General features: G+C 40.7%; 61 protein-coding genes (1 of these 61 running past the window's edge). 6 read left to right on the top strand and 55 right to left on the bottom strand.

The window, feature by feature from the left end:
• The 12 genes from argJ to AC1ECF_RS12715 all read right to left on the bottom strand — a co-directional run.
• A protein-coding gene (gene argJ / locus AC1ECF_RS12770; protein ID WP_480389813.1) for a bifunctional glutamate N-acetyltransferase/amino-acid acetyltransferase ArgJ crosses the window boundary here: on the bottom strand, window positions 1-1,094 show its 5' portion. It extends 133 nt beyond the left edge of the window; the window shows 1,094 of its 1,227 coding nt (coding positions 1-1,094); it begins with the start codon at window positions 1,092-1,094; its stop codon lies beyond the left edge, outside the window.
• Window positions 1,095-1,109: 15 nt separating this feature from the next.
• Window positions 1,110-2,144: an N-acetyl-gamma-glutamyl-phosphate reductase gene (argC, locus tag AC1ECF_RS12765; RefSeq protein WP_480389812.1), complete on the bottom strand. Its 1,035-nt coding sequence runs from the start codon at window positions 2,142-2,144 to the stop codon at window positions 1,110-1,112.
• A 241-nt stretch (window positions 2,145-2,385) separates the two neighbouring features.
• Window positions 2,386-3,261 (bottom strand): anti-sigma-I factor RsgI family protein, encoded by an 876-nt coding sequence (locus AC1ECF_RS12760; protein ID WP_480389811.1) that lies wholly within the window; start codon window positions 3,259-3,261, stop codon window positions 2,386-2,388.
• Entirely contained in the window at window positions 3,261-3,974 is a 714-nt protein-coding gene (sigI, locus tag AC1ECF_RS12755; protein ID WP_480389810.1) for an RNA polymerase sigma-I factor, read from the bottom strand. Before sigI ends, AC1ECF_RS12760 begins: the two co-directional genes overlap by 1 nt.
• A 72-nt stretch (window positions 3,975-4,046) precedes the next feature.
• Entirely contained in the window at window positions 4,047-4,787 is a 741-nt protein-coding gene (locus tag AC1ECF_RS12750) for a hypothetical protein (RefSeq protein WP_480389809.1), read from the bottom strand.
• Window positions 4,788-5,058: 271 nt separating this feature from the next.
• Window positions 5,059-5,967, bottom strand: coding sequence for a DMT family transporter (locus tag AC1ECF_RS12745; protein ID WP_480389808.1), 909 nt, complete (start codon window positions 5,965-5,967; stop codon window positions 5,059-5,061).
• 1,152 nt (window positions 5,968-7,119) lie between these two features.
• Window positions 7,120-8,472 (bottom strand): S-layer homology domain-containing protein, encoded by a 1,353-nt coding sequence (locus tag AC1ECF_RS12740; protein ID WP_480389807.1) that lies wholly within the window; start codon window positions 8,470-8,472, stop codon window positions 7,120-7,122.
• A 70-nt stretch (window positions 8,473-8,542) separates the two neighbouring features.
• Window positions 8,543-9,799, bottom strand: a complete 1,257-nt coding sequence (locus AC1ECF_RS12735) for an efflux RND transporter periplasmic adaptor subunit (RefSeq protein ID WP_480389806.1) — start codon at window positions 9,797-9,799, stop codon at window positions 8,543-8,545.
• Window positions 9,800-10,471 carry a hypothetical protein gene (locus tag AC1ECF_RS12730; RefSeq protein WP_480389805.1) on the bottom strand — a complete coding sequence of 224 codons (672 nt, stop codon included), beginning with the start codon at window positions 10,469-10,471 and terminating at the stop codon, window positions 9,800-9,802.
• Between the two features lie 12 nt (window positions 10,472-10,483).
• Window positions 10,484-11,860: a S41 family peptidase gene (locus AC1ECF_RS12725; RefSeq protein ID WP_480389804.1), complete on the bottom strand. Its 1,377-nt coding sequence runs from the start codon at window positions 11,858-11,860 to the stop codon at window positions 10,484-10,486.
• A gap of 606 nt (window positions 11,861-12,466) precedes the next feature.
• Window positions 12,467-12,928: a transcriptional regulator gene (locus AC1ECF_RS12720; protein WP_480389803.1), complete on the bottom strand. Its 462-nt coding sequence runs from the start codon at window positions 12,926-12,928 to the stop codon at window positions 12,467-12,469.
• 314 nt (window positions 12,929-13,242) lie between these two features.
• Window positions 13,243-13,641, bottom strand: a complete 399-nt coding sequence (locus AC1ECF_RS12715) for a hypothetical protein (RefSeq protein ID WP_480389802.1) — start codon at window positions 13,639-13,641, stop codon at window positions 13,243-13,245.
• A 119-nt stretch (window positions 13,642-13,760) separates the two neighbouring features.
• Between AC1ECF_RS12715 and AC1ECF_RS12710 the strand changes: the two genes are divergently transcribed.
• From AC1ECF_RS12710 to AC1ECF_RS12700, 3 genes are all read left to right on the top strand, one after another.
• Complete coding sequence (locus AC1ECF_RS12710; protein ID WP_480389801.1) at window positions 13,761-14,156, top strand: helix-turn-helix domain-containing protein; 396 nt, start codon at window positions 13,761-13,763, stop codon at window positions 14,154-14,156.
• A 123-nt stretch (window positions 14,157-14,279) separates the two neighbouring features.
• Complete coding sequence (locus AC1ECF_RS12705; RefSeq protein ID WP_480389800.1) at window positions 14,280-15,860, top strand: hypothetical protein; 1,581 nt, start codon at window positions 14,280-14,282, stop codon at window positions 15,858-15,860.
• Complete coding sequence (locus tag AC1ECF_RS12700) at window positions 15,857-18,565, top strand: DEAD/DEAH box helicase (RefSeq protein ID WP_480389799.1); 2,709 nt, start codon at window positions 15,857-15,859, stop codon at window positions 18,563-18,565. Before AC1ECF_RS12705 ends, AC1ECF_RS12700 begins: the two co-directional genes overlap by 4 nt.
• A gap of 61 nt (window positions 18,566-18,626) precedes the next feature.
• Here AC1ECF_RS12700 and AC1ECF_RS12695 read toward each other — a convergent pair whose 3' ends face one another.
• A complete protein-coding gene (locus tag AC1ECF_RS12695) occupies window positions 18,627-19,004 on the bottom strand; it encodes a single-stranded DNA-binding protein (protein WP_480389798.1) in 378 nt (125 codons plus the stop codon).
• A 243-nt stretch (window positions 19,005-19,247) separates the two neighbouring features.
• Between AC1ECF_RS12695 and AC1ECF_RS12690 the strand changes: the two genes are divergently transcribed.
• A complete protein-coding gene (locus AC1ECF_RS12690; RefSeq protein WP_480389797.1) occupies window positions 19,248-19,682 on the top strand; it encodes a YwpF family protein in 435 nt (144 codons plus the stop codon).
• Window positions 19,683-19,761: 79 nt separating this feature from the next.
• On the opposite strand, the gene AC1ECF_RS12685 is transcribed toward AC1ECF_RS12690, so the two are convergent.
• The 10 genes from AC1ECF_RS12685 to spoIID form a co-directional block, all read right to left on the bottom strand.
• Window positions 19,762-20,148 carry a hypothetical protein gene (locus AC1ECF_RS12685; RefSeq protein WP_480389796.1) on the bottom strand — a complete coding sequence of 129 codons (387 nt, stop codon included), beginning with the start codon at window positions 20,146-20,148 and terminating at the stop codon, window positions 19,762-19,764.
• 92 nt (window positions 20,149-20,240) lie between these two features.
• Window positions 20,241-20,630: a hypothetical protein gene (locus AC1ECF_RS12680; RefSeq protein ID WP_480389795.1), complete on the bottom strand. Its 390-nt coding sequence runs from the start codon at window positions 20,628-20,630 to the stop codon at window positions 20,241-20,243.
• A gap of 26 nt (window positions 20,631-20,656) precedes the next feature.
• Window positions 20,657-21,097 carry a 3-hydroxyacyl-ACP dehydratase FabZ gene (fabZ, locus tag AC1ECF_RS12675; protein ID WP_480389794.1) on the bottom strand — a complete coding sequence of 147 codons (441 nt, stop codon included), beginning with the start codon at window positions 21,095-21,097 and terminating at the stop codon, window positions 20,657-20,659.
• A gap of 17 nt (window positions 21,098-21,114) precedes the next feature.
• Window positions 21,115-21,390, bottom strand: a complete 276-nt coding sequence (locus tag AC1ECF_RS12670; protein ID WP_480389793.1) for a DNA-directed RNA polymerase subunit beta — start codon at window positions 21,388-21,390, stop codon at window positions 21,115-21,117.
• Window positions 21,391-21,416: 26 nt separating this feature from the next.
• Complete coding sequence (locus AC1ECF_RS12665) at window positions 21,417-22,253, bottom strand: flagellar hook-basal body protein (protein WP_480389792.1); 837 nt, start codon at window positions 22,251-22,253, stop codon at window positions 21,417-21,419.
• Window positions 22,254-22,301: 48 nt separating this feature from the next.
• Complete coding sequence (locus tag AC1ECF_RS12660; RefSeq protein WP_480389791.1) at window positions 22,302-23,141, bottom strand: flagellar hook-basal body protein; 840 nt, start codon at window positions 23,139-23,141, stop codon at window positions 22,302-22,304.
• A gap of 14 nt (window positions 23,142-23,155) precedes the next feature.
• Window positions 23,156-24,148, bottom strand: coding sequence for a rod shape-determining protein MreB (mreB, locus tag AC1ECF_RS12655; RefSeq protein ID WP_480389790.1), 993 nt, complete (start codon window positions 24,146-24,148; stop codon window positions 23,156-23,158).
• Window positions 24,149-24,519: 371 nt separating this feature from the next.
• Window positions 24,520-24,780: a sporulation transcriptional regulator SpoIIID gene (locus tag AC1ECF_RS12650; protein WP_480389789.1), complete on the bottom strand. Its 261-nt coding sequence runs from the start codon at window positions 24,778-24,780 to the stop codon at window positions 24,520-24,522.
• A 68-nt stretch (window positions 24,781-24,848) separates the two neighbouring features.
• A complete protein-coding gene (locus tag AC1ECF_RS12645) occupies window positions 24,849-25,508 on the bottom strand; it encodes a peptidoglycan DD-metalloendopeptidase family protein (protein WP_480389788.1) in 660 nt (219 codons plus the stop codon).
• A gap of 32 nt (window positions 25,509-25,540) precedes the next feature.
• Window positions 25,541-26,476 (bottom strand): stage II sporulation protein D, encoded by a 936-nt coding sequence (spoIID, locus tag AC1ECF_RS12640; protein ID WP_480389787.1) that lies wholly within the window; start codon window positions 26,474-26,476, stop codon window positions 25,541-25,543.
• 913 nt (window positions 26,477-27,389) lie between these two features.
• Between spoIID and AC1ECF_RS12635 the strand changes: the two genes are divergently transcribed.
• A complete protein-coding gene (locus tag AC1ECF_RS12635) occupies window positions 27,390-28,340 on the top strand; it encodes a nuclease-related domain-containing protein (protein WP_480389786.1) in 951 nt (316 codons plus the stop codon).
• A gap of 149 nt (window positions 28,341-28,489) precedes the next feature.
• On the opposite strand, the gene murA is transcribed toward AC1ECF_RS12635, so the two are convergent.
• From murA to AC1ECF_RS12475, 32 genes are all read right to left on the bottom strand, one after another.
• The gene (murA, locus tag AC1ECF_RS12630; RefSeq protein WP_480389785.1) at window positions 28,490-29,785 is read right to left on the bottom strand and encodes a UDP-N-acetylglucosamine 1-carboxyvinyltransferase; all 1,296 of its coding nucleotides are present in this window, start codon (window positions 29,783-29,785) and stop codon (window positions 28,490-28,492) included.
• Between the two features lie 333 nt (window positions 29,786-30,118).
• Window positions 30,119-30,352, bottom strand: a complete 234-nt coding sequence (locus tag AC1ECF_RS12625) for a DUF1146 family protein (protein WP_480389784.1) — start codon at window positions 30,350-30,352, stop codon at window positions 30,119-30,121.
• A gap of 81 nt (window positions 30,353-30,433) precedes the next feature.
• Window positions 30,434-30,838 carry a F0F1 ATP synthase subunit epsilon gene (locus AC1ECF_RS12620; RefSeq protein ID WP_480389783.1) on the bottom strand — a complete coding sequence of 135 codons (405 nt, stop codon included), beginning with the start codon at window positions 30,836-30,838 and terminating at the stop codon, window positions 30,434-30,436.
• A gap of 24 nt (window positions 30,839-30,862) precedes the next feature.
• Window positions 30,863-32,278, bottom strand: a complete 1,416-nt coding sequence (atpD, locus tag AC1ECF_RS12615; protein WP_480389782.1) for a F0F1 ATP synthase subunit beta — start codon at window positions 32,276-32,278, stop codon at window positions 30,863-30,865.
• Window positions 32,279-32,311: 33 nt separating this feature from the next.
• On the bottom strand, window positions 32,312-33,172 hold the full coding sequence (gene atpG, locus AC1ECF_RS12610) for an ATP synthase F1 subunit gamma (RefSeq protein WP_480389781.1): 861 nt from the start codon (window positions 33,170-33,172) through the stop codon (window positions 32,312-32,314).
• A gap of 45 nt (window positions 33,173-33,217) precedes the next feature.
• The gene (atpA, locus tag AC1ECF_RS12605) at window positions 33,218-34,726 is read right to left on the bottom strand and encodes a F0F1 ATP synthase subunit alpha (protein WP_480389780.1); all 1,509 of its coding nucleotides are present in this window, start codon (window positions 34,724-34,726) and stop codon (window positions 33,218-33,220) included.
• Between the two features lie 27 nt (window positions 34,727-34,753).
• Window positions 34,754-35,290 carry a F0F1 ATP synthase subunit delta gene (locus AC1ECF_RS12600; RefSeq protein WP_480389779.1) on the bottom strand — a complete coding sequence of 179 codons (537 nt, stop codon included), beginning with the start codon at window positions 35,288-35,290 and terminating at the stop codon, window positions 34,754-34,756.
• Window positions 35,287-35,814, bottom strand: a complete 528-nt coding sequence (atpF, locus tag AC1ECF_RS12595; RefSeq protein WP_480389778.1) for a F0F1 ATP synthase subunit B — start codon at window positions 35,812-35,814, stop codon at window positions 35,287-35,289. The genes AC1ECF_RS12600 and atpF overlap by 4 nt, the downstream gene beginning before the upstream one ends.
• 142 nt (window positions 35,815-35,956) lie before the next feature.
• Window positions 35,957-36,181 (bottom strand): F0F1 ATP synthase subunit C, encoded by a 225-nt coding sequence (atpE, locus tag AC1ECF_RS12590; RefSeq protein WP_480389777.1) that lies wholly within the window; start codon window positions 36,179-36,181, stop codon window positions 35,957-35,959.
• A gap of 63 nt (window positions 36,182-36,244) precedes the next feature.
• On the bottom strand, window positions 36,245-36,955 hold the full coding sequence (gene atpB, locus AC1ECF_RS12585; protein WP_480389776.1) for a F0F1 ATP synthase subunit A: 711 nt from the start codon (window positions 36,953-36,955) through the stop codon (window positions 36,245-36,247).
• Window positions 36,956-36,981: 26 nt separating this feature from the next.
• The gene (locus tag AC1ECF_RS12580) at window positions 36,982-37,356 is read right to left on the bottom strand and encodes an ATP synthase subunit I (protein ID WP_480389775.1); all 375 of its coding nucleotides are present in this window, start codon (window positions 37,354-37,356) and stop codon (window positions 36,982-36,984) included.
• A gap of 6 nt (window positions 37,357-37,362) precedes the next feature.
• Window positions 37,363-37,581, bottom strand: a complete 219-nt coding sequence (locus AC1ECF_RS12575) for an AtpZ/AtpI family protein (RefSeq protein ID WP_480389774.1) — start codon at window positions 37,579-37,581, stop codon at window positions 37,363-37,365.
• Window positions 37,582-37,788: 207 nt separating this feature from the next.
• Window positions 37,789-38,901, bottom strand: coding sequence for a non-hydrolyzing UDP-N-acetylglucosamine 2-epimerase (wecB, locus tag AC1ECF_RS12570; RefSeq protein WP_480389773.1), 1,113 nt, complete (start codon window positions 38,899-38,901; stop codon window positions 37,789-37,791).
• Window positions 38,902-38,916: 15 nt separating this feature from the next.
• Complete coding sequence (gene upp / locus AC1ECF_RS12565) at window positions 38,917-39,546, bottom strand: uracil phosphoribosyltransferase (protein ID WP_480389772.1); 630 nt, start codon at window positions 39,544-39,546, stop codon at window positions 38,917-38,919.
• A gap of 295 nt (window positions 39,547-39,841) precedes the next feature.
• On the bottom strand, window positions 39,842-41,071 hold the full coding sequence (gene glyA / locus AC1ECF_RS12560; RefSeq protein WP_480389865.1) for a serine hydroxymethyltransferase: 1,230 nt from the start codon (window positions 41,069-41,071) through the stop codon (window positions 39,842-39,844).
• Between the two features lie 26 nt (window positions 41,072-41,097).
• Window positions 41,098-41,640 carry a TIGR01440 family protein gene (locus AC1ECF_RS12555; protein ID WP_480389771.1) on the bottom strand — a complete coding sequence of 181 codons (543 nt, stop codon included), beginning with the start codon at window positions 41,638-41,640 and terminating at the stop codon, window positions 41,098-41,100.
• Between the two features lie 20 nt (window positions 41,641-41,660).
• A complete protein-coding gene (rpiB, locus tag AC1ECF_RS12550) occupies window positions 41,661-42,101 on the bottom strand; it encodes a ribose 5-phosphate isomerase B (protein ID WP_480389770.1) in 441 nt (146 codons plus the stop codon).
• A 733-nt stretch (window positions 42,102-42,834) separates the two neighbouring features.
• Entirely contained in the window at window positions 42,835-44,160 is a 1,326-nt protein-coding gene (locus AC1ECF_RS12545) for a methyl-accepting chemotaxis protein (protein WP_480389769.1), read from the bottom strand.
• 2 nt (window positions 44,161-44,162) lie between these two features.
• Window positions 44,163-44,603, bottom strand: coding sequence for a low molecular weight protein arginine phosphatase (locus tag AC1ECF_RS12540; protein ID WP_480389768.1), 441 nt, complete (start codon window positions 44,601-44,603; stop codon window positions 44,163-44,165).
• 57 nt (window positions 44,604-44,660) lie between these two features.
• The gene (locus AC1ECF_RS12535) at window positions 44,661-45,164 is read right to left on the bottom strand and encodes a manganese efflux pump (protein WP_480389767.1); all 504 of its coding nucleotides are present in this window, start codon (window positions 45,162-45,164) and stop codon (window positions 44,661-44,663) included.
• 90 nt (window positions 45,165-45,254) lie between these two features.
• Complete coding sequence (locus tag AC1ECF_RS12530) at window positions 45,255-46,280, bottom strand: L-threonylcarbamoyladenylate synthase (protein WP_480389864.1); 1,026 nt, start codon at window positions 46,278-46,280, stop codon at window positions 45,255-45,257.
• A gap of 71 nt (window positions 46,281-46,351) precedes the next feature.
• Entirely contained in the window at window positions 46,352-46,885 is a 534-nt protein-coding gene (locus AC1ECF_RS12525) for a stage II sporulation protein R (RefSeq protein WP_480389766.1), read from the bottom strand.
• A 45-nt stretch (window positions 46,886-46,930) separates the two neighbouring features.
• The gene (gene prmC / locus AC1ECF_RS12520) at window positions 46,931-47,785 is read right to left on the bottom strand and encodes a peptide chain release factor N(5)-glutamine methyltransferase (protein WP_480389765.1); all 855 of its coding nucleotides are present in this window, start codon (window positions 47,783-47,785) and stop codon (window positions 46,931-46,933) included.
• Complete coding sequence (prfA, locus tag AC1ECF_RS12515; RefSeq protein WP_480389764.1) at window positions 47,778-48,857, bottom strand: peptide chain release factor 1; 1,080 nt, start codon at window positions 48,855-48,857, stop codon at window positions 47,778-47,780. Before prfA ends, prmC begins: the two co-directional genes overlap by 8 nt.
• A 950-nt stretch (window positions 48,858-49,807) precedes the next feature.
• A complete protein-coding gene (locus tag AC1ECF_RS12510; protein WP_480389763.1) occupies window positions 49,808-50,380 on the bottom strand; it encodes a thymidine kinase in 573 nt (190 codons plus the stop codon).
• Between the two features lie 96 nt (window positions 50,381-50,476).
• A complete protein-coding gene (gene rpmE / locus AC1ECF_RS12505; RefSeq protein WP_480389762.1) occupies window positions 50,477-50,680 on the bottom strand; it encodes a 50S ribosomal protein L31 in 204 nt (67 codons plus the stop codon).
• 169 nt (window positions 50,681-50,849) lie between these two features.
• Entirely contained in the window at window positions 50,850-52,133 is a 1,284-nt protein-coding gene (rho, locus tag AC1ECF_RS12500; protein ID WP_480389761.1) for a transcription termination factor Rho, read from the bottom strand.
• Window positions 52,134-52,252: 119 nt separating this feature from the next.
• Window positions 52,253-53,215, bottom strand: coding sequence for a class II fructose-bisphosphatase (gene glpX / locus AC1ECF_RS12495; protein WP_480389760.1), 963 nt, complete (start codon window positions 53,213-53,215; stop codon window positions 52,253-52,255).
• Window positions 53,216-53,328: 113 nt separating this feature from the next.
• The gene (locus AC1ECF_RS12490) at window positions 53,329-54,606 is read right to left on the bottom strand and encodes a UDP-N-acetylglucosamine 1-carboxyvinyltransferase (RefSeq protein WP_480389759.1); all 1,278 of its coding nucleotides are present in this window, start codon (window positions 54,604-54,606) and stop codon (window positions 53,329-53,331) included.
• A 19-nt stretch (window positions 54,607-54,625) separates the two neighbouring features.
• A complete protein-coding gene (gene fsa, locus AC1ECF_RS12485) occupies window positions 54,626-55,273 on the bottom strand; it encodes a fructose-6-phosphate aldolase (RefSeq protein WP_480389758.1) in 648 nt (215 codons plus the stop codon).
• An 81-nt stretch (window positions 55,274-55,354) separates the two neighbouring features.
• Window positions 55,355-56,212, bottom strand: coding sequence for a class II fructose-bisphosphate aldolase (locus tag AC1ECF_RS12480; RefSeq protein WP_480389757.1), 858 nt, complete (start codon window positions 56,210-56,212; stop codon window positions 55,355-55,357).
• Between the two features lie 162 nt (window positions 56,213-56,374).
• Window positions 56,375-56,731: a response regulator gene (locus tag AC1ECF_RS12475; protein WP_480389756.1), complete on the bottom strand. Its 357-nt coding sequence runs from the start codon at window positions 56,729-56,731 to the stop codon at window positions 56,375-56,377.
• Window positions 56,732-56,961: 230 nt separating this feature from the next.
• Between AC1ECF_RS12475 and AC1ECF_RS12470 the strand changes: the two genes are divergently transcribed.
• A complete protein-coding gene (locus tag AC1ECF_RS12470; protein ID WP_480389755.1) occupies window positions 56,962-57,480 on the top strand; it encodes a DUF2529 family protein in 519 nt (172 codons plus the stop codon).
• Window positions 57,481-57,671 lie beyond the last annotated feature (191 nt).

The following is a 57,671-nucleotide window of genomic DNA, read 5'->3' as shown; positions in this document are numbered from 1 at the left end:
TCCTCCTCCGAGAAAGGCACTGGTCCCCCATCGCTCACAACTTGGATATCGCCAATCCAGATGTTGATGCCATATGGGTCGATGGTTGCCCCACTGTAGCCGATTGCTGCAATAATGCGTCCCCAGTTTGCATCGCTTCCGAAGACTGCCGTTTTCACAAGCGGTGACCCCACAACTGTTTTGGCAATTTTACGTGCTTCCTCATCACTCACTGCGCCATTTACTTCTACCTCAATCAGCTTCGTTGCCCCTTCGCCGTCCTTTGCAATCATTTTCGCAAGGTCGAGTGATACCATATGAAGCGTTTCGATAAAGTTGGACCAGTCTGGGTGAGATGGTGTTAACGCGCTGTTACCTGCCAACCCATTTGCCATGACAAGCACCATATCATTAGTAGAAGAATCGCCATCGACCGTAATTGCATTAAAGGTGACGTCCGTGATGGATTTTAAAGCCGCTTGCAGGTAATCAGATTCGATATTTGCATCGGTGGTAATGAATGCAAACATCGTCGCCATATTTGGCTCGATCATGCCAGAGCCCTTCGCAGTACCGGCAATGATGACTTCCTTCCCATCTATCATTGTTTTATAGCTGGTGTCCTTGGTCACCGTATCGGTTGTCATGATGGCTTGAGAGAAATTAATCGCCCCTTCTAGCTCATCAGTAGGCTCCAGCTTTTGGATTCCTGAAAGCAGTGGCTCCATTTTCAGCATTTGACCTATGACGCCAGTGGATCCCACGCCAACTAACTCTGGAGCAATTCCTAGCTTTTCTGCCGTTTTTTCTTGCATTGTATAGGCATCTAGAATTCCTTGTTTTCCTGTGCAGGAATTCGCAATACCAGAGCATACGACCAATGCTTGCATTTTCTTTGTGGAGTAGACGACTTCCTTCGTGACTACGAGCGGCGCACCAATGATGGCATTCGTAGAAAATACTCCTGCAACGCTTGCTGGCACCTCACTAGTCAGTAGCGCCAGGTCCTTCTTCTTATGCTTTAATCCACAGTGGATCCCTGTTGCCTTAAAGCCTTTTGGCGATGCGATATTCTTATAAGCGATACGTTTTTTGGTCATCGTAGCAGCAATCATTTGTAAACCTCCTTTTTAAATGAATAATGGGACAAGTGATAGGCCAGTCTTCTGGTCCAGGCCAAATTGGACGTTCATATTCTGGATTGCCTGACCGGCTGCCCCTTTTACTAGATTGTCAATGACAGAGACGACGGTTGCCCTGTTCGTGCGGGTATCTACTTTCACATGAATATCACAGTAGTTCGAGCCGTAGACCTGGTTCGTGCCAAATTTGTTTGTGTCTTTTACGATTCGTACAAATGGATGATTTGCATAGGCTTCCTCTAGCGTATCTACTAGCTGCTTTTCTGTTACTCCTTCTTGCACGGGGGCATAGCTGGTTGCTAGAATGCCTCTAGTCATCGGAACGAGATGGGTTGTAAACGTGATAGGCGCTGTTGCCCCTGCAAACATTTCCATCGCTTGCTCTATTTCTGGGATATGCTGATGCTCATGGAGCTTATAGATTGCTATATTTTCATTCGTCTCGCTGAAATGCGTCATGGCGGTCGGTTTATTGCCAGCCCCGGAAATGCCACTTTTTGCATCGATGAACAGCAAGGACGGATCGATTAGTTTTTCTTTTATTAGTGGTAAAACGGATAATAGCACTGCCGTTGGATAGCAGCCTGGGTTAGCAATAAGCGGCGCTTCTGCTATTTGACGCTCATTCCATTCGGTTAGCCCATAGACGCTTTGCTCCACTGCCTCTAAGGGGGCAGGCTCCTTTTTATACCACTGCTGATAGGACGATAGGTTTTTTAAGCGGAAATCTCCGGATAGGTCAATAAGCTTTGGACCTTTTCCAATAAAAGCGGGTAAAAGCTCAGAGGTTACACCGGAGGGAGTACTTGTAAAAATGCAATCATATTCTAGTATTCTATTAGGCTCTATCTCTAGTAATGGCTCATCGTAAATATTCATAAATGATGTATATTTATCCGAAAAGTGAATACCAGCCTCTGAAGACGAAAATAAATCAATAGCATCCACTTCTGGATGGTTATGTAAAATTCTAATTAGTTCAAGCCCTCCGTAACCGGTAGCTCCTATAATGCCCACTTTCATTTTTCCACCTCTTTCCTGATAATAAAAATAGTATAATACTGCATAATTATAAAGTCAAACGTATTTTTATTTGTTTTAGTAATTTTTTTATATGGAACATGGAGAGGGGAAAGGAAAAAGAGGTTGGGATAAAACTTCTGGGCATTGGTTTGGAGTATTGTCAGCGAAAAACGTAAAAGAGAAGAAGCACTTATAATTCTCATAAGCGCCTCTTCTCTTCTCTTCTCTTCTCACAGTATTGTTATTCCTTATTATGATGTTTTCCATCATGCTTGCCTTTCGGCGGGTGGTCTTTCTTATTTTTACCTTTGTCTTGCTCTTTGTTTTTATGGGGATTTTTTTCTTGCTTCTTTTCGTGTTGCTTGGCCGGTTTTTCTTTCTTCTTCTCTTTATTTTGGGAAGGAGAATGCTGCTGTTTCTTCTCAGCTGCCGGTTTCTTATCTTGCTTTGCTTTATCTACAGAAGGAGCGTCCTGCTTCTTATTTTGCTGAGTAGATTTCTGTTTTTTATACTGCTGGATAGATTTTTGCTTTTCATTCGCCTTAGAACGTTCTTCCTTCGTGCTCTTTTCAAGCTGCACTGGTTTTTCCGAATTTTTTTGCTGTACTTCATTTACCGCCTTTTCAATTGTCTGCTTAAGCTCTTCCTTTTCCTCTTTTTCATAGATGGTCGTAATGACCACTTCTTCCTTCGGACTAATTTCTTTCACTGCCTGAGTCAGGACAACAGCAATAGGGAGTCCAATCCAATCAGCTCCTATTTCTGTCGATGCCTCATCTAACGACCTTAGGGTAACAACGTTTCCTTCTTCATCTACACCGAGCTCAATGGAGTCTACACCCTCCAATTGAACATACGCATAGGCTTTCTCTGACTCAGGAATCATCGATGCGACAAAAACGATTAGAAGCACTGCTGCTACGAGAACTGGGGCAAGAAACGAAGGCTTCCATTTTTTCCGAGGATTCATTTGCGGCTGAAGCAGATAAAACTCTACCTCTTCCCCGATGGAAGGATTCTCTACCACCGGCGTACCGCGCAAAAATTCGCCCTCGGTTGTCAGAAAAACGAAATGAGTCTCCTGTTTCTCACAGACAATGCCTCTATACTTGCGCATCATATGATTTCTCCTTTCACATAGTCCTTTATATAAACAAAATCACTTTTTAGCAGGAGGATGACTGCTATCATATACTTTCGATGTCTCTCCAAGGTTTTTCTCGAAACCCCTACAAGTGACTCGACATCTTTTAATGGCAGCTTCTTTTTGGCAATAAAAGAAGCATAAAGCTCCTCTGATTCGGAAATAATTTGTGCAATTTGAAAGGCAGTTCTTCTACTGTCCGCGTGCTTTGGCGCAGAGGAAGTCAGCTCTTCAAAGGAGAGCTTGTACTCAGCCAGAAGCTCCTTATATTTAAGAAGCTCCTCTCTCCTGCTTGCAGCTTGCTCCTCCTCAGCGTGGCGATGAAGCGAACGCTCCTCTAGTATTTGGTTTTCAAATTCTACTAGCTGCTCTTTCCGTGTAGATTCCTTTCGCAAGAAATCTAGTAATCTTCTCTTTATGACCAAATGTGCAAAGGTTTCTAAAGAGGCGTTTTTTTCTTCGTTATATGCAATCAAAGCCTCATGAAAACCCTGCAACGAAATACTGAATTCCTCATCTTGCTCATTAATCTGTCTTTTGCAAATATAGGAAGCTGTTTTTTTAATAAAAGGGGTATACTCAAATAGAAGGTCATTTACTGCCTCCTTTTGATCCTTTGCCCTAACATTGAGCCTAGTGGTATTTGGTTTTGATTTAAATAGGCCCTGTATTATGGACAAAAGCATACATACCCTCCGTTCTCATTCAAGCCTTCATCTGATTGTAGCCGGCTTTATTGAAAATGAAAAGCGGTTCTATCATTTATTGTGATTCGGATGATCCTCATGCTTCTTCCCTTTTTTACGTTCATGGGAATGCTTTGCTCGATCAGCCTTTTTTTCTGCCTTTTCTTTTGCCTTTAAGGCTTTTCTTTCAAGCTTTTGTTGTTCCTTTAAAGCCTTCTTCTCTTCCTTTTTTTCGTGCTTATCGGCATGTTTATGTGCCTTTTTCTCTTTTTGCTCTTTCTTTTCTTTCTTTTCTGGTTTAGGCTCTACTGGCACGACCGGTTTGACGATCGGCTCCTTCTTTGCAGGGGCCTCTGCCTTTATTTCCTTTTTCGATGTTTTTTTGAACGAAGCTATTGTGTCCTTGATTGATAGCTTAATAGATGCTTTTGCCTCCTCAGTAGGGGCGTTCTCATAAGCTTTCACTAACGCAATGATACTGTTCAAGAAAACTACCGTCTCTGCCTTGCTGTCCTTATTATCTACATAGGCCTCATACTCACTGATTTGACGATCGATCGCTTTTTTTAGTGCAGCCTTTGCTTCCGCATCCCCTGCTTGCTCATATGCATGAAGCAGACCAATCAGCTTTTTGCTCGTATGGCTTGGCGAGAAGTCCTTTTCGACCTTACTTTCGTCTACCGATTTTTTCTCAGTCACCTTCGTAATGCTAACCGTATCAAATTCATCCGCAGCCCAAGCATAGCTAGCTCCTGATACGGTAAGCGTTACCGCCAATAATGCCGCTCCCGTCTTCTTCCATTTCCTTTGCAATCACATCACCTCTTCCAATCATGTACCCTTTTGGGCCCTTCACTTAGTTATTCGAATGGTATCTGTAATTTGTGGGGGTCGGAAATAAAAAAAGTAACCGATTGTTAAATCAGTTACTCCAGGCTTCCATTATCTAGTTATCCAGAAATCGAGAAATCGAGAAATCTTATGACAAATCTAATGAGTATGAGACTAAAAAAGACCAGTAAAAGGATGAGAAGTATTTTTTTCGGGTTACGCACGCCAGTCCTCCATTCCTAACGAGTAGGTTCTATTGTAACATTGCCCTCTTTCTCCGTTTTCTCCAGATATCCTCTGCTGCCCCGGAGCCGAGAATAACACCTATTACGATGAGCAGCAAGCCAAGGAAGTGTCTAATAGTTAAAATTTCTCCCAGGAATAAAGCAGATAGAACAATGGAGAATAGCGTGTTCAAATTCATAAATATCGCCGCTTTTGTTGCGCCTGCCTTTCCAACCGCATAGTTGTATATCATATGACCAACCGCAGTACAAATAATCGCAGATGTAATAAAGATAACCCAAAATGCTGACGACTGCTCCCCAAAGCTCTTAATAGCACCCGGCTCTTGAATAAGACTTATTACAATTAAAGCAAGTGACCCTATCACCAGCATATAGCCAGTCAACAGTCTTGGATCCAAGGTTCTAGCAGCTTTTGTAATTACCATAAAGCTTAGCACTTGCATAAAAATAGCCATGAACACGTAAAAATCCCCAATATTACCGCCACCCATTCCACCACCTACTAGGATGGAGACGAATACGCCTGCAAGACCAATGACTAACCCTATCCACTGAATCATAGACGGAAAGGACTTTAAAATAATAGCTCCCGTAATGGCGGTCAAAATCGGACCTGCCCCAAGAATCAACCCACCATGCGTCGCACTTGTAATAGAGAGACCCATATTCAAGAAGTAATGGTGCGCCACAACATTTAAAATAGATCCTAGCAAAATATAAGTCCATTCTTTTTTAGTAGGCTTTCGAAGAAGCTTCATTTTCCATAAAATCAGCACTACTGCTATCCCAGCTATAAAAATACGAAACGCCGTTAAAGTAACTGGTGGAACCGCCGTCACTAAATACTTCAAAGCAGGCACATTTGCTCCCCATACCAACATCACAAAAACAAGCATCGTATAAATCTTCCACATAGTTATTTCCCTCACTTTCTACTTAGCGATTGAACCTCCCGATTCCATCGCTCCTACATAAAAATCCCTACTTACTAAGTGAGAGTTTCTTTGCATTATACCAGTATAACGATTTCGGAAATAATTGTTAAGGAAATAGATTTGCTTTGGATGGTTACTAAATGGCGAGGGGGATAGGTGAGGTGGATTAGGAGAATGTCGGATGCGTGGCGGCTTACTGGTGATTGGGGTAGGGATTGGGGTTGGGTTTACTCTCGGTCGGCTGGGATTTACTCTCGTATAGAGTAAGGATACTCTCACTTGGGGACCATTTATTCTCGGATAGACCAGATTTATTCTCATTCGGCCGGTTTACTCTCGTTCGGCTTAGATTTATTCTCGGATAGCCAAATTTTACTCTCGGTTAAAATGGTGGAAAGGCATGGCCTGGGTCTGCCTGCTATCAGTCAAGAGGTTACTCTTGCTCGGCTTCACTTTACTCTCGGTTAAACCAGGTTTATTCTCATTCGACTGGTTTACTCTCGTTCGGCCGGGATTTACTCTCAGTTAGCCTGACTTTTACTCTCGGTTAAAATGGTGGGAGGCATGGCCAGGGTCCACATGGTAGTGATCAAGTTGCTACTCATTTTTATTACTCTCATTCGGAGAGGATTTATTCTCACTTAGACTGGGTTTACTCTCATTCGGAGAACCTTTACTCTCGGATAGACCAGGTTTATTCTCATTCGACTGGTTTACTCTCGTTCGGTCGGGATTTACTCTCAGTTAGCCTGACTTTACTCTCGGTTAAAATGGTGGGAGGCATGGCCAGGGTCCACTTGGAATCGGTCAAGGGGTCTCGATGGATTTCAATTTACTCTCGGATAGGGTGGGTCACTCTCAGTCGGTAGGGATTTATTTCTCGGATAGGGTGAGGTTACTCTCACTCAGCAACCATTTACTCTCGGATAGACCAGGTTTATTCTCATTCAGCTGGTTTACTCTCGTTCAACAGACATTTACTCTCAGTTAGCCATGTTTTACTCTCGGTTAAAATGGACATAAGGCATAGCCAAGGTCTGCTTGGGAGCGGCTAGGTCTTTAGTTGGTTCTCAGTAATCCTGTTAGACTATATAGAAAAGCATCCGAAGATATCGGATGCTTTTCCTTCATTTATTTCTTTAAGGTATATTTCTTTCCGTTCTCTCCTACTATTTCTATTGCTGTTGGCGTGATGGTCATATCTTTCGCTTGGACATTTGAAAGCTTTGTTGCTTTCTTGTCTATCAAGCTATACCTGTAAACGCCAGTTTTGTTGAAGTAATACATGGTCGAGTGGTCATAGTCTATTGATTGGTGATATTGGGTAAATGCAACTTCATGTTCATAGGCCATTGGCTTAAAAATGAAGCGAGCATTGAATTTATGTTCAAACCTTCTGTCATTTCCTTCTAAATCTACTGAGTAGAGCTGTAGAGAGTGATCTATATTAGCTAGGTTTTGGTGAATAGGCTCTTTGGGATTTGGCTCCATTGTATAATAAATTCGGTCATTCCATATATACATGTTGCGTTGCATTTCCTCAAATCGATTTAATGGAATTTCAGACCATTCCCCACCTTCCAAGGAGGTTTTCGTGATAGCGAATCCCATAGGTTTGTCTGTAGCTTGTGAGACTCCTTTTTGATATAGGAAATAAATATCGTCATTATAGAGGACGATTGGAAAGTTCCACCCAAGCCAAATTGTATAAGTGCCACCGTCAGAAGGGTAATCTGTGGAATCTAGTAAGATTTTTTCTTCCTTCGTCTTTTGGTTTATTTTCACAAGACTGACTTTATCGCCTTCCTTCTTCATCGAATATGTCCATCCTTCGCGGTCAATGGAGGTGCCGAGTTCTCCCACGGATGATTTGTAGCTACCTACCTTCATCGAGTCGTCCATTGCACGAGCTAGAAATGCAGAGAAGTGTGCTCGCGTCACCGGCTCCGATGGCTTGAAAGTGCCATCTGGATACCCACTTGCTACTCGATGTTTTGCTACACTGTTTACATCGCCGTATGCCCAATGATTTGAAGAAACGTCGATGAATGTCGGCTGCTTGTCCAGCGTCATATTGAATGAGCGACGGAGAATTGCTGCCATCTGTGCACGAGTTGTAGTTTCTCCCGGTCTCATATAACCATTCTCTCCGCGGAGGATTCCCTTCTCGTTTACCGTTGCCAGAATACGATAATAGCTCGATTTCTTTGTTACATCTTTAAAATTTACCGTAGGGTTATCCACCAGCTCAATATCTAAAGCTTTAATTAGCATCGCTGCAGCTTGCGCCCTTGTAATTGGCTCGTTCGGTCTGAAGGTGCCATCTGGATACCCACTGATAATTCCTTTTTCATACAAATAGAGAATGGCTCCAGCGGATCCGTTACTCTCAATATCAGATAATGGCGTCTTCTTTGCATGCGTAGGTGTTGCGACAGGAAACAATAGCAAAAGAACTGTCAATGTAGCAATAAACCTCTTCATATATCCACCTCCTAGAATATTTACATAATTTTACCATAAAAAGACCTCTGCGGGAAAGCAGAGGCCATTCTTATTTATACGTTATATACTTCACATAATCCTTCCAGCTTACAGCTTTTACACTGTTCCAGCTTGGCAGCTCCAATGGGAGGGGAAGGAAGGTTTGTGTTCCTTCGTATTTTAATTCCTCCTCTACCACCACGGTGTCTGTCGGAAGACCATTCACAATTGCATGATTTTCTAGTTGGAAAGGTACTGTAACAGGTGTGACTGTAAGCCTCCCTCTCTCATCCAATGTGTAAATAGCTTTTTGTTGTTCTACGGTTGCTAGAAGCCATGTGGATGGTACTCTCACCGCATCTGTTGCTTCATCTGTCACAAAGACGGTGTTCACATTTGCTGCAAACGGTATTTCATCTATCTGCTCCGTGAGACCTACTTGGATTTCATAGAGCGGTTTATCGTAACGCTTGTCAAACTGCTCGAAGGCATTCAGCCATTTAGAAGTATCCACCGGTACTGTTGATTTGCTAATGAGGGAGCCCTCTAACACGCCTTCTACATGTTCAGAAAAACCACTAACTTGCTGACCTTCCTCTAACTCATGCCAATCCTTTTCCTCTACGTAAGTTACAAGGGATTTTTCATTCGTGAAGATTTCAATTAAATATTTTCCATTCTCTTCTTGAATCGAACCGATCGTTCCTTCCACTGGACTCACTACGGAAAGATCTCCGGCAGGTTGGCTTAGCTGAGACCGCACAATCTCTAATTGCCTTTCAATCTCCAGTAGCCTTACCTCGGTTTCCGCAATTGCCTGAGCAAAATTTCCATCTTGGGAGGCACTCACATCTACTTGGACATTTACGTCCATTTCACCATCCCCAGTGTTAGCTGTCGAGGTGTTACTGTCGCTAACCGTACCAGGAGTAGAGGCTCTTTCAGATTCCAATCTGCTTTGAAGCTGAAGAAGCTGTCCTTGCTCGATCTGGTAAGCCTGCTGCTGAGTTTCCCATAAAGAACGCTGTTCATCCTCATAGGCTGTGTTCAGCTGTGCAAGCTCCATTTCCGGTTGCACAACATCTCCTTCAGAAACTAGTAAATTATTTACCTTCTCCATTTCGATAGCCACACGGACAATATCGGTTGGCACAATTACTGACTCTTTTTCTAGCTCCTTCACGTATGTGTTATGAGAAGGCCGGTCAAATTCCTCAATATAGTAGGTTCTTTCAATTTCGCTTTTCTCATCAAATAGTAATATTGCATTTGTCGCCACTAACGAAGATACAACAATTGCAATGCCAATCGCATACCATCTATTCATTTATATACCCTCCTCGATCCATTTAGTAATTGGGAGGACTTCTATACCAGCAGCGAGTACTGCTAGAATTACCTGGATGGCAATGAGAATCAGGAGCACATTTCGTGCGGACATATCTGTGAACGATTTGACGAACTGATACTGAATAGCAACGATTAAGGCTACTGTAATTGAAAAATGGTCAAATAGCGCAATAATATACGGTTGATCTAAAAACACTGCCGCCATAGGCCCAAATGATAAAACAGAGTAATCAGTTGTATAGCCTACGATTGCATATAGAAAAAAGTTAAATGCTTTTTCCATCACCAGGATACTTACTACAAACAGCTGAATTACCGCCACCTTGGATAGGTCGATGGTAAATATTTTATGTAATAAATAGGAGATTCCGAAAAAGAAGAAGGCAAAGTATAGAATTGCCGATAAGATTGCCCCAATTACAGAAACGAGTCTTGCGATGATATAAGTATCCTCAAAGCCTTTTACAAATAAGTAAGTTAAACCCTCTGTATGCATGCCCCATACATCTCGTAGTGCAAATAATAGTGCCGTCAGCAATGCCACTATCCACACTCTACTTCGGAAGCCACGCATAGTAGCGTCATTCAAGGAATCAATCAAGTCTCCTTGATGGAAAAGATGCTTCCAAAATTTAAATTCAAAAAACATTCCTTTGCCCTCCTATAGTTGAACAGTTATCTCTACGTACGCTCCAGCTTCTAAAATTTTACCAGACTGAGAGATTTTTGGATGAACCAACAGTATGTATGCTGCTCCATTATCTAATAAATTTGTCGTCTTAACAATTAGTTGGTTACGGGTAATTTTTTTTACCTCAATTGGTAAATGTTCGGAATCGCCAAGCTTTATTAATTCGACCTTTGCTTTTTTGTCTAATTGGATGCTCCCAGAGAAAGTAATCGTGAAATCTTTGTTTGGAGGAACCCCCTTCAAAGGTTTCATTTTTTTATAGCCCTTTTTTCCTTCCACCAATGAATCTAGATGTGCTTGCAGTAGTTCATTCCCTACCACTGTCTTTCTATGTGGGGCTACCCCTCTTCCATTAATCAATGTACCCTTCGGACCGCTAAAGGACGCAATCGTCAACTTTAGATAAGACCCATCTGATAACGGATAAAAGCCTTGCATACTGCCTTTTCCATAGGTTGTTTGTCCATACAGGATGGCTGATTTTTGGTCATGCAAAGCTGCTGCTGTCATTTCCGAAGCACTTGCACTTGCACCATTAATCAATACCCTCGTGTTCGCTGGAAATAAAGAGGATTGCTTTTTCGAACGAACGAGCAGCTCTCCTAACCTCGTGTTCAATGTATAAGCTTGCGGACTCATTGGAAACAACCCTATCAGCTCTTCAGCTGTTTCTACGTATCCACCGCCATTATTGCGTAGATCTAGGATGAAGGAAGTAGCACCTTCCCCCTTCAATTCTTTCTTTGCCTCAAGCACCAGCTTCGCTCCATCATCGGAATAGGAGCGAAGAGATATGTACCCTACATTTCCCGCCAAGAGCCTTTTCGTGACTACTGGCAGGCTATAGCTTTTCCGAGTAATTATGTATGTTCTTCGTATGTCTGAGCTTTTTTGTAAGAGGAGCTCGACCTTTGTTCCTTCCTTCCCCGTTATATAAGAAGAGGCTTGTTCGACGGCCATGCTACTGGTAGAAACTCCATTTATGGATAGGATAAGATCACCTGCTTCCAGACCAGCAAGGTCAGCAGGTGCATCTTCAAACACTTCTACTATTTCTATCCCGTTCTCAATAGAACTGATTGCCACCCCTATGCCTACCGTTTGATTGTTGATAGAGCCATGGTAGCTTTCATATTCCTCTTTTGTAAAATAGGCAGAATATAAATCTAGCTCGTTTATAATTGCATGAATGGAGCTATATGCTTCTAAATTCTTTGGTATCTCACCAGCATAATTTTCATTGATAATACTTTTTACTTCATCAAGAGGAGCCGCATGCACTGCAAATGATGAAAAAACCATTGCTATCACTAGCAAGAGACTAGTTAAACCAGAAATCCTTTTCATGTAATTCCCTTCTCCCATAATTTATAAACCTATCATAACCTAAATTTTTTCGAAATTCTTCCATTTTTGCGTCAATCGGCTTGTTTTACTTGCATTTTTTTACAAAATTAAACTGAAATTGTGAACGAAAAGTCGTAATAATGATAGGAATAGAAGAATATCTTGAAGCAATCGGGCTTGTTTGCTGATTCTGAAAGCCTATTCCAACACTCCAGGACAATCTGTTACTATAAAAAAAATTGTGAATTCGTCTAAATTGTTAAAAAGTGGGTATCCTATCTGTAACTTTTTAAGTCCCATTTCGACCTATTCATTAAGAATAAGCTTGGCCATTTTACTCAGACGAGCAATACCGAATGAAACAAACAACGGGGACATATATAAAGATGTTTACTTTCCTATCCGGAAAGAATTTGTTAAAGAAGGAGAACGGGGAAATGAAATTTAATAAATTTGGATTTAATTGGGGGGACATTATTTTTGGTATCCTTGGTTCTAGCGGATTTATCTTGTTCCTTTACTTTTTTACATCCTTTTCCTAATTATCACACATAAAAACACCTACACGAAAAGGTTATTCGTTAGGTGTTTTTTTAAGGAGTCAGTTTATTCAACTTCATATCCTCCTGTAGTAGATTCTTTGATTCTTTGCAACTTATCAAATAGTGCTGCGTCTTTGTGAAGCAAAGCATAATCTATCATTCTGTCATAGTTTTCTTCCTCAAGCTGCTCAATTACTTCATGTACTCCCTCATTCATAATACTGCTTGATTCACTGCCTCCTTTAGCAATGATCACTTGTAAATGAGCATGTATATCAGAGACAAGGAGTAACTGGTATAATGGCAGACGAATAAATCGGTTACCTTTTTGGAAAACAAACACTTCAGACAAGTTTTCTACTTGTAGCGACTGTGAGTTGATAATAATCTCTTTTCCTTCTACAGGTACAAAATGAAATAGTTCATCCTCTTTACGTAAGGAAAAATACTGATAGGCAAATACTAATCTTATCCTGTCTCCTTCTAACTGCGTGTAGCAAGGCTGCATCAATTGCACAAGTAACATATGGCCTCAACCTCCCCCTATTTTGAATTTTCAGATTTCTAATAGTATATCATAAAAAAGTTTTACCGTGTAGTTTATTTTTACCAAATAGTGGTTTTTCATTTTTGCGGATCAACGCTATCCTTCCTAACAGTAATTATGGCATCGTTCGCTCGTTATTCAGGATAACTTGCGATGGAATGAATTCATTTGTACGCAGCTTCTCCTTCTTGAAATCCCTGCACACCAGTATAAGCGAATAACCACTTGTCCACTCTTTGGCGAAGGCACTTCCCCCTTAAGAAAAGCGAACACAATTCTGTGCTCGCCCCTATTTAATTCACTACTATTCTATTTTTATGCTCTTCTCTTCTTTTGGAATAGGTAAAGAAGCCTATCTTGGTAGAACTAAATTTAATAAGAAATAACTTAAAAATCTTATCCAGTACCTCTTGGTTGTTTGGCTCCTCCTCTCCCTCAATAATAAAAGAGAGCGTGTTGCGTAAAAAATTGATATGTAAATCGTAGATGACAAAATCCTCTGTAACAATCATTGGGATTTGTGCGATGCTTGGAGTGGAGCTTTCTACGATGTATTTGACATAGCCCATTCTTCTTCCAATAATTCTTACATTTTCTTGCTTCCTAAAGGCATCAAAATCTAGAGAATCTACTAAAGAGGGTATATAAACCTGTATTCTTTCTACTATCGTCGCATCCTTTCTGTATATCATATTACCTATTAATTTTATAATATAATCCATTCTGAATTTTAAAAATCTCCAATTTGGCGATTTTTCTCTCTTTCCCTCCTACTTTCGCTATTCTTGTGGCATTGTAAGGAGGATGAACCATGGCTTTTCACGAACATATTAGAGCATATAGAGAGCAGCTAGAAATAACACAAGTGGAAGCAGCTAAAAGACTTGGCATTGATCATTCAGTCTTATCTAAGTATGAGAAGGGCGTTCTTTCTATACCTATCTACTTGTTACCTAAATTCGCTGAGGTCTATTCCATCCCTGAGCATCTTTTTACCCAAATGATTCTAGATAAGTCTTTGAAAAGCAGAGATCCTGGATTAGAAGCTAGAGAAAGCAGAGCTCGCTATATCCAAAATTTCCAAGAGGAAGTTATCTCCAAGCTAATCCACATTAAAGAATTCCGAGATTTATCTCAGCAAATACTTGAATCATCTACCAATGATCAAGAAATTAAGCAATATATTAAACAGTTGAAGAAGCAGTAAATGCTATTACTTAGTTCATTCTATTAGTAATAGCTTTTTTATTTCCCTTCGTCTCCCTTTTAATAAAGACCTTTTAAACGTATAATGGAAGGACAGCCTTTTTTACAATAGGAGAGATTTCATTTGAACCTAACCTCATACCAAAAACTTGCTTCTCATTACGAGCAGTTCATTGATGAGTCTTTAAATAATATAAAATCCAAGCTCCAATCGAATGTTTCAGAAGATGAGGAGCTTGTTAGACGTGCAGCCTTTTTTGTGAGAAACGGTGCAGTCTCTATAACCAATTACCACTCGAAGGAGAATCGAATTGATTTTGTTATTCGAGACGTTTCCAATGTTGAAGTACAATATTTCCCGGTGGAAGACTCCAAGCATTGCCAATGTAATTTGGTGAAACCATGCAGACATATGGTGGCAGCTATCTTTTATTTATATCAACATAATAATTCTTTGTCCTCTTGGGTTTCTGATTGGCGTTCTTCTGCCGATGCAGTTCAATTGAATCTGCTCCGGAATGACAGGTCTCCAGAAGGCTGGGGACTTCTCGTGGAAACATTTTTCCGTAAATTCATATCAAACTATCCTCCAGCAAGCTTTTATCTCTTAGAGTTTGCCATTCATGATTTAAAGATCCAGGTAAGGAAATCCAAGCCGTTTGAACGTGAATGGCAGCCCATCTTTGATGCCTTTGTCAATCTGTCAATACTAACGAAGGTTTGGCCATATTTGAGACAATATGAGGATTCCAATATGCGGAACCGAGTACTTCATTTTTTGAATGAATCGATGGAGGAATTGGATGAAAATCTTTCCCAGTTAGCATCTAAGCCAAGATTGTTTGCTGCGGATACCTTTTATGACAAGATGATGGAAACGGTCCGCGCCTTCTATTTTAATACAGATGGCTTGCTAACCTATCGAAAGCATGTTTATCTTGCGTTTTGGGAGGCTTTGGTCACCAATAAAGCTAAACGCCTGGAAGAGGTAAAGTATCTCCAAGACTTTGAAAAATCCGAGGATGGCATGAAGCTAAATATGGTATTGCCTTATTTCTACTTAACCCTTTCCATGACGGACGAATTGCTAGAGGCTGCAGAGGAGATTGATCCTTACCAGCTGATGGAGTGGGTCACTGTATGTGAAAAGGCCCTACAGCTTAACCAGAAGGTATTAGCAAATGACCTTTCTCGAAAGCTTTTAACTCCTATTTCCTTTTATATGAAAAATATAGCCGAAAATCCTACACGCGTTATGCTAATTCGCCGGCTGGAGCTTTTATATAGTCAAGTGCAGCTTAAATCGGAGGAATTGGAGAAACTCTATTTATCCTTTGGCTTGTATGGAATTCAGTCCTTTTCCCAGCTATTACTAGAGCAGAAGCGATATAGAGATTGGATGGCCTTGCATCAGTCTGCTAATTCTTCACTTGAATATGCAGAAGCATGTGGTCTTTCGATTGTGAAGGAGGAAGCACCTGAAGTCTTACTGCCTCTCTATCATCACTATGCCATTAGATATCTTCAAGAGAAAAACCGTTATAGCTATAAGCAGGCCGTAAGGGTTTGGAAGAAGATGAAGCAAGTTGCCAAGAAATCGAACCAGAAAGATTTTTGGAATGACTATGTAACAAACCTAAAAGAAAAATATCGCAGGCTACGTGCCTTACAACAAGAAATAGAGAAGGGAAATCTATTATTATGAATAAGCCTTTATCTATTACACAGGAAATTTCTCTACACATTGAGCCATTAAATAACGGGGGTTTTAAAGTCATCTCCCATGACGCACCTATAGAGCAATGGGTACAGACCCTCTTTTTAGAGCATCGACCAAGCTTCTTTGGCTTGAATGCTCAAATCGAAGAAGATGCACTAATATTATCTCCCCTTGAGCTAGTAGAGGTGTTTTCAGCAGAATCTCACCCATTTGTATCCTTTTATGGGGTGGATCAAGCTTCTTCCGAATGGCTCTCCTCGTTTAAGGAATCGGCCAGCAAATGGAAGTCCCCTGAGCTTTGGCATCAGTTGCAGCTAAAGGATGAAGACTTACACGTATCAGATTCCTTTGCTGGCAATGATTCAAGGCTACTAGAATATGCTGTTAAGCAAAAGTTGTTTCAAGTAGGGCTTACAGTAAATGATTTGCCTGCCCTTATCCCGTTCTTTCAACAGGGGGGATGGCCGCTTACTTCTAAAACAAACCACCCCGTACTGTCAGTCGCTTTGAGATTATCAGAACCTGAGGGGCTGGACGATACCTGGTTATTGGAGACTGTTGTCCGTGGAAATAAAAGCAACACATACTGGGCACCTTCGTTTCGTAAAAAATCATCGCCGATTGAACAGGCGTTACCTGATAAATGGAAAAATTATCGTGATTTCATCTACGAAACACAGCAAAATATTTTTTCCTTAGTCACTGCAGTGGAGCCAGTTGAGCTAGACTCCTTTTATTCCTCCTCTCTGTCAGACGGAGAGGTACGTAAGTTTCTTCGCGACGATTTAGTTAAGCTGCAGGCACTTGGCTTTGAAATTGTATTACCTGCCTGGCTTAAAACGGTCAAAGATACAAAAATGAAAGTGAAGACGATTGCTAAAACTGCTAACACATATAAAACTTCAGCAGGATTAAATGAAATCCTTCAGTTCAATTGGAGCTTTTCACTAAACGGTCAGGAAATTTCGGCAGACGAGTTTCAAAAGATTGTAAACGAGAACCGTTCTTATATCCAAGCAGGGAATGAATGGTTCCGTATAGACGCTAATTGGATGCACCAGATTAGGGAGCTTATGAAGCAGTCAGAGGAAGAAAATTGGACGGTTAAGGAGCTCCTCTTCCGAGAAATTCCAGAAGAAATAGCACTTGCGCTGGATGAAGAAGATGCAGAGGAAGATCCGCTCTTCCAGTTTGAAATGCAGCAATCCTTAAAATCTTTAATGGAGCAGCTTTCCGAAAAGAAGGGCTATCCTCCAGTTGAGGTGTCGAAAAATCTCTTGACCGAGCTACGCCCTTATCAGCAGCAAGGCCTAGACTGGTTAGTATTTATGCGAAATGAACAGTTTGGCGCCTGCCTTGCAGATGACATGGGATTAGGGAAAACGGTTCAGCTTATTTCCTACCTACTGCATGTTCATGAAGGCGCACCACAGGAAGCACCGTCTCTTATCATCTGCCCAACCTCCGTATTAGGTAATTGGCAAAAAGAGCTTACGAAATTTGCTCCTTCCCTAAAAGTAGAGACTCATTATGGTGCAGGTCGTACTAAGAAGATTGATCTGTCCGCCGACGTGGTTCTTACTACCTTTGGAACAGCAATGCAGGACATTGAATCATTAGAGTATATTACTTGGTCTAGTGTCACTTTAGATGAAGCTCAAAATATAAAAAATATGCATACGAAGCAATCTAGAGCTATTCGGAAGCTTGCAGGTAAGCACCATATTGCGCTTACCGGAACGCCTGTAGAAAATAGACTATCTGAGCTCTGGTCCATCTTTGACTTTATACACAGAGGTTATTTAGGCTCTTTTCGGAAGTTTCAAGAGGAGTTCATTGCGCCTATCGAAAGAGATAATTCCGAAACGACGAAGCATAAGCTCCGCTTAAAAATCCAACCGTTCCTACTTAGAAGAACCAAGCAGGACCCTGAGCTCTTGCTAAACTTACCTGATAAGCTGGAACAAAAGGAATATTGCGGGCTTACTACCGAGCAGGCAGCTCTTTATGAATCGCTTATTCAAGAAACTGTTAGTAAGCTAGATACCCTTACAGGCTTTGAAAAGAAAGGCTTAATCTTAAAAATGCTTAGCAAGCTTAAGCAATTATGTAATCATCCCGCCCTGTACTTAAAGGAACCTTTTGATGAAGCGGAGGAAATGCTCGAACGTTCTGAAAAGCTTGCTCGAATTGTAACGCTCGCTGGAGAAATAGCTGCACGTGGCGAACAATGTCTCATCTTTACTCAATATATTGGTATGGGGCATTTGCTACAGCATTGTCTAGCAGAAATGTATGATATCGATGCTCCTTTTTTAACTGGAAGTATGCCAAAAAACCAACGTGACCATCTGGTGGAGGCTTTTCAAGCGAAGGAGTTCCCAGTTTTCTTACTTTCCTTAAAGGCAGGAGGTACAGGTTTGAACTTAACAGCTGCTAACCATGTCCTCCACGCCGATCGTTGGTGGAATCCCGCTGTTGAAAACCAAGCAACTGACCGAGCATATCGAATCGGCCAAGTTAACTTTGTGCACGTCCATAAATTTATAACGATAGGAACAATTGAAGAGAAAATTGATAAATTGCTGGAGGAAAAGCAGTCTCTTTCTGAGGAATTAATCCATTCCAGTCAGTGGATCACTGAAATGTCTGATGACGAGTTAAAGAATCTGCTCACGCTTACTATCTAGATTATGTAACCTGGCCTACCATAGGTCAGGTTTTTTGAATTGGTTGCGGCCATTCAAATTTCTATACTGGAACTTTATTTGGTATTGGAAATTCAAAATTACTTGTACTTTTGTCCTCTGGTCCTTCTTCTCTCTTTTTAGTAACTAAAAATCTTATTTCCTCCACTATTACCTCTGTTATAAAAACTCTCGTCCCATCTCCTTTCTCATAGGATCTTGTATTTAGCCTACCAGTTATACCGACTAGCGAGCCTTTTCCACAATATTTAACAGTTGTTTCCGCTATTTTCCCCCAAATAGTACAAAGGACAAAATCCGCTTCGTCTTGCTTATATCCTTTGTTTACAGCTATGACAAAGCTTGTCTGAACCCTCCCTTCTGATAATTGTTTCAGCTGCGGTGCCTTCGTCATCCTTCCGATTAAGGAAACTGTGTTCACTAACTCACCTCCTTCTAGGACAATAATAGAAGAGATATAAATTGTTTGCAAAAGTCAGTAATACTGTTTTGGACCCTTTTATTAGATGATAATTGAATTTTAAAGCATAGTTGTTTGGCTGGAGCTCACCAGAACAATCTTTTGTCAAAACAAAAAAATGATTTTAGTAGTTTTGATATTATTTTTCCATCGCAGCTCCTATGTTATAATGAAACACAATAGTAATCTAAAGGGGGTTGGCTAATGAAAACATTTAAAATGATTTCAGTTTCTCTCATCCGCAACAATGAAGAAACCCCGATTTTTCTTGAAGACGGTATTGTAATTAATCAAGAAAATACTAGTCGTTCTTGGATTTTGGAATTATTTATTGATCAAAAGTATGAAGAATTTTTTAATGATTTAAAGGAGTCCAACGAAATTTTCGTCGTAAAGGTTGTTATTTCCTATCCAGAGAATGAGCCGGCTCATTTTGAGGTTGCCACATACTCTGTGAAGCATATTGGGGACCATTTATCTGTTTTACTTAGAGGGACTTTAAAACGTGCAAGAAGGAAATACGCTGAATCATTACTTGCCGATTTGTTAGAAGAAGGGCTGAGCGGGGAAGAGCTATTAGCAAAGTTTGAAAATGATATGAAAACCAGACCATCTTTAAAACGAGATAAAAAAGGCTGACGCTCATGACAAAATGCTCTCCAATTGTTAGAAGCATCTAACAATTGGAGTTCAGTTCATGAACAGTCAGCATTTTTAATTATTTATTATTACTTTCGCCATTCTTTACTTGAGGTTCTTTTACATTTGTCTCATCCATGACACCGTCACCATTGTTATTAATGGTGTTGTTTTCATTCGTGTCATTATTATTGCCATTCATGGTATCACCAATATCCTCGATAGCATCGTCGACTCCTGCGCCATTACCCATCCCGTTATTTCCGGAACCTTCTGCACCGCTTGCACCGTTCTCATTCATAGCATCGTTATTTGCAGGAGAATTGGTATTCACGTCATTTCCGTTGTTTACGTCTTCAATCGGTGTTTCATTATCTGAAGGAACGTTATCGTTATCGTTATTATTCCCACAGCCAACTAACAGTACTGAGCATAATGCTACAGCAGGAACAGCTTTTTTCCACATAAAAAAATTCCTCCTCTTCAAAGTTAACCGTCACACTTTTCATGTGACTTACGATAGGTTAACCAGGAAAAGAAGGAACTATCCATTTGCAATTATGCCTGTTTTTCCATTTCTTTAAGCAATGATTCCACGTATAGCGCTTCTGCTTTACATCCATATTTATAGTGAGTGTTCAATTTGTCTTGTTTGGTTTCTATGGAAGCAATTAAATCCTCATGAACAGGCTCAGATAAGATTTTTTCAATAGTAGCATTGATTTTATTGGCAATTTCCGCATGAAACTCTTGGCTTTCCTTTACCTCTAAAGGAACCTTCTCATACCATGAAGCTGATTCTTGAATATAGCTTTGCCAGCTTTTAATAAAATCTTCTATGCTAAATAACTTTTCATCCCATCCAATTTTCGCCATATACAGTTCAAAAGCTTTTGATATAGATCGTGTTATACTGCTTTTGGTTCCTGTTGGTAACTCATGATACATTAGTTTACAGCCTCCTTACATGTCTCTCATTTTTTCTCTACTACTGGTCCTAACGCAAATAGGATGTCTGTTTCACAAACAATCTCTCCATCTACAGTTGCAACACCGTGACCTTTTCCCATTGGTCCACGTAGCTTGGTTAATTCTACCTCTAACCTAAGCTGGTCTCCAGGTTTAACCTGACGCTTAAAACGGCAATTGTCTATGCCTGTGAAGAAAGCTAATCTTCCTTTGTTTTCTGGGATTTGAAGTACTGCTACAGCACCTACTTGGGCTAGCGCTTCCACGATAAGAACACCTGGCATTACTGGATAACCAGGGAAGTGACCATTAAAAAACTCTTCGTTTATTGATACATTTTTTAAACCTACCGCTTTTTTTCCTTCTTCGATTTCCAATATCTTATCGACCATTAAAAATGGATATCGATGAGGTAAAATTGCTTGTATTTGTTCTGTAGATAGCATGGAATCGCCTCCAAATGTTATTTTCCACTTAAAATATCAAAGATATGCTGATAGGTTTCCCACTTCAATGCATCACTTGTAGAACCTTCTCCTATGACCCCGTAACCAACAATAAGCCCTACAGCTGCTGCAATCCCAAGAAGGATGATTACAATGATGATACGCAACCAGATTGGGATTAAGCGAATTTGAACCCATTTTGTGGGCTTATTCGTTTCCTTCTCTTGTTTTCGCTTTTCTGTAAGTTCCGCTCTACGCTGTTGTCTGCCAGTTCCTTTACCTTCTTCTGTCATACACCTGATACTCCTTACTGGAAATTTTAGCGTATACCATTAATAAGGCCCATCATTTGGTCAGCAAGTGAAATAGAACGTGCGCTGAATTGGTATTGACGCTGTGTTGCCATTAGTTCTGTTAATTCTTTTGACATATCTACATTAGAAAGCTCTAATACGTTGTTAGTTAACGAAATTTGCTCTCTCTCTGCTCCTTGAAGATTAGAGAGGATATCTTCTTGGTTAACCCCTAACTCCTCTAAATTGTTTGGGAGTCCAATATAGGTAGCAGAAATATGCTCCATGAATTGTGGCTTCTGTAATACAGAAATACCTAGCTCTCTTTGAACGGAAGTACCGTCTGCATAACTAGCAACCAACACTCCTCCATCCTGTACGGAAAAGCTTTGTACACCTTGTGGAATATTTATAGGTTGTCCATCAGCACCAGCTATCGGGTAACCATCTCCTGTAACAAGCATAAGTGACCCATTTTCCAATGGAGAAACATAAAAATTTCCTTGACGTGTGAAAGCCATTTTTTGTCCTTCTCCGTCTGGCATAATCACTTGAAAGTATTGTTTTGGAGCCTGAAAAGCAAAATCTAGGTCTCTCTCAGTAGATTGAATGCTGCCTTGCTTCCAATTCATTTGTGCTTGTGCTAATGAAGCACCTACTCCATAACGAATCCCTACAGGAGACTGACGATCTACCTTATCTAGTTTATCGTTATTATATTGCTGATATAATAGCTCTTGGAATTTTGCGTCCTTTGCTTTGTAGCCATGAGTGCTGGAGTTCGCTAAATTGTTACCAATCACGTCTAGTTGGCTTTGAAGCTGAGACATTGTGTTGGTTGCAGTGATCATTGTACGTAGCATCCAAGCACACCTCCTTCTTTTCTAGTACCCTTTATCTGGACTTTGCTACTAATTAACGCGGCCCACTTCGTTAACAGCCTTTTGCATGCTTTGATCATACGCTTGAAGTATTTTTTGATTAGCTTCAAATGAACGATAGGCTGCCAGCATTTCCGTCATCGTCTTTGCTGCGTCTACATTTGAGCCCTCAATAAATCCTTGTTGCATGGAAAAGCTTACGCCATCTACCTCATAAGCTGAAGGAAGATTATTGCCTTCCACCGTTCTAAACAAACCATTGTCTTGCTTAAGAAGACTTGCTGGATTCCCTGAATAAGATACGCCAATTCTTGAAACTGACATATCATTCACAAATAACTGTCCATCATCTCCAACACGGAAATCATCATTCGCTAGGAGAATACGTTGCCCATCCTCGTCTAGTACATATAACCCCTGTGCATTCGTTAAATAACCACTTGCATCTAAGGTGAAGTTTCCGTTTCTTGTATATGCCTCGCCTCCATTTGGATGCTCTAGACGGTAGAAGATTGCTCCCGTTTGTCCAGTGGCTTCGTCTGTCGGCAAAACACCATTGATAAGTGCAATATCTGTATTGATATCTGTTTGCTTTAATTGCCCTTGCGTCTGCAATGCAATCGTTTCTTGCATATAAACGCCTGCACTAATAGCACCTACTGGAGATGCATACTTACCACTTACCTTATCCTCCGTAGGAATGCTTGCAGAACCTACTCTAGAGAGGAGCATATCTGGGAAAGAACGAATCGTAGTTTGGTCGGCCTTATACCCTGGAGTATTGGCATTTGACATATTATTTGTTAGCAGCTCTGTCCGGCGTTGCTGTGCAATCATACCGGAGGCTGCAGTTTGGAATCCTCGAAACATGAAGGAGCCTCCCCTTATCTTCTTCTGATTTTATCAATATTATCTAACATAATCCCAGTTCCAACAGCTACGCAGTCCATTGGATTCTCTGCAACAAAGACAGGTACTTTTAGTTCTTCCATCAATAAATGATCCATACCGTGAAGCAATGCGCCTCCACCAGTAATGATTACCCCGCGATCAATAATATCCGCTGATAGCTCTGGAGGAGTTTTTTCAAGTACATTTTTAGCTGCTTGTACGATAACAGATACTGACTCTCGAAGTGCTCTTTCCACTTCCTCCGAACGAATCGTAATCGTTCTTGGTAGACCTGTCACCATATCTCGCCCGCGGATGTCCATTTCCTCATTACGGCCTTCTGGAAATACAGTTCCTATTGCAATTTTAATACTTTCCGCTGTTCTCTCTCCGATCAACAGCTTGTACTCTTTCTTGATATATTGCAGGATATCGTTATCAAACACGTCCCCAGCCACCTTAATAGACTCGGAAGTAACGATATCACCCATTGATAGCACTGCTACATCCGTTGTACCACCACCGATATCTACTACCATGTTGCCACTTGGCTGAAATATATCCATACCCGCACCAATTGCAGCAACTTTCGGTTCTTCTTCTAAATATACTTTCTTTCCGCCTGATTTCTCTGCTGCTTCTCTAATTGCTTTTTGCTCTACACTTGTAATGTTAGTTGGACAGCAAATCAGAATGCGAGGTTTAGAAAAGAAACCTTTTACGTTTAATTTATTGATAAAATGCTTAAGCATTGCTTCTGTTACATCAAAGTCAGCGATAACCCCATCCTTGAGAGGACGAATTGCTACGATATTACCTGGTGTTCTTCCAAGCATTTGTCTCGCTTCCTCTCCTACTGCTAGGACTTTATTCGTATTTCTATCTAAAGCAACAACTGAAGGTTCATTCAAAACGATTCCTTTGCCCTTTACGTGTATTAATACATTTGCTGTACCTAAATCGATTCCAATATCTTTTGCAAACATTAACGGTGTTTCCCCTTCCTGCTATGTATAGTATTTCTAGAATCCGTTATGTATCTAACTTCTAATTTTAGCATACTTTTTCCTTAAAAACACTGTTTTTAAGTGCTTTCAATGGAAAAATGAATCGAATAATATATTTTTTAGAAGAATCTATTAATTTTCTGTCGAATAGGAAAGTTTTATCATGCCCATAAGGACCTTACTATCTATATATCGGCAACATAGCAAGAGCATTTGACCTGAAATTTTTGAAAATAGTAGAAAAGAGGATATTCAAAAAGTAATAGCCTTTTTGAATACCCTCCTTCTATTTGGATGAATAGTAAAAGCTACTATCCATTGATAAGGCTCTACTTTTAGCATGCAGAACCTTAACTGTCTTCCTTTCTGGTCTTCCATTTTTGCTTGGTTGCTTCCCCTCCCCGCAAATGGCGAATAGATTTGTGATAGGCTAAGATTTCCTTCACTTCCTTTGCCATTTGAGGATCAACAAGGTGAAGCCTTTCCGTTAAATCCTTATGGACCGTGCTTTTAGAGTGACCAGTTTTGCTCGCTATAGCGCGAACTGTTTTTTTTGTTTCAATTACCATTTCACCTAAACGTAGACATCTATGACGAATCGTTTCGTGCACCAACTCTTCCTTTCGTTAGTAAAGGAACACTTTTCATCAATTTATGCTTTTGTCTAGGCTATTATGAATTAAAATGCTAGTAATGATTCCGGATCAACAAGAACGCCATTCTCAAATACTTCAAATTGTAAGTGAATGCCCGCAGTAGGATTCCACTCATTTTCACTTGTAGTAGCTAGAGACTGTCCTTGCTCTACATTATCGCCTGCTTTTACTAGAATGTCAGTAACAGAGCGATAGACTGTTTTCATACCATTCGCATGAGAGATTACAATTTCATCACCAGAGAATGGGTCAAGATTTACTTCTTCCACTGTTCCGCTTAATGCTGCAACAACTTCAAATGGCTCGTTATTCATAGACAGGGATACACCTGTGCTTGCTTTATACACTTGATTGAACACTAGCAAGGATTTTTCACGGGTCGCCTCATCTGCTTCCACGTTATAGAAATGTTGGACAATTTCCATATTGTCAAGCATCGCTTCCTTGAATGGATACTTCATAGATTCTGCCTTTGCGTTTGTTTCAATTGTCACCTTGTCTGGATTGCTTGCGTCTGTCCACTCTGATTCCTCTGCGACGTCTGTGTCAATAAATGCTGTATAACCCCAAATCATTCCTACAAATGCTACCGAGAAACCAATATAAATTGTTGGCCAGAACCAAGCAGGTTTTTTCGGTTTGTTCTTCTTCTGAGAGCCCTTGTTCATTTGTTCTTCTCTCATTTTCATCACCTCTAGTTGCTATTCTTGGCAAATCAAGGAGATTTTAAACATGGAGAAAAATTTTTTATTTCCGCTCCTGTATAATAATGTAAGAGTATTTCCTTGGCCTCTCTTGAATCATTTGCAAGCACCTGCGCTCCGTATTGGGACATTCCTACCCCATGGCCATAACCCACCGTTTCTACCACTACCTTTTCCACATGAAAGGTTATTTCAAAGTCTGTAGAAGGCAAGCCAAGCAGGTCTCTGACATCACGACCTGTCCAACTTTTCCCGCCAAGCTCCATCTCTTTCACTCTATTCGAGTCCGTCTTCGTAATCTTCAAGGTATTCCCTAGCCCAGCATTCCATTGAAGTCCAAACGCCTTTGCAAATCGTTCCCCTGTAAACTCAAACTGTTTATTCCTATTCTTGGCATATAACTCTTCATCCATACTTGGAACCGATACTAAATAGGGAATATCATAACCGCTGTAATCGACCGCACTTTCTGTATGTCCATTACTAGTGGAAAAAAACATCGCTGTAATGAGCTGATTTTTATATACGATTACTTGTCCTTCTGTAGCTGCTACTACTGCTTCCAATCTTTTTTCATTCTCTTCAAAGGAGCTGCCCCACTTTTCCTGTCTGCCGGCAAGACTCACATACACCTGCTTCTGGACAGTAGGATCAATCGCCCGTTTGCCGTAATCCGTTTCCCTCAACACATATGTGCGTGCCGCAATCGACTGCGCCTTTAAAGCTTCTTCATGAAAGCTAACCGGCATCTCCGCAGCCACCACCCCAAGCACATATTCCTCCAGTGGTATCTTCTCCTGCTCCCCTTTCACTTCGATTAGAATCGGGCAATCCACTTCCACCTCTGTTACTACTTCTACTACTGCCTTCTCTTTCTCTTTTACCAGCAAGAATGGTAAGAACATTAGACCAATAAAAACTGCAATTAACAATAGAATTCTTTTCATGCAGAGATTATATGCTACAGAGGGAAGTAAGATTCATCAAGATTAACGAATGGGAGAGAATGATCAACCTATCCGAACTCTACCGTGGACACTGGCCATGCCTTTCCACCATTTTGAATGAGAATAAAATCAGGCTATCCGAGAATAAAGCCGGGCCGAACGAGAGTAAACCGGCTGAATGAGAATATACCTTGGCTATCCGAGAGTATAGCCGGGCTGAACGAGAGTAAGCCTAATCTAAGTGAGAATAAATCCTCGCCGAATGAGAGTAAAGGAGGCACACCCCAAGAGCAACACCCTGACCAATCACAAGTGGACTTTGGCCATGCTATTGAACGAGAGTAAAGTCAGGCTATCCGAGAGTAAAGCCGGGCCGAACGAGAATAATCCGGCTGAATGAGAATAAACCTGGTCCATTCGAGAGTAAATGTTCACTGAGCGAGAGTAAACCCTGTCTAAGTGAGAATAAATCCTCGTCGAATGAGAATAAAGGAAGGCACACCCCAGGAGTAGCACCTTGACGAATCCCAAGTGGACTTTGGCCATGCCTTTCCACCATATTGAACGAGAGTAAAGTCAGGCTATCCGAGAGTAAGTCCAGGCCGAACGAGAGTAAACCGGCTGAATGAGAATAAACCTGGGCTATCCGAGAGTAAAGATTCACCGAGCGAGAGTAAACCTAATCTAAGTGAGAATAAATCCTCCCCGAACGAGAGTAATCCAATAAAATGACTCACAAGGTTGCTCTCGCAATAAAATTTCTTCAAAATTGGCAAAACCTCTATTTTTAGACCTATTTTGTTGCAAGAATTTATTTTTGCTTCATTTTCTCCCTAAACTAGCCTCCAAATTCCTATTTAGGGTATTTGGTAGAAATTTATATGTATGTTAATGTCTAGATGAGGTGATGGAAATGATAATAAAACCATATCAATCTTCAAGATATAAAGAGGCACTTTTTGCTTTAACTAAGCGGTTACCTAAGACGCATTATAAGTATGGGATTGTATTGAATGAATATCGCCAAATGGTTGCAGGCGATATTGGCGAGGAAATAGTGATGAAAGTATTGGAAAATCTGTCGCTCCCCTACCCTTACTATATTTTTCACAATATTGCATTGAATAGGAAGCCTTTATTTCAAATGGATGTGCTCATGATTACGCCTTATTTTGTTTTGATTCTAGAAGTGAAGAATATAAAAGGACAGATAATGCTAACCGAAAATCCTCAGCAAATGATCCGTACAACTGATACTGGAGAAAAGCATGCATTTGATAGTCCACTTTTGCAGCTTGGTGAATACAAATTTCAGCTTGAGCTATTTCTTCAGAGCCTTCGCATTAATCTGCCAATCTATACCGCAGTGGTCTTCCCCACTCCTATCCATATTGTTTCTACTCCCCAAGATAAAGTTGTTCTAATAAAAAGAGAGATATTACCTTTCGTGCGCTCTCTACCTTCTACACAGTCACTTATTTCGTCAGAACAATTATCTTTATTAAAGGAGCAGATAAAAAAATCTCATCAGGATTTTATTTCTACTCCACTAACTACTCATTTTGCGATATCTCCAGAGAGTATTATAAGAGGGGTCGAATGCTCGGTTTGCGGTGCTTTTCCGATGAGAAGGTCGAAAAGAACTTGGCATTGTGAGGCATGCGGAAGGACAGACCGTCTTGCTCACCAGAGGACTTTGCAGGATTACTTTTATCTCTTTCATACGAGTATTTCCAATAAAGAGTGTCGAGATTTTCTGCTAATAAAAGATATCCATCTTGCCACTAGACTACTGAATCAACAAATCTACCAAAAAACAGGTTGTTATAGAAGCACCAGGTATAATCAAAGAATAGGTAACTAGAATGCTAAATAAGGGCATAGTAATACAACCATCGGTAAGCACTGCCTCATCTAGTCGCAGTTGCAACTGCCCATGCAAGAAGTTGGACTATTTGTAATTAAAAAAGCACTATGCAGGAATAACTGCATAGCGCCCAACATATAGTTATATTAAACGAGCTGAACTGCTTTTTCATAGTTTTGACTGCCAATACGCTCGATATCTGCACCAAGTGCTGCAAGCTTTTTGTCAAAATCTACGTAGCCGCGGTCTAAATGATGTAGTTCTGTTACACGTGTGATTCCTTCTGCAACTAGACCTGCTATGATAAGCGCTGCTGCTGCACGTAAATCGGTAGCAGAAACCTCTGCACCCTGAAGATTAGATGGTGAATCCATCATAACTGAGCGACCCTCGATTTTCATGTTACCATTCATCCTACGGAACTCCTCCACATGCATAAAACGATTTTCAAATACCGTTTCTGTAATAATGCCTGTGCCATGAGCAGTCATCATTAATGCCATGATTTGAGATTGCATATCTGTCGGGAAACCAGGATGAGGCATCGTTTTGATATCCACTGCCTTCAAATTACCTTCTGAGCGTACTCGCAAGCCTTGCTCTTCTTCTGTGATTTCCACGCCCATCTCTTGCATCTTAGAAATTAAAGCTGTCATATGTTCTGGGACAGCATTTTCTATTAAGACATCTCCATTTGTGATTGCCGCAGCAACCATGAAAGTGCCCGCCTCAATTCGGTCTGGAATAATATGATGCTCTGTACCGAATAGCTCATCTACTCCTTCGATACGGATAGTATCCGTACCAGCACCTTTTACCTTGCCACCCATTTCATTAATAAAGTTAGCTAGGTCTACGATTTCCGGTTCTTTTGCTGCGTTTTCAATAATCGTCGTACCTTCAGCAAGCGCTGCTGCTGTCATAATATTTTCAGTAGCTCCTACGCTTGGAACGTCTAAATAAATTTTTGCTCCTTGAAGGCGCCCAGTTGTCTTTGCTTCTACGAAACCATGCCCAAAGGAAATTTCAGCCCCCATTGCTTCAAATCCTTTTAGGTGTTGGTCAATTGGTCTTGAACCAATCGCACATCCGCCTGGCAACGCAACACGAGCAAAGCCATTACGTGCTAAAATTGGTCCCATCACAAGAATAGAAGCGCGCATTTTACGTACATATTCAAACTGCGCTTCACTGGATAATTCTTTTTGTGAATCGATAATTACTTCATTTTTATCTGGATTATATTCAATTTCTGTATTTAAGCTTTTTAATACCTCATTGATCGTTAGTACATCCGCCAGAGTCGGTACATCTTTAATTATATTTTTACCTTTTGTTGCAAGTAAAGCTGCTGCTAGCACTGGTAGAACAGCATTTTTAGCGCCTTCCACTCTCACTTTACCTTGTAACCGTCGGCCACCTTTAACAACAATTTTGTCCACTTTGTTCCCTCCGAGTTCAGATTCCTCTCTTATGCCTCTATATAAAAGAAATGTATGTAAGATGTCTAATTTTGTGACTTCAAAACAATAACATCATACAACGTATTTCGACTATATACAAGCATCGAAAACACTATTTTCCTAACCTTATGTTGGTAATTTTACTTAACCTATTATACGTATTACCCAGTCGTTTCGTGTAGATATTTATAAATTACCCTACAAGTTATGACATAAACGTTCACCCAAAAAAATTTCCCAGGAAATATGCGGCGATTCTACATGCTCATACAAACTTGCCCATAATTTGCATGAGCATGTAGGATCGTGTACTTAAAATAAATACTGAAGCTGCGTTGACCACGAGGTTAAATTCAAAAAGAAATTAGCGACTAGTGAGCCGATAACAATACTCATTAAAATAAATAGGAGCTGTGCTTGAAAAACATGGTTCTTTTTAATAAATTTATCTACCATGACACATTGTAGGGCATAAAACGAAATACCAATAAAAAAGATATTTACCAGAATCGCCATGACTGCCTGTTCACCAATAAATAACCCCATTGTCATTGCCTCCTTGTATTTTTTCTTTTCCAATTAAAAAACGGGCAGAGATACACCCGCCCGTTTTATTAACCATTCAAATTACATGTTACCCTGATGTGCGTTGATACGATTCAATGCTCGTCTTAAGGCAAGCTCAGCACGTAGATGATCAGATGTATCTTGCTTGTCTTGTAGACGTTTTTCAGCTCGATTCATCGCTTCTTTAGCGCGGGCTAAATCTATTGTTTCTGCAATTTCAGCTGATTGAGCTAGAATCGTTACCTTTTCAGGACGAACTTCTAGAAAACCACCATTTACTGCAACAAACTGATTTTTACCATCTTTTTTCAACTTTACTACGCCGATTTCTAGCGGAGCAACAGTTGGAATATGTCCAGGTAAAATTCCGATTTCACCTGCTGAAGATTTTGCGATAACCATGTCTACTTCTGAATCGTATACCGGGCCGTCGGGAGTGACAATGTTGACTGTAAGTGTCTTCATATTTTTACCTCCTGGTCCGATTTATTATACTTCTACGCCCATGCTTTTCGCTTTTTCAACAACCTCTTCGATGCGTCCAACTAGACGGAAAGCATCTTCTGGAAGGTGGTCATATTTACCTTCAAGGATTTCTTTAAATCCTTTTACAGTTTCTTTTACAGGAACATATGAACCTTTTTGACCTGTGAATTGCTCAGCAACATGGAAGTTTTGAGATAGATAGAACTGAATACGACGAGCACGGTTAACCGTTAACTTGTCTTCGTCTCCTAACTCATCCATACCTAAGATTGCAATGATATCTTGAAGCTCTCTATAACGTTGTAATGTATATTGTACTTGAGTAGCTACTTCATAATGCTCTTTACCTACAACCTCAGGTGAAAGGGCACGAGAAGTTGATGCTAATGGATCCACTGCAGGGTAGATACCCATCTCAGATAGCTTACGCTCAAGGTTCGTTGTTGCATCTAAGTGAGCGAAAGTTGTTGCTGGAGCTGGATCCGTATAGTCATCGGCAGGTACGTAAATCGCTTGGATCGAAGTTACAGAACCAGTACTTGTTGAAGTAATACGCTCTTGTAATTGACCCATTTCCGTTGCAAGTGTTGGTTGGTAACCTACTGCTGATGGCATACGACCTAAAAGGGCTGATACCTCAGAACCTGCTTGTGTAAAACGGAAGATGTTATCGATGAAAAGAAGTACGTCTGCACCTTGCTCATCACGGAAGTATTCAGCCATTGTAAGACCAGTTAATGCTACACGCATACGTGCACCAGGTGGCTCGTTCATTTGTCCGAATACCATTGCTGTTTTCTTAATAACACCAGAATCGCTCATCTCATGGTATAAGTCGTTTCCTTCACGTGTACGCTCTCCTACACCAGCGAATACGGAAATACCGCCGTGTTCTTGAGCGATGTTATTAATAAGCTCTTGAATAAGAACTGTTTTCCCTACTCCGGCACCACCGAAGAGACCGATTTTACCACCTTTGATATATGGTGCTAAAAGGTCAACTACTTTAATACCTGTTTCAAGAATTTCAACCTCAGTTGAAAGATTTTCAAATGTAGGAGCTTGTCTGTGAATTGGATCACGACGCTCTTCTGTTGGAATTTCTTCTCCTAAGTCAATAATTTCTCCTAGTACGTTGAATACACGTCCAAGTGTCACATTACCAACTGGAACAGAAATAGCCGCACCAGTATCTGTAACTTCTGCACCACGTTGAAGTCCATCAGTTGATGACATTGCGATTGTACGAACAGAGTCATCTCCTAAATGTAAAGCTACTTCTAATGTTAATGTAGTAGAAGCTTCATTTGGACGTTCGATTGCTACAGTTAGTGCATTATAGATGTCTGGTAAGTGGCCGTTGTCAAACTTAACGTCAACAACTGGACCCATTACTTGTAGTACTTGTCCTTTGTTCACTACTGTTCCCTCCTGTCTTACTTACTATCCTTACTATTCTAGAGCCGCTGCACCGCCGACGATTTCCGTAATTTCTTGCGTAATCGCTGCTTGGCGAGCACGGTTATATACTAATGTTAGGTTGCTGATTAATTCGCTTGCATTGTCTGTCGCACTCTTCATGGCAGACATACGAGCAGCATGTTCACTTGCTTTTCCATCGAGTAATGCACCAAAAATTAGGCTTTCCGCATATTGCGGAAGTAATACTTCTAGAATTTCATCTGCAGATGGCTCAAATTCATAAGAAGCAGTTGTACCCGTTTCTACTGCAATATCCGAAAGTGGGAGTACTTTTTTCTCTGTAACCTCGTGAGAAATAGCACTTACAAAGTGGTTGTAGTACATATAAAGTTCGTCATATGTTCCATCCGTGAACATACCAACAGCTTTTCGCGCTATTTCTTTAATATCGGAGAAAGCTGGTTGGTCTGGTAACCCTACTATTGATCCGATTACATTCGAACCACGTTTAACGAAGAAATCATTCCCCATACGACCGATTGCAAAGATTACATACTCATCCTTAGAAACGTGTCTTTGTGCAATTGCATTGGAAACAGTACGTATAATGTTACTGTTGTATGCACCTGCTAATCCACGATCTGCAGTAATGACTAGGTATGCCGTCTTTTTCACAGGACGAGATGTTAGCATTGGATGACTAGCATCATGTGTACCGTTCGCAATAGATGCTACTACTTCTTGTATTTTCCCCATGTAAGGAACATATGACTTCGCATTTTCCTCTGCACGGTTCAACTTGGAAGCAGAAACCATTTGCATGGCTTTCGTAATTTGGCTTGTTTTCTTAGTAGACGTAATTCTTCCTTTTATGTCGCGTAATGATGCCACTGGTATTTCACCACCTTATCGTTTTTTTTCATTCAGATCTAAGAATTATTCAGATTTAGCGAAAGTCTTTTTAAATGCAGTGATTGCATTGTTTAAGTCTTCTTCTGAAGGAAGATCTTTAGTCGTACGAATATGATCTAAAACGTTAGTGTGGTTTGAATCTAACCAGCTGTATAGCTCTGCTTCAAAACGAGAAATATCTTTTACAGGAATATCATCTAAATGTCCGCGTGTTAGAGCGTATAAAATAACAACTTGTTTTTCCACTTTGATTGGATTGTTCAAGTCTTGTTTTAGTACTTCTACTGTGCGCACACCACGGTTAAGTTTTGATTGAGTAGCTGCGTCAAGATCTGATCCAAATTGAGAGAACGCTTCAAGTTCACGGTATGCAGCTAAGTCTAGACGTAGTGTACCCGCAACTTTTTTCATTGCCTTAATTTGTGCTGAACCACCAACACGAGATACAGATAAACCAGGATTGATAGCTGGACGTACACCCGAGAAGAATAGATCAGATTGTAAGAAGATTTGACCATCTGTGATAGAAATAACGTTTGTTGGAATATAAGCAGAGATATCTCCAGCTTGTGTTTCAACGAACGGTAAAGCAGTAATTGATCCCGAACCTAATGTTTCGTTCAATTTCGCTGCACGCTCAAGTAAGCGGCTGTGTAAGTAGAATACATCCCCTGGATATGCTTCACGACCTGGAGGACGACGAAGAAGTAATGAAAGCTCACGGTAAGCAGCTGCTTGTTTTGTTAAGTCATCATATACTACTAATACGTGTTTACCTTCGAACATGAACTCTTCCGCCATCGTTACACCAGCATAAGGAGCTAGGTAAAGTAATGGAGCTGGAGCTGATGCAGAAGCTGTAACTACGATTGTATATTCTAAAGCACCTTTTTTACGTAGTGTTTCTACTACGTTACGTACTGTTGATTCTTTTTGACCAATAGCAACATAGATACAGATCATATCTTGGTCTGCTTGGTTAAGAATTGTATCAATTGCTACAGATGTTTTACCTGTTTGACGGTCACCAATGATTAACTCACGTTGTCCACGTCCAATTGGTACAAGAGCGTCGATCGCTTTAATCCCAGTTTGAAGTGGCTCATGTACAGATTTACGTGCCATAACTCCTTGTGCTGGGCTTTCGATAGGACGAGTCTTAGTTGCTGCAATAGGACCTTGTCCGTCAACTGGTTGGCCAAGTGGATTGACAACGCGTCCAATCAATTCTTTTCCAACAGGTACTTGCATAATACGGCCAGTTCGACGTACTTCATCGCCTTCTTTGATGTCCGTGTATGGTCCAAGGATAACGATACCAACGTTGTTCGCTTCCAAGTTTTGTGCCATACCAAGTACACCAGTAGAGAATTCTAATAATTCTCCAGCCATGACGTTGTCGAGGCCATGAGCACGAGCGATACCGTCCCCAATAGTGATTACCGTACCAACTTCGCTTACTTTCATCTCAGATTCATAGTTCTCAATCTGCTGTTTAATCAAGACACTGATTTCTTCAGCTTTGATGCTCATGTATGTCACCTCTCATAATTCATAATATTAACCGATTAAATTACGTTTTAAGCGCTCAAGCTTTGTGCTCAATGTGCTGTCGTAAATTCGGTTTCCGATTTGAACACGCATTCCACCGATTAGAGATGGATCTACGATGTTGTGTATACGTAAGGATTGTTTTCCTACATTTTTAGCAAATGAAGCCGATACGCTTGCGCGTTCTTCTTCTGTCAATGCACGAGTTGTATAAACTTTTGCATCTGCTACACCTTGTGCATCATTAGAAAGTTCCATAAACTCAGCGATGATATTTGAAACCTCATCCAATCTTTTTTTATCTAATAACACTAGAAGTGTATTGATTACCATTGGATGTGCCTTTACGAAAACTTCACGAATTAGAGCTTTTTTCTTGTCTAAAGAAAGCTTTGGGGATGTGAAAATATCTTTCAAATCCTTGCTACCATTCCAGACAACGTTTAGCTCACGTAAGTCGTTTTCCACTGCAGGCAATTCATTTTTTTGTTGAGCAAGCTCAAACAATGCGATGGCATAACGTTTTGCTACAGTTGAATTACTCACTTAACTTCGCCTGCCTTCGCAATCGTAGCATGAATTAAAGCACGATTATCTTCTTCCGATACTTCTTTCTCCAGAACTTTCGCTGCTGCAAGTACAGAAAGTGAAACGACTTCTTCTCGTACCGCTGCAATCGCTCTTTCTTTTTCTGTATCGATTTCACGAATAGCAGATTCTTTCAAACGCGCAGCTTCCGCACGAGCAGTAGAAATAATTTCTTCTCGAGATGCTTCGCCTTGCTTCTTTGCATTTTCTACAATCGCCAATGCTTCTGTACGTGCTTCTTTTAATAAGTCACGTTGTTCTTCAAGTAAACGCTGTGATTCTTGACGGCTAGTTTCTGCAGCCTCGATTTCACTTGCGATTAATTCTTCACGTTGAGTCATAATTCCCATAAGTGGACCCCATGCCACTTTTTTCAGAAGAATCATAAGTAGGGTGAAGAAGAATAATGTAGCTAGGATGTCCCATACGTTTAAACCATTATGTGAACTTCCAGCTTGAAGTACGAGGTATTCAAAAGACACGATTGTTTCACTCCTTTCAAACGCTAATAAGAGATCTTTCTTCTATAAAGGTAAACTTTGAAGTTTATTTTCTATTTCAAATAGGTATTCATAAAGAGAATGGCGGATAATAGTTTCCGCCATTATAGACTTTGCTTATTGATTATGAGTTTAATGTAATGAACGCGATAACTACTGCGATAATCGGCACGGCTTCAACTAACGCTACCCCGATGAACATTACTGTTTGAAGAGCTCCACGAGCTTCTGGTTGACGAGCGATACCTTCTACTGTTTTAGAAACGATAAGACCGTTCCCGATACCTGCACCAAGTGCACCTAAACCAACTGCGATAGCTGCTGCTAAAAGACCAATTGAACCTACCATTGTTTAATTTCCTCCTTGGAATGTTGTTTTATTTTTTTCTGCCTAGTTTCCTAAACAGTTATATTAATGGTCTGACGACACTTTATGTGACATATAAACCATTGTTAACATAACGAAAATGAACGCTTGGATTCCACCAACGAAGATGGAGAAACCTTGCCAAGCCATTGCTGGAATAATAGCTCCTACGAAGCCCATAATTCCTGATGTTGCTAATCCTGCAAGTAGTCCTAAAAGAACTTCCCCTGCATAGATGTTTCCGTAAAGACGTAAACCGAGTGTCAACGTATTTGCGAATTCTTCGATAATTTTTAACGGAAATAGAAATGGGAGTGGTTGGAAATAATCTTTACCATACCCCTTGAAGCCTTTCATCTGAATACCGTAGTAATGTGTTAAAACGATAATCATCACAGCGAGCGTCATGGTGACTGTTGGATCTGCTGTTGGTGATTTCCACCAAAGGTCTCCGTTATAAGTGATTGAAAACGGTAGTCCTAATAAGTTCGCTACTGCGATAAACATAAGTAATGTAATCCCAAGAACATGGAATCTTCCACCTGTTTTCCAATCGAAGTTACTTTTGATAATCCCTTTCACGAAGTCCATAATCCACTCCATGAAGTTTTGCATACCAGTCGGTTTAAGCTTTAGGTTTCTTGTTGCAAAAAATGCAATTAAGAAAACGATAAGAGATGTAACAAATAACATTAAGATATTTGACCAGTTACCTGTCATGCCCCAAAGCACAAATTCTGGATTTGTGTGTCCCACGATTCTTTCACCTCTCTTTCAAATACTCATGGCTGATTTCTTGCATGAAACATTAACCGTTCTACTAAGAGTAGAACATAGGGAATCATTAATCCAATTACCGTGCTAATCAGGTGGATTTTTTCTGGGAAGGTGATGGCTAGTGCCACCGCAGCTACCCCCGATGCAAAACGAAGGGATGTCCCTAGTTTAGCACGTCCTTTACCACTTTCTATCACACGATCGAATTTCTCCATTCTACGGACTAGGATCCAAAAATTATACAGACCAAATATAGAACCAATTGCTAATCCTGCAAAAACAGTAGGATAAGGGGTGAATGCCCAGCCTAACACACATGCCGAGAGCAAAAAATATATGTACTTTTTCTGCCTCGCAAAGATACGTTGCATTTCTAACATTGATCTTTAGTCTCCTGAATCATATTTTCGAATGGTAGTAATGAGTGCTAGTATACCAATCGCAAGACCGGCTAATAGACAAATTACTAAAAAAACTGGAGCAGTGCTATATGTACGGTCTATCCACATTCCTGCAAATATCCCTAACAATATAGAACCAACAAGCTGTGAGAGAATCGCCGAATATATTGCTATCCCTTGTAACGGACGTCTAAAATGACGCATAAAAGTGCCCTCACCTTTTTTCCTTAATAAGTAAAAACTGTGAGTCTAGTAGAAAGTTGATACATCAAGTGTTTCAAGCATGAAACCCCTATCATGATTATCCTTTGTAAGCATACAATAGGGGCTTTTTGATGTCAATTGTTACAAGTGAAAAACTTCACTCAAAGAACTTTTTTGACATTTTATCGACAAATTTAAATTTTCATTTCATTCGTTCATTAAATATTTTTTCAAAAACTCAACGATTCTTTCGGAAGCTTTACCATCTCCATAAGGATTGCTAGCTTTGGACATTTTTTCATAAGCTTCTTTATTAGAAAGCAATTCGTTCGCCAATTGGAAGATTGTCTCTTCTTCTACTCCAGCTAGTTTTAGCGTCCCAGCGTCAATTCCTTCAGGTCTCTCAGTTGTATCTCTTAATACGAGAACCGGCTTTCCTAGAGATGGTGCCTCTTCCTGCACTCCTCCTGAATCAGTTAGTATAATGTGGGAACGGGCTGCAAAGTTATGAAAGTCTAGCACTTCTAAAGGCTCAATCAGGTGAACTCTGTCGTTTTCTCCTAGGATATCATTTGCAATCTCTCTAACAGCCGGATTCATATGAACTGGATATACGACCTGTACATCATCATGTAGTGCTAGCAAACGGTTAATCGCTCGGAACATATTACGCATTGGATCGCCGATATTTTCTCTACGGTGCGCAGTTAGAAGAATCATTCTGCTATCGGACAGTTTTTCTAAGATTGGATGTGAATAATCTTCTCTTACAGTAGTTTTCAATGCATCAATTGCTGTGTTTCCTGTCACAACGATAGTATCTGCTTTTTTGTTCTCTGCGAGAAGGTTTTGCTTCGATTTTTCCGTAGGAGCAAAATGAACATCTGCCATAACTCCTGTCAGCTGACGATTCATCTCCTCTGGGAATGGAGAGTATTTATTCCAAGTTCTTAAGCCTGCTTCTACATGACCAATTGCAATTTGGTTATAAAAAGCAGCTAAACTTGCAACAAAGGTTGTGGAGGTATCTCCATGAACGAGCACAATATCCGGCTTTGCTTCCTTCATCACAGCATCTAAGCCTTCTAGAGCACGAGTTGTAATTTCAACAAGTGTTTGACGGCTTTTCATCATATTTAAATCATAATCCGGAGTTATTTGAAACGTTTCCAGAACTTGATCAAGCATTTCACGGTGCTGGGCGGTCACCGTTACAATTGATTGAATCTCTGGATGCTTTTGTAGTTCTAGAACAAGTGGAGCCATTTTAATGGCTTCCGGTCTTGTCCCAAAAATGGTCATTACTTTCCATTTTGTCATGTAAACTGCTCCTTTTTATTTGGTTCCGAATAAACGGTCTCCTGCATCTCCTAAACCAGGAACGATATATCCGTGGTCGTTTAACTTTTCATCTAATGCTGCAATGTAGATATCCACGTCAGGATGAGCGTCTTGAAGTGCTTTTACTCCCTCTGGAGCAGCAATTAAACACATAAATTTGATGCTAGTAGCACCACGTTTTTTTAAGGAGTTTACTGCCTCGATTGCAGAGCCGCCTGTCGCAAGCATCGGATCTACTAGGATAAAATCACGCTCTGCCACATCTGCTGGAAGCTTTACATAGTACTCAACAGGTAGCAATGTTTCTGGATCGCGGTAGAGTCCGATATGACCAACCTTTGCAGCTGGAATTAGCTTTAAGATTCCATCCACCATTCCAATACCTGCTCGAAGAATAGGCACGATCCCAAGCTTTTTACCAGCCAATACCTTTGAAGTAGTTCGTTGTACAGGCGTATCTACCTCTGTATCTTCTAGTGGTAAATCACGTGTAATTTCGAACGCCATTAATGTCGCAACTTCATCCACTAGTTCACGAAATTCCTTTGTCCCAGTGTTGACGTCACGAATATATGTAAGTTTGTGTTGGATAAGTGGGTGGTCAAATACGTATACTTTTGTCATTTGGCATATCTCCTCTATTCATTTATTTTCAAATCCTATAAATTATAGCAAACAAACTACACTACATTCTAGTAATGTCATTAATTTCATTATTTCGCCTATTCGTCATCCGAAATTCAGAAAGTTCCCAACTAGGATGTTCTTTCTTGGCCTTAAGTATTCTTGCAGTGAAAGTAACACTTAAGTTAAAAACAATCTCATAAATACGAGATTCTATGTAGTAATAAATTATGCAGGTGTTCATTTCCAGCCTATTATAAAAAGGAGCCAGTTTCACCAGCTCCTTTTCGCCTAATTAATTATATAACGGAAATTTTTGTGTTAATGTTTGCACTCTTGATTTTGCTTCTTCTAATACGCTAGCATCCTCATGGTTTTTAAGAAGCTTCGCAATAATAGAAGCGATTTCTACCATTTCTTCTTCTTTAAAGCCACGAGAAGTAACAGCAGGCGTACCAATACGAACACCAGATGTGATGAACGGGCTAGATGTATCGAATGGGATGGTATTTTTATTTGCAGTAATGCCAGCCTCATCTAATACATGCTCTGCTACCTTACCAGTTAAGCCTAAAGCAGATACATCTAATAGCATTACATGGTTATCTGTACCACCTGATACAATACGAATGCCTTCTTTTGTTAGACTGTCTGCTAAAGTTTTTGCATTCGCTACTACTTGTGCTTGATATTCTTTAAACTCCGGTTGAAGAGCCTCGCCAAAAGCCACAGCCTTCGCCGCAATTACATGCATTAGTGGTCCGCCCTGAATACCCGGGAAGATTGTTTTGTCAATTTTTTTAGCAAACTCTTCTGTTGTTAAGATCAGTCCTCCACGAGGTCCGCGAAGCGTTTTATGAGTCGTGGAAGTGACGAAATGAGCGTGCGGAACTGGGTTAGGATGAAGACCAGCAGCTACAAGACCTGCAATATGTGCCATATCAACGAATAAGTAAGCTCCTACTTCATCTGCAATCGCACGGAACTTTTCGAAATCAATAACGCGAGAGTATGCGCTAGCACCAGCAACGATCATTTTCGGCTTGTGCTCTAAAGCAATTGCACGAACTTCTTCATAATCTATCATTTCCGTCTCTTTATTTACACCATATTCAATAAAATTATATTGAATTCCACTAAAGTTAACAGGAGAACCATGCGTCAAATGTCCACCGTGAGAAAGGTTCATCCCCAGTATCGTATCGCCAGGCTGTAGAGCAGTCATGTAAACTGCCATGTTTGCTTGTGAACCAGAGTGTGGCTGAACATTCGCATGCTCTGCACCAAAGATTTCCTTCAAGCGATCACGTGCAATATCTTCTACAACATCCACGTGCTCACATCCACCATAGTAGCGCTTGCCAGGATATCCTTCTGCGTATTTGTTGGTTAATACAGAGCCCTGCGCTTCCATTACTGCTTCTGATACAAAGTTCTCAGATGCGATTAGCTCGATATTTGCTTGTTGACGCTTTTTCTCTGCCAGCATTGCTTCATAAACTGCTTGATCTTGCTTTTCAATCATTTTCACATTCAGTTCCCCCTCTAATATCATCCGTAAAATGCACGAGCTCCACCTATTAGCTTAGGTCTAGTGTTGGCAATCGTCACAATTGCTTCTCCCACCTGCTTTATAGATGTTCGAATAGGCACCACAACAGGCTGCAGCTGCATCCCTATCATTGTTTGCCCAATATCTATTCCTGCCCTTGCTTGTACCTGCTCCACAACCACCGGGTCATCAAGCTGAGTATAAGCATAGGCTGACATTGACCCGCCTGCGTGAGCAATTGGGATCACAGCAACTTCCGGAAGTCGAAAGTATTGCTGAGCTTTCCTTTCTAATGTAACTGCCCGATTAATATGTTCACAGCCTTGAAAGGCCAAGTGAATTTTATGGCGGTCAGCAAATTCTTTTAAAGGTAGAAATAGAGCCTCTGCCACATCCATTCCCCCAGCAGTTCCTATCCTTTTCCCTATTACTTCAGAGGTAGAGCAGCCAATGATAAAAAGGTCTCCCTCTTGAAAATTAATTTGCTGCTCCACTTCCAGGAGAAGCTGTTCCATTTGCTGTTTCCACAAATTCGCTTCCATCTGAAATCCTCTTTTCTTTCTTACTTATTTTCTAAAGCTGTAATTTTTTCAATACGACGGGCATGGCGTCCACCTTCAAAGTCCTGAGCAAGCCAAGTTGCTACGATTTCTCTAGCTAATCCTGGTCCTATTACTCGCTCTCCCATCGCTAATACGTTCGAATCGTTGTGACATCTGGTTGCCTTTGCTGAAAATACATCATGTACTAATGCACAGCGGATACCTTTGACTTTATTGGCAGCAATGGACATACCAATTCCTGTACCGCAAATTAGAATACCTCGATCAAATTCTCCACTTGCGACTCCTTCTGTAACTGGAGTTGCATAGTCTGGATAATCAACAGAATCATCATTGTTAGGCCCAAAATCCTTATAGGACAGTCCAAGTTCTTCAAGCTGCTGAATAATTTCTTTACGAAGGTTGTTGCCCCCGTGGTCTGAAGAAATTGCTATTTTCAACTTGCTCCCTCTTTTCTGTTTAGTACTCGACATCATCATATCATTTTTTACAATAAAAAAATACAATCTTATTTACACTTAGTTACCAGGAAAAAAAGAACAGACTTTTGATTTTGAGAGGTATGCATGGTCTTAATTATTTTTTCACAATAAGCGTAAGCGGTAATAGAAATCATTAATACTGAAATAAAAATGAATGAGAACTCAAAGGTGCTTTCTTATTATTGAACCTCAAGGTTCTTCGCTGCGTCGGACGCTTTCCGGAGGCCAACAGGATGTTGGTCAGGAAAACGTTGTCACAGGATGTGACGATCTTAGTTTTCCATCCTTTAAATAAGCCATAGCCGAACGCTAACGCGTGCCGTCGCTATGTCTCACCTGTCTCCTTCCTCCCACCGGAGTCGCCGACACTGCTACGAACCAAGAGAGTTACCTACTTTAGCTAAGTTTTGAGAAATAAATTGTAAAAAGAATAGAACCTATAAAATATTACGATGCGAACTTAATTCCTCTTCCTTAATCAGATCCAGGTGCTGTTCACAAAGAATTCTAGATTACTGCTGCTTACTATTAAAAAAATAAATTTTTTCATATATAAGTTACAAAAAAGATTTAACTCCTAGAGACAGGAATATATTTATTACTTACCCTCACTAACTGCTCTTCTACATGAACTTTCCGTCTTTCTTCCAATAAAAAAAGATACCGAGAGTTATCTCGATATCTTTGCCATTTATTTTTCAGGAATAGAAGTGCGGTCAAATTGAGAAATTACTTTGAATAGTTCCTCCGATTGACGCTTCAAGTCTTCTGATAGCATGTCTATTTGTTCGATAGATCTTGCTTGTTCATCTGTTGCGCTTCTTACCTCTTCTGCTCCAGCAGATGTTTCTTCTGCTATCGCCGCAACCTCTTGCGATTGTTGAGCAGTCGATTCAATGTTCGTTAACTGTCTTTCTACTAATGAAGAAATTTCTACAACAGATTCTGCCATCTCATGAATCTGATTGGACATCCCCTCTACAGCAGCGTTTGTTTCAGATACTCGTTTCGCTTCGGATGCAGCAAAGCTTACTTGACTAGTCATTTGGTGGACCACCGTTTGGACATCCTGTTGAATCGCCAGTATGAGCCCTGAAATTCCCTGCACGGCCTTGGCACTTTCATCCGCTAGCTTTCTAACCTCTTCCGCTACTACAGCAAAGCCTTTCCCATGCTCTCCTGCTCGTGCAGCCTCAATGGATGCATTCAGTGCAAGTAAGTTTGTTTGTGCCGCAATATCTCCGACAAGCTGAATGATGCTTTCGACCTTCCCTGCATTCTCTTCCAACTGATGTATATTGCCTAATGCCGACTCATTGCCAGCAGCAATTTTTTGTATACCATTTACTAAGGATTGGATTACTTCCGTCGTTTGTGCCAGACCAGCAATCATGTCCTTTGATTGCACAGAGGACTTTTCTGCATGTTTGTTTACCTCTGAAGCTAGGATTCTTACATCCTCTACAGCTTCAGCCGTCTCTTGAACAGCAATCGCTGATTGTTCAGCTCCTTCTGATATCTGTGCGATAGTTGAAGCAATTGCTTCCGCCTGATCAGAGGCAACAGATGACTCAGTGGAGAGCCTTTGAACTGTATTATTTGTTTTATCGAAATTCTCTTCAATTCGTTGCACCATTTCTCGAAGATTTTCTAGCATAGATTGGAAGGCAACTGCAACAGAATGTATTTCATCTTTTGATTTAGGAACATCTACATCTATCCCTATTTTCCCCTCTGATGCAAGGTTTGCTACCTTCTCTAGGTTGAAAAGAGGTCTTATAATTAGGCCACTAAAAATATACGCCAGTAGACCAGACCAAAAGATTCCTAAACCATATGTAAGAATTTCAAATTGGACTGTTCCAAGTGGAAAGTTCGGCCAAGTTGACTGAATATATGGATGGACATAATTAATGAACAATGCACTTGTAGAATACGTTATAAGAGCTAAAATTGTAACAAATAGTACTATTTTCTTCTGAAGACCAAAAGTGTGCTTCTTCTTTCTTCCCTGCATTCTTACTCCCCCTGTAGCTTCTTCACCAGCTTATCTGTAAGTGTTTTCAGCTCCTCATAGGTTCTTTCGTAAATAAGCATATTCCCACCGTAAGGATCAGACACATCTTCTATATCGTCTGGCGTCACAAATTCTTTATACATATAGATCTTCGATATTGCTTCTGGGAATGAAAGAATAAGAGCGTGCTTATGGGAAGCTGTCATTGTTAGAATTAAATCTGCCCAATCCACCAAGGACTTTGTCACTGTTTTTGCTTTATGAGAATAAGGGACTCCCGCTTTATCTAGTGCTAATTGGCTGTTCATTGACATATCAGCACCATCAGCACCATATATACCTGCTGAGCGAACATCCATCCCTTCTATATTTCTCGCCTTTAGTATTGCTTCAGCCATAGGGCTTCTACAAGTATTTCCAGTACACACAAACAATATATTCATATAAATCATTCCTCATTTCTAGTATATAATAATCAGCGGCTAATTGCTTGAAAATTGTTAAATTTGTTGCAAAGTAGCTAGTCCCATTAATAATAAAACCAAACCTGCAAGCTTTGTTATTACAAGTCTATTCATCACCACGTTGTTATAGATAAGCTTTTGAGCAATAACGACAGAGAGAAAGGATAGGATCCCAGAACAGGATATAAAGAGCACTTGGTTTATCTTTAGCATACCAAACGATATACTCACTGAAAAGGAATCTAGGCTAGCAACTACTGCAAGCAAATAAGGAGGCATCAGTGGTTTTACCGTAGCTGACTTACTTACTAGCATTTGAACTCCTAATAAGGACAATAGAACACCCGATAGGTAAGGACTGGCATGCTCTAAATAAGTTTGGACAAATACACCCGCATAATAACCAAGTAAGGGGAAAAGCATATGTAAAGATGCTACCCATGCAGCTAACGTCCACATTTGTTTTTTATAGGATATAAGAGAAAACAAGATGAGAACATCCACTGATAACAACAAACTAGCTAGTATTTCACGCCACAAAAAAATCTCCCCCATCTATTCGCATAATAAAATGTATGCAAAGTAATAGGAGAGAATACGCTTATCCTAGTTTTCTGTTTAATTCTTTCCTTAATTGGGGAACCAATTTCCATTTGCCGCCTTTTCAAGCCTGTTCATAATTGCTTTTCCTATTCCCTGCTCCGGAAAAACTGGAATTAACACAACATCCACATCCGTTTTGTCGCAGAATCTGAGAGCTTCGTATAACAGATGTGCTGCCTTTTCCATGTCGGTAGCCTCCCCTAGTGTAAAGTAGCTATCTGCCTCCTCGTTAGCATACTGCTCTACTGAAATGAGTGCTACTTTCTTTTCTTCCTTATGTATTCTCTTAATGGCATCGCTTATTTTTTCTTGTGATGCTTCAATTAAAAAGACGGGAGCTTCTGGTGCATAATGAGCATACTTCATGCCTGGAGCTTTTGGTGAAGCGGATGAATCAGATAGTTTCGCTTCATTTACAGTACCAACCACTTTTTCCAGCATTTCCTTTGTTACCCCACCCGGACGCAAAATAGTGGGAGTTTCTAATGTAAAGTCAACAACTGTTGACTCTAAACCTAAACCTGTAATGCCTCCATCCAGTATCAAGGGAATTTTTCCGTTTAAGTCATTGAGTACATGAGAGGCCTTCGTCGGGCTAGGCTTCCCGCTTTTATTAGCACTAGGCGCAGCCACTGGTTCCTTTAATAACTCTAAGAGCTGGAGAGCAACTGGATGATCTGGCATTCTTACTCCAACCGTTTGTAGCCCAGCTGTTACATTATTAGCCAACACTCCCCGCTTCAATGGCAATATAACTGTTAAAGGCCCTGGCCAAAAAGCATCCATACAAGCTTTTGCTAGTTCTGGAACATAGTCTATGAAGTCTTCTAGCGTTGTACGATCTGCAATATGCACGATTAACGGATTATCCTGAGGTCTTCCCTTTGCTTCAAAGATTTTTGTAACAGCTTCCTCGTTTGTAGCAATAGCACCCAGACCATAAACCGTCTCTGTTGGGAACGCAACTACTTCGCCATTTTTGAGGTAATCCACAGCTTGTTTATAACCATATTGACTTGTGGATAAGTTGTCCACAGAAATTAGTTTGGTCATTTTCAACTATTCTCTCCTTTCTTGCTCGTTTATCCACAAATTGTGTATAACTCGCAACTAATTGTGGAAAACTATGTGGAAAACTTCTTCTTCAACCATTCCCACACGAAGAATTTTGGTTTTTCTTCTTTTTTTTCTTCTTCTTTATAGCAGACCTTCGGAAATAAAGCACACCACCAATTATCTCCTCTTGCCTTTCCAATTGAAATGACGATAGAATCCACATTAGCTTGAGGAAGTATAGTTCCATTCCACTCCTTCGGTGGAAAAAGAGCATCTCCTCTAGAAACTGTTATTTGTTCATTGTATTTATTAGAAAGAGTAGAAACCGCAGCCTCTAGCTCCTGCATCGTTTTGTCTGTATTTTCATAATAGTTCAGGAGTATCGGAGCGATTTGCTCCTTTACTTCCATTTTCATTTGTTGATCATAAGCAGTATTACTATTCGCAATTAACCGTACGCGAGTTCCTTCTGCTTCATCAGTTCCCTGGAATAGTAGGAATAAAACCATTTGAATTACTAGTAGTGTCCAAACAAACAGTATGACAGCGTCTATTTTTTGACCAATTGAAGTTGCTCTTTTTATCTCGTAATCTGGTAACATGTAACATTCCTCCCTTAGGAACATTGTTACCAATAGATTCATAAGTTATTCAGCAATTGTACAAAAAACAAAACGATTTTTTCCGTTTATATCCTGCACTACTTCGACCACGCCTTGTGGAAATGCTTGCTCTAGTAGCTTTGCAACAGCCGGTCCCTGTTCATAGCCAATCTCAAAACCTATTAAACCAGGGGATTTCATCATCCCTGGTAGCCCCTCTGCCATTCTTCTATATAGCTGGAGCCCATCCTCCTCAGCAAAAAGTGCCAAGTGAGGCTCATAATCAATGACTGTATCCGCTAGGGTCGGTGCTTCTTCATGTGCTATATATGGAGGGTTGGATACAATAATATCCCATTTTTCTGATTGAAGTGGCTCTAGAAGATCTCCCTCCCGAAAGCTTATCTGGGCATTGTGAAGCTGTGCATTATTTTTAGCAACCTCCAAGGCAGCTGAAGAAATATCCGTAGCCGTTACCTCCGTTTGTGGTATTTCTAGTTTCAGTGTCAAAGCAATTGCACCGCTACCCGTACCCACATCAGCGAGACGAATAGGCTTGTCTGAAAATAAAGCTGGAACTCGTTTTTTGATTTCCTCTATTAACTCTTCTGTTTCAGGACGAGGAATTAACACATGCTCATTCACTAAAAAATCTCTTCCATAAAAGGTTTCCTGACCAATAATGTATTGATAAGGTTTTCCTGTTATATGCTCTTCCACATAGCGCCAATACGTCTCAAAATCCTCTGTGGATATCTCGTCATACATAGATAGCATTAGCTGTGAATAATTTTTCCCAAGGACATGCTGCAATAAAAAACGGGCTACTCCTTTTTCACGATTATTTTCTTCTAAAAAAGAAGAAGCCCGGGTGAGGGCCTCATAAATTGTCTTAAACATTGGTATCGTTCATTCTTTCTAATTTATCTGCTTGGTCTGCGACAATTAAAGCATCGACTATCTCATCTAGTTTTCCCTCTAGAATTTGATCTAGCTTTTGAATTGTAAGACCAATACGATGGTCTGTTACACGGTTTTGTGGATAATTGTACGTACGGATACGCTCAGAGCGGTCCCCTGTACCAACTGCAGACTTACGTACTGCATCGTATTCGGCCTGTGCCTCTTGACGGAACTTGTCTGCCACACGAGCACGAAGAATTTTCATCGCTTTCTCGCGGTTCTTAATCTGTGACTTCTCGTCCTGCATTGAAACAGTGATCCCTGTCGGTAAATGCGTCATTCGAACAGCAGACATCGTCGTATTTACCGACTGTCCACCTGCACCTGAGGAAGCAAATGTATCTACTCGAACATCCTTTTCATGGATTTCTACATCTACTTCTTCCGCCTCTGGAAGTACTGCCACTGTCGCTGTAGAAGTATGGATACGACCGCCCGACTCAGTTTCTGGTACACGTTGCACGCGATGTGCTCCATTTTCATATTTCATTTTCGAAAAGGCATTGGCCCCATTGATCATGAAGATGATTTCCTTGTATCCACCTAAACCAGTTGGAGACGATTCCATCACATCCACTTTCCAATTTTGTGTTTCGGCAAAGCGACTATACATACGGAAAAGGTTCCCCGCAAATAGTGCAGCCTCATCTCCACCTGCTGCCCCACGAATCTCCATAATAACGTTTTTATCATCATTTGGATCCTTCGGAATTAACAGCACACGTAAGCGTTCTTCTAGCTCCGTAATTTGGCCCTCTAAATCATTGACCTCTTCCTTCACCATTTCACGCATTTCCGCATCCAATTTTTCCTCAAGCATTTGCTTCGCATCTTGATATTGTTGCTTTACATCTTTATATTCGCGATAAGCATCTACCGTCGCCTGAAGGTCAGACTGCTCCTTTGAATACTGCCTAAGCTTCTTCGTATCATTTACTATATCTGGATCACTAAGTAATTCGTTTAACTTATCATAACGATCTTCCACCGATTGCAATCGATCAAACATCGACCTCACCTCGTTCTAATTAAATGTTTACTAGCTATTTATTATAAAGAAAAAGTAACAGGCATGCTACTTTTTATGGCACTGAACTTGAAAGAATTATTTTTGGAACTGGACAGAAAAGTAAATCGCCTCATTCGAAAGTCCGGCTGAATAAGAGTAAATCCTCCGAACGAGAGTAACCGCCACTGGTCCTTCCGATAGACATAGGCCATGCACTTCCACCATCTAACCGAGAATAAATCCCGGCTATCCGAGAGTAAAACCCGCTCGAACGAGAGTATCGGCCTCCGGTATTCCCAGCGGACATAGGCTATGCCTTCCCCCATCTTATAACCGAGAGTAAATCCTGGCTTTCCGAGAGTAAATCTCGGTCGAATGAGAGTAAACCTTCCGAATGAGAGTAAACCTTGTCTATCCGAGAGTAAACTTTCTCCTAACGAGAATAAACCTCGAATATCCGAGAGTAAATCCCACTCGAACGAGAGTAACGGCCTCCGATGTTACCAGCGGGCATCGGTCATGCACTTCCACCATCTAACCGAGAATAAATTCCGGCCATCCGAGAGTAAATCTCGGTCGAACGAGAGTAAACCTTCCGAATGAGAATAAACCTTGGCTCTCCGAGAGTAAACTTCCTATGAACGAGAATAAACCCCAGTTAACCGAGAGTAAACTTCCTCCGAACGAGAATAAATCCCGAATATCCGAGAGTAAATCCCGCTCGAACGAGAGTAACGGCCTCGGGTCCTCCCAGCGGACATCGGCCATGCACTTCCACATCTAACCGAGAGTAACCGCGATTGCCACATAACTAGAAGACACAAGCCAAGCCTCCCAATTAAATTCCCAATCTACCTCTCCAAGTCTCCCCTAACTCTCTGTCCGAGATACTCTTCGTATCTATAAATAATTCGTCACTTTTAGTAATAAGTGAAATCCCAACCAAGCTATCACAATGGTGGATTGGCGTGACACTTACGGCAAACTGGATAGTAAGAATCATTCCCACCGATTTGGATTTGCTCGCCTGTATAGATTGGCTTGCCAGATTCGTCCACACGTAGGTTCATAATGGCCTTGCGCTGACAGAACCAGCAGATTGTTTTCATTTCTTCAATTTTGTCTGCATAGATCAGCATGTATTTGCTGCCTTCAAACATTTCGTTTTGGAAATCGTTTTTCAAGCCAAATCCCATAACTGGTATGTCTAGCTCGTCCACGATTTGAGTTAGCTGAAGAACGTGCTCCTTCTTCAGGAATTGCACTTCGTCTATTAGGACACAGTAAGGCTTTGGAGAATACTCCTTTACCATTTCGAATAAATTCGTATCGTCAAAGATAGCAATTGCTTTTCTTTTAAGGCCGATTCTACTCGATACATGACCAACCTCGTCACGGTCATCTATTCCAGGTGTGAAAATGAGGACAGGCTTGTTTTGTTCTTCGTAGTTATGTGCAACTTTTAGAATTTCAATGGATTTTCCGCTGTTCATAGCGCCGTGCTTATAAAATAATTGAGCCATGGTATGGTATATCTCCTTCATCTATGTATTTGCATGAATTACTTCTAACAAAAATACCTGCAAAGCACCGGGTGCCTTACAGGTATTTTGCTTTTATTATTCTTTAATTCCGTATTTTTTGTTGAAGCGATCAACACGGCCATCCGCAGCTGCGAATTTTTGACGTCCAGTGTAGAATGGGTGACATTCGTTACAGAACTCGACTTTGATGTCTGATTTTACAGAACCAGTTGTGAAAGAGTTTCCACAAGAACAAGTTACTGTTGCTTCTTTGTAATCTGGATGAATTCCTGCTTTCATCATTATCTCTCCTCTCGCCCTGAACCATCCGGAACAGAGTTGGTTATGAAACTGATACCTTACACGATCCGTATTACTGTCAACCGTATATGTAGCAGAAATGTGTGAACTCACAATGAACATAATAACATGTCTTACTTATATATACAAGCGGTTGATTTTGAAAAAATTATAGGGATACTTTTCCGCTACGGTGCGCTTTCATCTCTTCTGCAAGCTGTTCAAAGAATCCTTCGTTCGTCTTCGTTTGACGTAATTTTCTTAGGAAACGTTCTGCAAAATCAGGAGAATCTGAGAAGGTTTTTCTAATCGCCCAAAGCTTATCTAGTTGATCTTTTGGAATCAATAGCTCCTCTTTACGAGTACCAGAGCGTCGGATATCGATTGCTGGGAAAATACGACGTTCTGCTAGGCTTCTATCTAGATGAAGCTCTAAATTCCCTGTTCCTTTGAATTCCTCATAAATTACTTCATCCATACGTGACCCGGTATCAATTAAAGCAGTTGCTAGAATAGTTAAGCTTCCGCCCTCTTCAATATTTCGTGCTGCACCGAAGAAACGCTTCGGACGATGGAATGCAGCAGGGTCAATACCACCTGAAAGAGTTCTTCCGCTTGGAGGAATAACCAAGTTATAGGCGCGTGCTAAACGTGTAATAGAATCCATTAAAATAATAACATCTCTTTTATGTTCTACTAGACGCATGGCTCTTTCTAGAACTAGCTCTGCCACCTTCACATGGTTTTCAGGTACTTCATCGAAAGTGGAGCTTACAACATCTGCCTTAACAGAACGTTCGATATCCGTCACCTCTTCAGGACGTTCGTCGATTAATAGGACAATTAGCTCTGCATTTGGGTGGTTCGTTGTAATGGCATTCGCAATCTCTTTAATTAATAACGTTTTCCCTGCTTTAGGGGGAGCTACTATTAAACCACGTTGCCCAAACCCAACTGGTGCAACCAAGTCCATGATTCTAGTAGAAAGTTTTTCAGGTGTCGTTTCAAGCTTTACATGACGATCCGGATATAAAGGTGTAAGACCAGGGAAATGTACACGTTCCTTTGCAATCTCTGGGTCCTCCCCGTTTACTAGCTCCACATGCAAAAGGCCATAGTATCGCTCACTTTCCTTTGGTGGGCGTACCTTTCCTGTTACTTTATCTCCGTTTCTTAAATCGAATCTTCTAATTTGAGAAGCCGAGATGTAGATATCCTCTGAGCTTGGAGAGTAGTTAATCGGACGCAGGAAGCCAAATCCCTCCTGCTGGATAATTTCCAATACTCCCTCCATAAAGAAGAAGCCTTCTTGCTCAGCACGAGATTTTAAAATAGCAAATATTAGTTCCTTTTTTGATAACTTGCTATACGCAGGAATCTTATATTTTCTTGCTAGGGCATAAAGCTCTTTTAACGTCATGTTTTCCAATTCATTGATTGTTGTTTGTGTCATAAGCACGCACCACTCTTTTTATTTTTTTCTTTGCATTGTTTGGGTTAATTTAGATGAAGTAAATATTAGAGGATATCCGGCAGAGCTTAGTCTGCCGGAAATTCTTTGGAAAGTTCAAATTAAAGAACAAGATTTGGTTTTTTGTTTAAGCTATGGCGCCCTTCTACAAATCGAATTGTTCCGGATTTTGCACGCATAACAATAGAATGTGTAGAACTAAATGCTCCTTTGAATTGTACCCCACGTAAAAGCTCGCCATCCGTTACGCCTGTTGCAGCAAAAATAGCATCATCGCCTTTTACCAAGTCTTCCATTCTAAGCACTTTGTTTACGTCTAATCCCATTTTAATACATCTTTGAAGCTCTTCATCACTTTGTGGAAGCAGTCTCCCTTGAATTTCTCCACCTAGGCATTTTAAACCTACAGCAGAGATAACTCCTTCAGGTGCTCCTCCTGAACCAAAAAGAATGTCTACACCAGTTTCATCAAATGCAGTATTAATAGCCCCTGCCACATCTCCGTCTGTGATTAGCTTAATACGTGCTCCAGCAGCTCGAATCTCTTCGATGATTTTTTGATGTCTAGGTCTGCCTAAAATGGTAGCAACTACATCCTCTATATCCTTGTTTTTAGCACGTGCAACAGCTCGTAAGTTATCAATTACAGGTGCATTAATGTCTACTTGTCCAACTGATTCTGGACCAACCGCTAACTTATCCATATACATGTCTGGCGCGTGAAGAAGGTTTCCTCGGTCTGCCACCGCAAGAACAGCTAGTGCATTCCAGCCTCCAGAAGCAACGATATTCGTCCCCTCTAATGGGTCAACAGCGACATCTACTTGCGGTCCACCTGAACCATGTCCAAGCTTTTCTCCAATATAGAGCATCGGTGCTTCGTCCATCTCACCTTCCCCAATCACTACTACACCCTCCATTGGGATAGTATCAAATACGGTTCTCATTGCGCTTGTAGCAGCATCATCTGCTTCATTCTTTAATCCGCGTCCCATCCAGCGAGCAGATGCTATCGCTGCTGCTTCCGTTACACGGACTAATTCCATTGATAAACTACGTTCCATTTTCTTTGTGCCTCCCGATTTACGGTCTTGTTGCTTCCGCTCTGTTTTACTTTCTGTACCATTGTAGCACATTTGTCAAATATGAAAAGCAGGTATTTCCTGATAATAGGAGCCTATTCGCTCTCCAGCTCAATTTCCTTTATGGTGACTTTACGAACATCCGCACCTAGGCCTCTTAGCTTATCAATAAGGGAGCTATATCCACGCTCAATGTGGTAAATATCTTGTATTTCTGTCTCTCCATCTGCAATTAGCCCAGCTAATACCAAGGCAGCGCCTGCACGTAAATCACTTGCCCGTACATTGGCAGCCTCTAATTTAACAGGTCCTGTAATAATAGCAGTCCTTCCATCTACACGACCGATTGCATTCATTCTTCTTAGTTCATCGATTTGCTTGAAGCGAGCAGAATAAATAGAGTCAGTAATTACAGAAGTACCGGTAGCCTGTGTCATTAAAACAGAAAAGGGCTGTTGTAGGTCAGTTGGGAAGCCTGGATAAACAAGGGTCTTCACATCGACAGCTAGTAAATTGCTGGATTTAGGAATAAAGATTTTTTCTTCATGCTCCTCTACTTGAACCCCCATCTCTCGTAGCTTAGCTGTTAATGCTTCCACATGGAATGGGATGACATTATCGATAGTGACACCATCTCCCGTCAAGGCAGCCATAATCATAAATGTTCCAGCTTCTATACGGTCTGGTATAATTGTGTGCTTTGTTCCATGAAGTTCCGGAACACCATCAATTCTTATGACATTTGTACCTGCACCTTTGATTTTGGCACCCATATTGCTAAGAAGAGTAGCCACATCAATTATTTCCGGCTCTTTTGCCGCATTTTCAATGATTGTACGGCCCTTTGCCATTACCGCTGCAAGCATAATGTTAATGGTCGCCCCCACGCTAACTACGTCTAGATAGATCTTGGAGCCAACCAATTCATTTGCTCTTAAGTAAATTGCACCGTGCTCATTACTTACTTGAGCTCCAAGTGCCTCAAAACCTTTTATATGCTGGTCAATCGGTCTTGGTCCAAGATGGCAGCCGCCAGGTAAACCAATCGCCGCTTTTTTAAATTTGCCTAACAGCGCTCCCATCAAATAATAAGAGGCCCTTAGTTTTTTTATATTTCCATTTGGAAGGGGCATGTCTACAACCTCTGTAGGATCAATTACCATCGTACCGTCTTGAAAGGTAACCTTCGCTCCTACCTCTTCCAATATTTCTTTCAAGGTCCAAACGTCTGATATTTCCGGTAAGCCTTCAATTGTAACTGGAGAATTCGCCAGCAAGGAGGCAGGAATAAGCGCTACAGCACTATTTTTTGCCCCACTCACTTTTATCGTACCTTGGAGCGGTTTTCCTCCTCTGATTTTGTATACTTCCATATGTTTCTCCTTCATCTTGTTACTGGTTCTGACGATTTTTCCAATCTGCTAGAAACCCTTCAATTCCTTTATCAGTTAAAGGATGATTGAATAATTGTTTCAATACTTTGAAAGGAGTAGTAGAGATATGTGCACCATTGAGGGCTGCATCCGTAATATGCTGTGGATGTCTGATTGAAGCAGCAATGATTTCTGTATCAATATTATGAATATCAAAGATCTGAGAGATTTTTGCAATTAATTCCATTCCATCATGTCCGATATCATCTAGTCTACCTAAAAACGGCGAAACATATGTTGCACCTGCACGAGCAGCAAGCAATGCTTGGTTCGCACTAAAGATAAGCGTAACATTTGTTTTGATTCCTTCCTTGCTAAACACGGAGCACGCCTTTAAGCCTTCCGGAGTCATTGGAAGCTTTACTGTAATATTTGGCGCAATCGCAGCAAGCTCTCTACCCTCTTTAATCATTCCTTCAGCGTCTAATGAAATAACCTCTGCACTTACAGAGCCATCTACTAATTCTGTAATTTCACGAAGTCTGTCGTGGAAAGAAATATTTTCTTTCGCCACTAATGATGGGTTTGTTGTAACTCCGGAGATGATTCCCCAAGAGTATGCTTCTTTAATTTCTTCAAAATTCGCTGTATCAATAAAAAATTTCATCTTCCTTATATCCTCCTCATGATGGAAAAACAGGAGAAGCGCCCATTGGACTCTTCTCCTTTGTTTCTATTTATATGGCAATTATGCTTTGTTAGAGCTTCCAAACTCACGCATTTTACCAATAACTGTTGTTTTAATTGCCTCGCGAGCTGGTATTAAATATTTACGTGGATCGTATTGTGTTTCATTTTCCGCTAAATATTGACGGATTGCTTTTGTTGCAGCAATTTGGTTTTCCGTGTTCACATTGATTTTGGCAGTACCTAGAGAAATGGCACGCTTAATATCATGAGTTGGGATCCCCGTACCTCCGTGAAGAACCAATGGTAAATCCGTCAGTTTGGAGATTTCCTCCATTTCCGCAAATCCAAGGTTTGGTTCCCCTTTATAAGGACCATGCACAGATCCAAGTGCAGGTGCTAAGCAATCAATCGCAGTGCGTTTCACTAATTCTGCACACTCCTGTGGATCAGCATAGATAACTCCATCAGCCACCACATCGTCTTCTTGACCACCTACTGTACCCAATTCTGCTTCTACTGAAACATTTTGAGCATGAGCATATTCTACCACTTTTGAAGTGATTTCTATATTTTCTTCAAAAGGATGGTGTGAAGCATCAATCATAACAGAGGTAAAACCAGCATCAATTGCTGCTTTACATTTTTCGTAGGATGAACCATGATCCAAATGAATCGCTACTGGAACAGTAATTTTATAGTCTTCCATAAGTCCTTTTACCATATGTACTACTGTAGTGAAGCCTCCCATATACTTGGCTGCTCCTTCTGAAACACCTAGAATTACTGGAGATTTTTCTTCCTCTGCAGCTTGGAGAATTGCTTGAGTAAATTCTAGATTATTAATATTGAATTGCCCAATCGCATAGCCTTCTTGCTTTCCTTTTTGTAGCATTTCTTTCATCGATACTAAAGCCATCCAAACGGACCTCCTTGATGTATAGTGTGTTATATAGTTGAAGTACAACAGCAAAGGAAATTCAGGAGATTCCCAGATAAAGCCGATGTTGGTTGCCTTCACTTTTCATACCCAATCATAACAAAAGCAAGCGATGTTTTCCACTGCCTGCTGATGTACTACTTATTTTAGTAAATTATTCACAGCGTCTCTTACTTCAAATATATCGAAGGGCTTTGTAAAATAGAGGGATGCTCCCAAATCCATCGCTTCTTGGATGAGATTTAGTTCTCCATACGCTGTCATCATCATAACCGGTAAGCTTGGATAGCTTTCTTTCAACCTTGTTAAAATTTGAATTCCATCCATTCCAGGTATTTTCATATCTAGTAATACGCCGTGCAGATTTTTCTTACTGGCTATTTCCAGTGCTTCACGTCCGCTTGACGCCAAGCTTACCTCATACCCCTCCTGCACAAATACCTCCTTAAGGAGCATCCGGATACCAACTTGATCGTCTACAATCAATAAATGCTTCAATGATTGACAACCCCTTTTTTCTATATTTCCCCTTATCAACCTTATTCGCTAATCGTTTTACATTTCCTTCTAGCCAATAAGTTGTTTCATAGAAACAGGAACTTATTACTGTATAGTATACTTTTTTTAGGTATTTCGGGAATGAAATTCATCTTTCTTCCTCATAGAACCAACTACCTTGATGAGTATTTTAACAGAAAAGATGTATAATGATTTTTGAGGTGAAAAAAATGAAGATGTTCGTTACTCAATTAACTGGATTACTACAACGAATTGCTACTTCTGAGGAAGAAAACATAGAGGATACTGCAAGACTTTTAGCTCAAGCTCGTGCAGGGGAAGGAAATATCTACTTTGCTACTTTTGGTGAGATGGAAAGTGTACTTACCAATGCTATTCAAGCTGCTGAACCTTTCCCACGGTTAAAACGCTGGTCACCTGATGTGGAACTAGATCGATCTGATCGCGTGTGGATAATCACACGTTCCTCCAAATACGAGGAGGCCCTCACATTAGCAAGAAAGCTCTACGATTCGTTCATCCCCTTTAGCGTGATGGCAAGCGAAGCACCTGGAGAGGAAAACGAGCTTTCTGAGTTGGCATACACCTATATATCCTTAAAAATCACAAAGGGCATACTCCCAGCCGAGGATGGCTCACGCGTAGTTCAACCACACAGCCTTGCAGCTATGTTTGTTTACGAAGCAGTGAAATGGAAACTAGACGAGATGTTTGGAACTGAAGAATAAATTCTTTAAAAGAATCCTTCGTATTATCTAATCAAAGGTTCAGTTAATGGAAAAGAATACAGTATATAGGAACACCAATAGAACAGCACTTACGATTTTATATTTTTGATGAAATGAAGTGACCCCTAAAAGTTAGACACGGTTATTTCATCTAGGCAGCTTGTGTAAAATGAGTTCGGTATTGTACCGGA

The sequence above is a fragment of the Psychrobacillus sp. Z3-81 genome (genome assembly GCF_056620325.1).
This window is presented reverse-complemented; position numbering and strand designations above follow the sequence as displayed.

Excerpts from the sequence above, each read along its gene's own strand:
- argC (WP_480389812.1), bottom strand. The coding sequence starts at position 2,144 with ATGAAAGTGGGCATTATAGGAGCTACCGGTTACGGAGGGCTTGAACTA.
- AC1ECF_RS12760 (WP_480389811.1), bottom strand. The coding sequence starts at position 3,261 with ATGCGCAAGTATAGAGGCATTGTCTGTGAGAAACAGGAGACTCATTTC.
- sigI (WP_480389810.1), bottom strand. The coding sequence starts at position 3,974 with ATGCTTTTGTCCATAATACAGGGCCTATTTAAATCAAAACCAAATACC.
- AC1ECF_RS12745 (WP_480389808.1), bottom strand. The coding sequence starts at position 5,967 with ATGTGGAAGATTTATACGATGCTTGTTTTTGTGATGTTGGTATGGGGA.
- AC1ECF_RS12740 (WP_480389807.1), bottom strand. The coding sequence starts at position 8,472 with ATGAAGAGGTTTATTGCTACATTGACAGTTCTTTTGCTATTGTTTCCT.
- AC1ECF_RS12735 (WP_480389806.1), bottom strand. The coding sequence starts at position 9,799 with ATGAATAGATGGTATGCGATTGGCATTGCAATTGTTGTATCTTCGTTA.
- AC1ECF_RS12730 (WP_480389805.1), bottom strand. The coding sequence starts at position 10,471 with ATGTTTTTTGAATTTAAATTTTGGAAGCATCTTTTCCATCAAGGAGAC.
- AC1ECF_RS12725 (WP_480389804.1), bottom strand. The coding sequence starts at position 11,860 with ATGAAAAGGATTTCTGGTTTAACTAGTCTCTTGCTAGTGATAGCAATG.
- AC1ECF_RS12720 (WP_480389803.1), bottom strand. The coding sequence starts at position 12,928 with ATGTTACTTGTGCAATTGATGCAGCCTTGCTACACGCAGTTAGAAGGA.
- AC1ECF_RS12715 (WP_480389802.1), bottom strand. The coding sequence starts at position 13,641 with ATGATATACAGAAAGGATGCGACGATAGTAGAAAGAATACAGGTTTAT.
- AC1ECF_RS12710 (WP_480389801.1), top strand. The coding sequence starts at position 13,761 with ATGGCTTTTCACGAACATATTAGAGCATATAGAGAGCAGCTAGAAATA.
- AC1ECF_RS12700 (WP_480389799.1), top strand. The coding sequence starts at position 15,857 with ATGAATAAGCCTTTATCTATTACACAGGAAATTTCTCTACACATTGAG.
- AC1ECF_RS12690 (WP_480389797.1), top strand. The coding sequence starts at position 19,248 with ATGAAAACATTTAAAATGATTTCAGTTTCTCTCATCCGCAACAATGAA.
- AC1ECF_RS12685 (WP_480389796.1), bottom strand. The coding sequence starts at position 20,148 with ATGTGGAAAAAAGCTGTTCCTGCTGTAGCATTATGCTCAGTACTGTTA.
- AC1ECF_RS12680 (WP_480389795.1), bottom strand. The coding sequence starts at position 20,630 with ATGTATCATGAGTTACCAACAGGAACCAAAAGCAGTATAACACGATCT.
- fabZ (WP_480389794.1), bottom strand. The coding sequence starts at position 21,097 with ATGCTATCTACAGAACAAATACAAGCAATTTTACCTCATCGATATCCA.
- AC1ECF_RS12670 (WP_480389793.1), bottom strand. The coding sequence starts at position 21,390 with ATGACAGAAGAAGGTAAAGGAACTGGCAGACAACAGCGTAGAGCGGAA.
- AC1ECF_RS12665 (WP_480389792.1), bottom strand. The coding sequence starts at position 22,253 with ATGCTACGTACAATGATCACTGCAACCAACACAATGTCTCAGCTTCAA.
- AC1ECF_RS12660 (WP_480389791.1), bottom strand. The coding sequence starts at position 23,141 with ATGTTTCGAGGATTCCAAACTGCAGCCTCCGGTATGATTGCACAGCAA.
- mreB (WP_480389790.1), bottom strand. The coding sequence starts at position 24,148 with ATGTTTGCAAAAGATATTGGAATCGATTTAGGTACAGCAAATGTATTA.
- AC1ECF_RS12645 (WP_480389788.1), bottom strand. The coding sequence starts at position 25,508 with ATGAGAGAAGAACAAATGAACAAGGGCTCTCAGAAGAAGAACAAACCG.
- spoIID (WP_480389787.1), bottom strand. The coding sequence starts at position 26,476 with ATGAAAAGAATTCTATTGTTAATTGCAGTTTTTATTGGTCTAATGTTC.
- AC1ECF_RS12635 (WP_480389786.1), top strand. The coding sequence starts at position 27,390 with ATGATAATAAAACCATATCAATCTTCAAGATATAAAGAGGCACTTTTT.
- AC1ECF_RS12625 (WP_480389784.1), bottom strand. The coding sequence starts at position 30,352 with ATGGGGTTATTTATTGGTGAACAGGCAGTCATGGCGATTCTGGTAAAT.
- AC1ECF_RS12620 (WP_480389783.1), bottom strand. The coding sequence starts at position 30,838 with ATGAAGACACTTACAGTCAACATTGTCACTCCCGACGGCCCGGTATAC.
- atpA (WP_480389780.1), bottom strand. The coding sequence starts at position 34,726 with ATGAGCATCAAAGCTGAAGAAATCAGTGTCTTGATTAAACAGCAGATT.
- atpE (WP_480389777.1), bottom strand. The coding sequence starts at position 36,181 with ATGGTAGGTTCAATTGGTCTTTTAGCAGCAGCTATCGCAGTTGGTTTA.
- AC1ECF_RS12580 (WP_480389775.1), bottom strand. The coding sequence starts at position 37,356 with ATGTTAGAAATGCAACGTATCTTTGCGAGGCAGAAAAAGTACATATAT.
- AC1ECF_RS12575 (WP_480389774.1), bottom strand. The coding sequence starts at position 37,581 with ATGCGTCATTTTAGACGTCCGTTACAAGGGATAGCAATATATTCGGCG.
- wecB (WP_480389773.1), bottom strand. The coding sequence starts at position 38,901 with ATGACAAAATGGAAAGTAATGACCATTTTTGGGACAAGACCGGAAGCC.
- upp (WP_480389772.1), bottom strand. The coding sequence starts at position 39,546 with ATGACAAAAGTATACGTATTTGACCACCCACTTATCCAACACAAACTT.
- glyA (WP_480389865.1), bottom strand. The coding sequence starts at position 41,071 with ATGATTGAAAAGCAAGATCAAGCAGTTTATGAAGCAATGCTGGCAGAG.
- AC1ECF_RS12555 (WP_480389771.1), bottom strand. The coding sequence starts at position 41,640 with ATGGAAGCGAATTTGTGGAAACAGCAAATGGAACAGCTTCTCCTGGAA.
- AC1ECF_RS12545 (WP_480389769.1), bottom strand. The coding sequence starts at position 44,160 with ATGCAGGGAAGAAAGAAGAAGCACACTTTTGGTCTTCAGAAGAAAATA.
- AC1ECF_RS12540 (WP_480389768.1), bottom strand. The coding sequence starts at position 44,603 with ATGAATATATTGTTTGTGTGTACTGGAAATACTTGTAGAAGCCCTATG.
- AC1ECF_RS12530 (WP_480389864.1), bottom strand. The coding sequence starts at position 46,280 with ATGACCAAACTAATTTCTGTGGACAACTTATCCACAAGTCAATATGGT.
- AC1ECF_RS12525 (WP_480389766.1), bottom strand. The coding sequence starts at position 46,885 with ATGTTACCAGATTACGAGATAAAAAGAGCAACTTCAATTGGTCAAAAA.
- prmC (WP_480389765.1), bottom strand. The coding sequence starts at position 47,785 with ATGTTTAAGACAATTTATGAGGCCCTCACCCGGGCTTCTTCTTTTTTA.
- prfA (WP_480389764.1), bottom strand. The coding sequence starts at position 48,857 with ATGTTTGATCGATTGCAATCGGTGGAAGATCGTTATGATAAGTTAAAC.
- AC1ECF_RS12510 (WP_480389763.1), bottom strand. The coding sequence starts at position 50,380 with ATGGCTCAATTATTTTATAAGCACGGCGCTATGAACAGCGGAAAATCC.
- rpmE (WP_480389762.1), bottom strand. The coding sequence starts at position 50,680 with ATGAAAGCAGGAATTCATCCAGATTACAAAGAAGCAACAGTAACTTGT.
- rho (WP_480389761.1), bottom strand. The coding sequence starts at position 52,133 with ATGACACAAACAACAATCAATGAATTGGAAAACATGACGTTAAAAGAG.
- glpX (WP_480389760.1), bottom strand. The coding sequence starts at position 53,215 with ATGGAACGTAGTTTATCAATGGAATTAGTCCGTGTAACGGAAGCAGCA.
- AC1ECF_RS12490 (WP_480389759.1), bottom strand. The coding sequence starts at position 54,606 with ATGGAAGTATACAAAATCAGAGGAGGAAAACCGCTCCAAGGTACGATA.
- fsa (WP_480389758.1), bottom strand. The coding sequence starts at position 55,273 with ATGAAATTTTTTATTGATACAGCGAATTTTGAAGAAATTAAAGAAGCA.
- AC1ECF_RS12480 (WP_480389757.1), bottom strand. The coding sequence starts at position 56,212 with ATGGCTTTAGTATCGATGAAAGAAATGCTACAAAAAGGAAAGCAAGAA.
- AC1ECF_RS12470 (WP_480389755.1), top strand. The coding sequence starts at position 56,962 with ATGAAGATGTTCGTTACTCAATTAACTGGATTACTACAACGAATTGCT.